Raw genomic sequence first — 57,671 nt, forward strand, 5'->3', positions numbered from 1 at the left:
TACTGCTGCCTCTTGCGATGCAAAGGATGGCAAGATCACAGTAGGCCAGGTAACTGGCGGCACTGCCCCTTATACCTACTCACTTAACGGCGCTGCATTCCAGGCTTCCACGGCCTTCGCGGCGCTGGCTCCGGGTGAGTATGAAGTGACGGTGAAAGACGCGAACGGTTGTACGGTTGCCACCAAAGTAACAGTTGGTCAGAAGGGGCCGAAAGAAGCAACTGTGGCGGCCAAGCAGGCGGCTTGCGGCGAGGCAAACGGTTCTATCACAGTAACGGCTGTAGACGGTGGCACAGCTCCTTATACCTACAGCTTGAACGGTGGCAGCTTCCAGGCTTCGGCCACTTTCGCTAACCTGGTAGCCGGTGCTTATACCATCACGATCAAAGACGCCGAAGGCTGTGCTATTACGGTTGAGCAAGCGGTTACAACGAGCGGTGGTGTAGAGAGTTTCACAGCGACCGGCACCGATGCCAGCTGCGGGGAGCGCAACGGCCGCATCGCCATCAGCGCGATCGTGGGCGGCACGGCTCCTTATACCTATAGCCTCGACGGAACCAACTTTGTAACGGATGCCACCTTCACTGGTCTGGCCGAAGGCGAATACCAGGTGTTTGTGAAAGATGCCAGCGGCTGTACGCAAATCCAGAAAGTGACCCTGCAAAACAGCCCGATACTGACCGACGCGAAGTTCAAGGTTTCTGCTGCCACTTGTGGCGATAAAGCCGGTGAGGTTGTCGTGACGGGAGTAACAGGCGGCACGGCTCCTTACAGCTACTCACTTGATGGCACTAACTTCTCTGCTTCAGCCACACTGGCTAACGTAGCGGCCGGAAGCTATACCTTGATCGTGAAAGACGCCAAAGGCTGTACCTTCTCAGTACCGGTAACAGTGGCTGGTTTCTCCAGCAAAGTGGCCAATGTAAGCCACATCAGCTGCTTCGGCGAGAAGAACGGTACGATTCTGATCGAGGCGACCGGCGGCGACGCGAATACGGAGTACAGCATCGACAACGGCAAGACCTTCCAGAAAAACCCGGAATTCACGGGGCTGGCCAAAGGTACTTACCAAGTGATCACCCGCTTCTCTTCTACCTGCACCATTACACTCGGTGCCGTGGAGATAAAAGAGCCGGCGGCCCTGCAGGTAGAGATGGCCGTGACGGATGGAATGCCGGGTAAGCCTAACTCAGGCAGCGCCAAAGTAAGTACGGTCAGCGGGGGTACGGCGCCATACGTCTACTCACTGAACGGTGGTGATTATGTAACCGAGTCAGAGTTCCTGAACCTGCGCGGCGGCAAGCACTACCTGAAAGTGCGCGATGCCAATGGCTGTGTTACAGAGGTTGAGTTTGAGGTGACGAGCCTCGGCGAGTTGGACATCCCGAATGGTTTCACACCGAACGGCGACGGCATTAACGACACCTGGGTGATCCGCAACCTGCCGGAAACTTACCCTAACTGCAGAGTAACGGTTTACAACCGCTGGGGTAGCCCGGTATTCGAATCGAAAGGATACGGCAAAGAGTGGGACGGTACGAACAAGGGCAAACGACTGCCAGATGGTACTTACTACGCCATCATCGAGTTCGGTGACGCGACTCCGGCTATCAAGACATCAGTGACCATCATGCGTTAAGTTTCGCCATTTTAGAAAGAGACCGTTATGAAAAATAATATATTAATTCTCTGCTTCCTGCTGATCGCTTTCACGGCATCGGCCCAGCAGAAAGCCCTTTACTCCCAGTACATGACCAATTACTTCATTCTCAACCCGGCAGTAGCCGGGTTTGAGAAGAATGTAAACATCAAGATGGGCTATCGCAATCAGTGGGTTGGCTTTGAGGGGGCTCCCAAAACTTTTTATCTGAGCGGGGAAGGTGCTCTATTCAACAAGCACCTGAAGCGCAGCCGCAAAGCACAGGGCTTCCATGGGACAGGCGGTATGGTCTATACCGACCAGACAGGCCCTACCACCCGTACGGGTGCCCTGGCTTCTTACGCCTACCATGTGCCGCTTAACCGAAAAATATTCCTGTCGTCTGGCTTCTCTGCCGGTTTCCAGCAGTTTCGTTTCGACCCGGCCAAAGTGCACCTGGCAGACGGCTCCAACGAGCGGGACCCGGTGACCAACCACGGCCGCGTGGATGCCTTTATGCCCGACTTGACGCTCGGTACGTTCATGCACTCAGAAGACTTTTACTTCGGCGTTTCCCTCTTTCAGGTACTGGGTAACAAGATACATGAAGTGGATGGGGGCGAAGAAGTGAGCCGCCTGTCGCGCCACTTGTTTGTGTCTGGTGGGTATAACTTTGATGTGCACGACAAGATCCGACTGATGCCTTCGGCTTTGCTCAAGTACGTGCAGGGCGCCCCGATTCAGGCCGACCTTAACCTGAAAGGCTCCTACCACATGAGCAAGCGCCGCCAGAAGTCGGTGTACGATGACCAGGTATGGGCAGGCATCTCGTACCGCACCCAGGACGCGATCGTGGGTTTAGTGGGGGTGCAGTTTCAGGAGCAATTTCAGCTGAGCTATACCTACGATATCACCGTGTCGCCTGTGCGCCACCATAGTGCAGGTTCGCATGAAATTGTGCTAGGTTACCGCTTCAAATAAGATCCGAGTCCATCGTTCACAAAACAGGAAGGCCAGCGCATTTGCGCTGGCCTTCCTGTTTTAAGGAATAGTTTATTGTCATAAGGCATGGACTTTCCTCGTTTAAGGCAGATGATGTGCTATGAGTAACCTAAGTCGTTGTATTGCTTCGCCTGTGCGGCGGGCACTCACTTTTTGTCTTGACACAAAAAGTAAGCAAAAAAGTCAAGATTCCCCAAACTCGCTGACCGCTCAAACAGTGGGTAATCATTTGGGTGCACCTGGCTAAAGTGATCTGCTACGTAGCTGGAGTAAAAGTTAGTTTGCTATACCTTTCAGCGGGTGTGTGGTCTTGGCTACAGTGCTTATACTATAGAAGTAGCACTGGCCAAACGCTCCCCTTGAGGGGAGCGCAGAGGGGTGTAAATCTTGCACAGGTATACTGAAGCAACAGCACTTATACATGTATGTTGGCAGTTACAGATTCCCCACCTTTGACAAGGAGGGGTTAGGGGTGGTTGGACCCGGTATAGCAAAGCAAAACCTACTAAGCTTATACCTGAGATATGGCAGTTACAGTAAAGTCCCCCTTTGAAGGGGGTAGGGGGATGTCAATCGTTCCCAAGTTATCATCCCGGAAAGAACACGGGGCATGTATATATAAGCTATAGCGCCGACTGACACTACACAGCTATACCTAAAAATGGCAACAGCGGAAATGTTCTCCTTAGTTAAGGCAAGGGCCAAGTACTTCCTATCGTAAAACCAATAAAAAAGGCCGGTGCATGTGCACCGGCCTTTTTAAAAGAGGATCTATACCTTATTCATGGGCTGCTTCCTCGGCACGGGCGGAGCCTCCGCTGATGATCTGACCGAAGAAGATACTGTTGAGGAACAACTTGTTCGTACCGAACCAGAAGGCGCGGAAATTCGGGTTGTCCGTCATACCGATCACTTTGCCACCACCCAAAGCCGACACCGAAATGGCGGCCGTATTGCCAAGCTGCTTCAGGTTTGGCTTCGAAATGTAACCGCTCAGCAGCGGCTTGTCAGTATAAACTACCGGGTTGGCATAAGGACTCTTGGAAGGCTCCATGAACAAGCGGTTGTCGCGAAACACGGGCAGTTTGCTGTTGTAGTAACCGTAGCCCAGCGGATGCGTCAGGTCAAGGTTGGTCTCGAAGATGGCACCGCCGATTACCTGCGCACCGGTTGTATTGCTCATGCTGGCGTAGGGCAGGCGGGCTGTGTCGGCCTTCTCACCCTGTTTGAAGCTGAAATTGCCGATCTTGTTATCCGCCAGCCAGCGGGTGGCATTGCCCATCCCTACGAGCGTGCCGCCCTGCTGCACCCAGGTGCGCAGTCTCGTTTTACCGATCTCTGAAATGCTACCATAAGTGCCATCCGCCATCACGATTACATTGTAACGGCTCAGGTCAATGCGGTTCACGGACTCAGCATTCACCAGGCTGGTGTTGATGTTGAAGCGGTGGTCGAGCAGGTGCCAGGCTTCTCCGGCATCGTTGCTGTTCACGCCTTCGCCAATCAGCATGGCCACCTTTGGTTGCTGCAAGGTATAGATACCCGGGCTCCCCAGGTTAATGCCTTCCGTGAAGCCTGTGCTGATGGCGTGTATTGTGATGCCGTTGTCTTTTGCGATCTGGGCCATCAACTCGTGTATGCGCTCGGCCCCAACAGGCTGCCCGGTTACAGGTATCAGGATGGTGCCGTAGTCGAATTGTTTACCATTAGCACCAGTGAATTTATCCGTAGCTACTCTGGCCTGCAAGCCGTGGTTGAAGAGCGTGTTGAGGGCTCTTGGGGCATAGTAGCCGTGCCACTCAAAAGCATAGGCATACGCGCTGTTGCCGCCCACTACCTGTCCTGTCGGGAAGTCAACAGAGGCGAGCTTCTGGCCCAGCATGTTGCGCTTGAACTGGCCGGACTTCAGGTTGGCATGCTCCAGGTTAAAGGCAAGCGGCAGCGTCCAGGACGATACATCATAAAATAAACTATCCTGGAACGAGGTGCGGCGCTCAAACATCCCCTCAATCAGTTTGTACTGTGGCTGGTTGGTAGGCACAACGTAGCTATTCTCAGGCGTGTATGTCACGTTGTTGATCGTGAATTTTTCCTGTGGACGGTAAATGTCGATCTGGTGCTGGTGGATGATCTCGGCCAGGTGATAAGCGCGTGCCGGATCTTTTTCGGCGCTGAATACATAAGCACCAAATGGCGCTTTAGCTGACTCTTTCAGGGCATCACGGTAAAAGTCACGCTGATGGGTGAGCAGTTCTTCGCGCATGTTCTGCGCTGCTTCCAATGTCGAGAGGGTGGTCGTGAACTGGTTACGGATGGTGAACGGGAAGGTCAGCACGCCGTTCACACTCTCCTGCGCATGGCCTCTGGAACTGGCCTGCTCAAACAAAATGCCGATGGCGCCATTCACATCCGGGTAAGTGGATCCTTTGCCATAGTAAAAGTCATCGAAGCTCTCTTCGGTGTAGTAGAACGAACCGATCTTGTCGAGGGCCTTGGCATGGAAGCCGGCGATCTTCTTGGTCAGGTCGTAGTTGCGGGCAGGCGTGAGCGGGTGGTTACGGCTCGGTATACCTGGCTGGAAAAAGAAGGTGGAGTTGGTGCCCATTTCGTGGTGATCGGTGAGCACATTGGGCTTCCACTCGTGAAACTTAACCAATCTGCCTCTGGACTCCGGGTGCTGTAGCGGCAACCAGTCGCGGTTCAGGTCGAACCAGTAGTGGTTGGTTCGCCCGCGCGGCCAGGCTTCGGCAAATTCCTCGCTATTCGGGTCCGTCACCAGGTTTTTGCCCCGGTGTGTGTTCACCCAGCTGGCAAAGCGGTTAAGCCCGTCCGGGTTGATGGAAGGGTCTATCAGGATAACTGTTTCACTGAGCAGCTTATCAATTTCAGGTCCTTGCGCGGCAGCCAGGTGGTAGACGGCCAGCAGAGAGGCATTGCTGCCGCTCGGTTCGTTGCCGTGCACGCTGTAGCCCATCCACACCACGCCCGGCATGTTTTTGATGTCGAGCTTGCCGGATGCACTAGGGTCGGTCAGCTGACGGTGCTGCTCCTTGATGCGCTGAATGTTCTTGTGATTCTCAGGCGAGGTGATGGTGAGTAGGTATAGCGGACGGTTTTCGTGGGTGCGCGCATACTCCTCAATCGTGATCCGGTCGGAGAGCTCTGCCATTTGCCGCATGTACATCGCCAGCTGGTCGTGGCTCACATGCCACTCGCCTACGTTGTAGCCCAGTATGTCTTTGGGCGTGGGGAATTCTTTGTTGTAGGTTACATCCTGCGGGAGATAGTAGGAGAGGTCTGCCTGCGCCATCGTCCACTGGCTCAGGAAGACCAGTGCCGCCGTGGCGAGCGCATAAATTTTTCGCATAAGTAAGGTAGTTTTAAGGGTGATCGTAGAATAAGGTTAGGTATGCAATTTGCCCTTTTGCCTCGCCTTTTCCAAAAATAAAAGCCCTGCCGGTGAGGGCAGGGCTTTTATGGCAGGATATTAAGAATCAGTGCAGCCTAACCTTTGACAGGCCGCCTGTGCTGATGTGCTGCCAGCGCCTTATTGTGACGAGCACCACCGCTCACAAAGTAGAGTGAAAAACCAGACAAGATGGTGACGATGCTGGCAATAGAAAACACCCGCAAAAGCAGATTACCAAAGTTGTCTCGGCCCTGGTAGTCCATGGTGTGCAGCATCCAGAGGAAATCGAACACGCGCCATTTGTCGTTGCGGAACTTCGTGACCACCCCTTGCTCAGCGGCCACATACACGGTGGTTTGGGTAGGATGCTCCATGGTGACGGCCCAGGCTGGCAGTGCGCTGCCCCGGTACTCATGGTGCCCGTCCATGTTCTCCTGTGTGATATACTCCACTTTCGCTACCCCAACTGAGTCCACGAAGCTCTGACGGGCGAGTTCGATGGCTTCCTCCTCGCTCAGGGCAGGGCGCAGTTCACCGGTCGTTGCGACAGCGAGTTGCGTACGTGTCGCCGCCTGGCTGTGATCGTGTCCGGTTCCATGAGAAGCTTGGTCACTAGAAGCATCATAAGTGATCTGGTAATGCGGCGTCCCCAGGATGTCAACCAGTTTGAGTGAGGTAATCATGGCAGTGCCAGGCAGTTGGGCCATCACCTCAGCAGGCGAAACCAGTTCCAAGTTACGCTCGAATGCCATACCGCCAGGCTTGCGCTGATGGTCACCGTGGATCTCGTCCAGGTCGCTGAAGCTGAAATAGATACCGCCGATGGTCCACATAACAAATTGTATACCTGTGATCAGGCCCAGATAGCGGTGTGTTTTGCGGATGCGCAGATGGGTGGTTTTCTTCATAAAGTATGTTGTAGGGGCTATCAATATACAGCATGAAAACACTCCCTACAAATGCAACTTATGTCAGGGTATAGCCGGCTTTGGATTTAGCATTAGTTTTCAGTAGGGTACTCATCCTGAAGTTATTAGATGCATTGTCGGGGAAAACAGTGCAATTTTAAATAAAGGTATTCTATATATAAGTATTTCTATTTAAGCTTATCTAACTCACAGAGGCCTGCTTTACGAATGTCTTGAAGAATTCAAAATGTAACAGGAGGTATACAATAGTGCAATTTATTAGATTATTATTTTAATTTATTAAACTATTTTTATTAAAATTTCTTATTATTATACCTAAAGTATGAAACTTTTATATTTAATAAAGGTATCATAAGTTCAATACGCTACCCTAAATAGTAAAGCCTGTGAGTAATTTAGCCGAAAGTTTGCCAGGACCATGCCTGTTCAAAGCAGTTGGTCTATGCGAGTCAGCGTTACCTGGCTCATCAGTGTCCTTCATTCCCCCACCACAATGACAATGCCCGGCTAACTGCGCCTGCTGGGACAGTACAAGCCTTCTTCTTTCCAGGTAATTCCATTTTGGAACCCTAATCCGCCCCCGGAGCTCCTGCTGAGCCTTCGCACGATCCCTATTGCCTTTTGTAACCGAAAACAAGCACCGAAACCCTAATAGTGTGCTCGCATCTCACCTTAACCTTTGAGTATATGAGAAAGAATTTTACACGATTGATTAGTAGTGTAACCCGAACCAAAAGTTTTGTAATCGCCCTCACCAGCCTGATGATCCTGGCTGGTTCTGTGTATTTAATGGCCGCGGTGGGGATCAATATTACAGGTGCAGGTTCATATAATCTCAATGCAGATCTAGCGGTTGGAACAACATTTACACCAATAACAAATATTGTAATAAGGGAGGGGGAAGGAGGTGACTTTGCTTCTAGAACTAGTTATAAAATCGTACTGACGGCTCCTTCAGGGTGGATTTTCCAAAGCAGTAATGCCTCTGCGGTAAGAAATCAAGGAGAAGTAACTTTAACGACTACTCCTACTTATGTGGTTGAGGGGATTGGGGCAAGAAGCATAGAGTTTTCATTAACAGGTGGTAATGGTACACAGAATACTATAGACGTTATTACAATCTCAGGCTTAAGTATAAAGTCTACCAATGGTATTATTGATCCGACACAGCCAAAGTTAATCAGTGTACAAGTGATTAATACGACCACTTCAACGTCTGTCGCATCGTCCACCCCCATCTCGTTATCTCAATCAGCCGGCGCAGTAAAACAACTTGCTTTCATCACGCAGCCGACTGATGTGCTTATAGGTGAATCCATCACCCCAACAGTTCAGGTGCAAGCTAGAGACCAGTTTGGTAACATAGTCCCAAATCCTTCTATCTCCCTGGCGCTTGGATCCAATCCTGGAGGTGGCACATTAATAGCAGGCACTTCTTCTACTTCTAATGATGTAGTCACTTTCTCAGGCTATAGCATCAATAGAGTAGGTATAGGGTATACACTTTCCGCCTCTAGTGCAGGTGCCACCAGTGTTACTAGCAATGCCTTTACAGTAAGCAATAAGAAACCTACTATCAGTAGTGTCAGTGGTTGTTTGTCGGCCGGCGACCCCGCAACTACGGTGACGATCACTGGAACAAATTTTGTGAATGGAGCCACCGTGCTGGTTAATGGACAATCGAGGGCCGCTACGGTTTCAAGTGCAACATCCCTTACAACTTCTTTAACTCCCGCTGAGTTAGCTTCCGCAGGGAATCTATCTATTGTAGTTAAAAACCCAGCACCTGCTCAGGATAATGGTGAGTCAGAGGTTTTTAGTAAGTCTGTGATTGCGTTACAAGCAGCAGGCAGCATCTCAGGAGTCTCGGAAGTTTGCCCTGGTGAGACAGGTGTTGAGTTCACCGTGCCTGCTAACAGTTCTGTGAAATTATATCTGTGGAGTGTAGTATCAGGCACTGCAACCATCAGTGCCGGGGCTACCACCAATAGCGTGCGCCTGAATTTTGGAAATACTGCCGGAGAGGTCCAATTATCAGTTGTGGCTTATAATAACTGTGACAAACCTGGTGCACCTTCTACCCACAACATTACTATTAAGCCGACGCCCGTTGTTTTGGTTTCCGCTGAGGGTAACAATACTGCGATATGCGAGGGTGAATCTGTTGTATTATCTGCTACGGGGGCTAACAGCTTTGCATGGTCTGGGGCTGGACTAGCTGCCGGGACTACTGGCAGCACAGTCACGGTTACTCCTACAGTTACTACAACGTATACTGTTGTCGGTACTACTGATGGCTGCCCTTCTGCACCACAGACTATTACTATCAACGTAACCCCGGCACTGACGCAAGGGGCTATTACGGGAGGGGATGAATACTGCCATAATGCCACGGCAACCGCTTTAACAGCTTCAATAACAGGAGGAGGTAGTGCTACCAAGTCATATAAATGGGAAAGAAGTACTACAAGTGCAAACGGCACTTGGACGGAGGTTGGCACATCAGCGAATTACACTCCTCTAACCACTACAGTTGGAACATTCTGGTATAGAAGAACAGTAAGCGCGGGAGAATGCACCGTAACTTCTGCTGCGTTTCCAGTACTAGTTAAGTCAAACCCAATCATTACTGTTGAAGCAAATAACACAGAAATTTGTCAGGGCGAAACAGTTGAACTGACCGCATCGGGCGCTGAGAGTTATATTTGGTCTATTGAGGGAACAACTATTGGTTCGGGAGCTCAGATTGATGTAAGCCCACTAACATCAACTACCTACACGGTAGTAGGCTGGACAGATGGCTGTTATTCTGCCCCTCAAACAATTAATATAAACGTAACGCCACGCCTTACCCAAGGTGCTTTAACTGGCACTACACAATATTGCCAGACACCTGGTGGCACTGGTACTGCATTAAGTAGCACGGTAAGCGGTGGCGTAGCAGCCAAATCGTACCTGTGGGAGCAAAGTGCGAATGGCAGCAGCAATTGGGAGCCTGCCGAAAACGCAAACAACGGTGCTACATATACTCCTTCTATCTCAGAAGCGGGCACTACATACTACAGGAGAGTGGTAGAGTCAGGTAATTGTATTTCTATCGGGGAACCGGTCGCTGTGACAGTTACCCCATCCATAACAAACACCATCACATCAGCAAACCAGGTAGTTTGCGCTGGCGAAACGATTAGCCAAATTACCGGAGCCGTTTCGGGAGGCAATCCTGATGAGGTGAGTTACCAGTGGGAGGAGAGTGCGAATGGCACCAGCGGCTGGGGAGATGCACCAGGTGCCAGTAAGGCCCTCAATTATACCCCTGAAGCAGAAGTTGTAACCACTTCCAAAACCACCTATTACAGACGAAAAGTTGTTTCAGACAATTGCACCAGCTACAGTGAGCCGGTAAGTGTCAGAATCGTGGCAATGCCACTAGCTGTTATTACAGACGGTGCCAACGACTACTTTTGTCCGCCTGCCTCCGCTACCCTGACAGCCCGCACTGGTGCAGGCTATCGCTATACCTGGTACAAAGTTGTGGAAGGAGGCGATGATGAACAAGTAGGCGCGGATCAGAATACCTACACTACTAACGTAGAGGGTTACTACTATGTGGTTGTTAAGGGGGAGAATGATTGTACCTCTACTTCTTCTGTAACAAGAGTACAGTCGACCATCCTGAACACAAATATCATATCTGGCGAACAAACGATATGCTATAATACTGTTCCCGCTACTTTGCAAGGGGAGGAGTCAACGTCTGATTTAGGAGAAGTAACATATGAGTGGCAGTTTAGTACTGACGGAACTTCCTTCTCCAGGATATCCAGCTCAAATGTTCAGAATCTAACTGTGAGAACTGCGCTAACTTCTGACCATTGGTACCGCAGAATTGCCAGAGTTGGTTCTGGATGTTCTATTACGAGTGACCCTGTTAAAGTGACTGTCAAGCCGTTGCTGCGTGTCACGAACCTGGCAAGCGCAACCTCAGGCCTTTGTACGGGCATTGCTTTTACTTTTAATCCGGAAGGAAGCGAAGGCAGTAGTTCTTTTGCCTGGTCGCGTGCAGAAATAGCAGGTATAAGCAATACGGCGGCAAACAGCACAGGAGATATAGACGAAGTTCTTGTCAACACAACCAGCGCCCCGATCAACGTTACCTATGTTTACATAACCAGTGATGGGGAAGGATGCAGCGGTCCTGCTCAGAACCTGGTAGTGCGCGTTAATCCAACACCTGTGCTAAACAGCTCCCTGGCGCCTCCGGCAATCTGTGGAGGCACCGAATTTGATTATGCCGCAACTAGTGCCACTACAGGCACTACATTTAGTTGGGAGCGTAAGCCTGCTTCAGGTATAACTACCTCTGCTCCTGCGAGTGGCACCGGTGCCAGGGTAGAACATGTGTTGACGAACACGACCCCTAATCCAATAGATGTAACTTATACCTATACCTTAACTGCTAACGGCTGCTCCAATACACAGGACGTAGTGGTGAGAGTGAACCCGAGGCCACAGTTGAGCACTACTTTGACGCCTGCAGCTATCTGTAGCGGCGCAACGTTTAGTTATGCACCTGACAGCGATACAGAGGAAGCGTCCTTTGTATGGACTCGTATTGCTCCTGCAAGCATCACGGGCGGGACTACAAGTGGTACAGGAAGTATCAGTCAGGCCTTAACCAATACATCCGTGAATCCGGTTAACGTTATCTATCGCTTCACTACTAGCGCTAACAGCTGCGCAGGTACTTCTCAGGATGTAGTTGTAACGGTTAACCCAAGCCCTAAATTAAATTCACAGCTTACAGCAAATGTATGTAGTGGCAGCACATTCAGCTATGCGCCAACGAGCGCGACAGAAGGTGCTACTTTTTCCTGGTCCAGGGCGGCATCGGGCGGCAATGCGGCCTCGAGCGGACCCGGCAACATCAGTGAAGTGCTCACCAACACGACTACAGCGCCGATTACGGTAACTTACGAGATCACGACTCGAGCAAATGGCTGTGATGGTGCGCCGCAGAACCTTGTAGTAACCATTAACCCACGACCTGTGCTGAATAGCCTGCTAACAGCAACTGTTTGTAGTGGTTCAGCCTTTAGTTATACCCCAACAAGTGCCACAACAGGGGCTACCTATACCTGGACGAGGGCAGCGGTAAATGGTATCAGTAACGCAGCAGTGACTACTCCAAGTTCTGGTTCAATAAGTGAGACGCTGGTGAACACGACGGCTAACCCAATTGATGTAACCTATGTCTATACCACGACAGCAAATGTTTGTGCTGGTCCTACTCAGGAATTAGTGGTTACAGTTAATCCACGTCCACAGCTAAGCAGCACACTTACGCCTGACGCTATCTGCAGTGGTATACCGTTCAGCTATACCCCTCAAAGCACTACCATTGGTGCCACTTTCTCCTGGACCAGGGCAGCCGTTGCAAACATCAGTAATACCGCAGTAACTACGGCTGTTGCAGGTGGAATTAACGAGACATTGATTAACACTGGCACCGCACCAGTAACTGTTACTTACAAATATACTACTACCTATGCAGCCAATGGCAGTTCATGCTCTGGTAATGTGCAGGATGTGGAAGTAGTTGTAAACCCTTCGCCAAAACTGAACAGTTCGCTTACGGCCAGTGTGTGTAGCGGTACCCCTTTTAGCTATACCCCTACAAGTGCCACAACAGGAACTACCTATACCTGGGAACGTCTACCTGCCACAGGTATAACAAGCGACGGACTTGTAACAGGTTCTGGAGTGATTAATCAGACTTTGACCAACACTACCTCGAATTCCATCAATGTAACCTATAGAATAACCAGCAGAGCCAATAGTTGTACTGGCCTTACAGAGGACGTTGTAGTTCGCGTGAATCCCAAGCCGGTTGCTACTTTCGTAGGCAAAATTGGCACAGCAGAAGTAGGATCAATCATCTATTCTGATGGTGGTAATGTAGTATTTAGCTCAACTGGAGTTGCGGGGGGGAGTTTCTCAGTGGTGTCACCGGCTGGTTTGGAAGGTTTCTCGACTAGTGGTTCTACCGCTACATTGAACCCATGCACAGCATTAGGTACGGCTACCTCCAAACAAGTGACCATACGTTACACAGTTAGCCAAGGGACTGGCATTAACCAATGCGGTAATTTTGAAGATATTACTTATACACTTCGACGGTCAAATTACACTGTCATCATCCTGGCAGACCCCTATCCAACTTGCCGCGGTCAGATTACGGAGTACACGGCTTATGTATACAAAGATGCTACAAGGGTGATATACCCATACCTGGCTGACGCAAATGGTATAGCAGTGGATGAGAACGGTAATAGACTAGGAGACCAAACTTTGCCTATAACCAATCCAGATTATCCTTTCCCGAATAGGGAGAGCATGCCAGACATTCTGTATGATAATGCCTGGCGTTATTTTCAGCCGAAAGTGGAAGGAGGCACCCTGATGCCAGCAACCAACTTCAACTACCAGTGGACCAAGAACAGAACCAACTTCTTTGGAGCGAATAGTCCTACCATTCAAAATGCAGGTTTATCCTCTCTGGACTATTATGCGGTGGAGGTAACCAGTAAAAGTAGTGGTTGCGCACAGCCGATTACATCTAAGATGACGAACAGGATGTATACTTCGGCTACCGTCAATTATGAAGTTGCACTGACGACAGATAAAGCAATTATCTGCCAAGGAGAAGGAATCATGATGACAGCTGATCTCAATGATGCGTTCTCTTTCTGGGGGGACATTAGCCTGACACTTTACTGGATGTTGGACCGTGGAGGAGTGACTTCACAGCTAGGTCAAACCGTGTACAAGAGTGGTGATAATATACAATTCCCAACTTCTGGACCGACGGGTGGCTTCCTCGATGGTGACAAAGTTTTTGTAGAATTCAGCTCTGCTCTTGACCAGTACAATAACGCTAACAAGTGCGCCAGAGGCTTTATAACGAACATTGTTCCAATTACAGTAGTTGGCGAACAGGTTATGAATGGCGGCGGTGCCTACTGCGCTGGTGGTACAGGTATACCTATTGGTCTTAATGGATCTCAACAAGGGGTAATCTACCAATTAAAGCGTGATGGTGTTACTGTAGGTAGCCCAGTTACAGGAACAGGAAGTGCGATCGGTTTCGGTAACCAGACGGTAGGTGGCAATTACACTGTTGAGGCCATCGCGAGAACGGGTACCAGTGCCTGTTTGACTTACGGCCCGGTAAATGTGTATGTAACACCACTACCTATAGTCCAGACATTGACAACAGTGAACAACGGCGAATACTGTGCAGGAGGTGCTGGTGTACCGATTACATTGTCTAACTCTCAGAATAATGTTAAGTACCAGCTAAGAAGAACCGTGAATGGCACAACAACCAATGTTGGCTTAGAGGTTATCGGCTCTGATGGTCAGCCAATACCATTCGGCAACCAAACAGAAGCAGGTGTATACTCTGTACTGGCAACAACACTGCCTGCCACAGGTACCATCGCAGCCTGTCCGCAGACCATGGGGAATGTGACAGTGATTGTGAACCAGTTACCAACAGTGACAGTTAACAGCCCGACGATTTGTGAAGGTTCTACAGCTACAATTACAGCTGTACCAGCAGGTGGAACGGGCCCCTATACCTATACCTGGACAGTGCCTGCCGGATTTACAAACCCGGGGAATGTGGCTAGTTTCCCTACTACTGTGCCTGGAACTTATACCGTACGAATTGGAGACAGTAAGTCTTGTGCCAGCACTGCAGCTGCCACCAGCACTGTGATCGTAAATGAACTTCCAACAGTAACTGTTAACAATCCAACGGTATGTGCTGGTACAGCTGCCACAGTGACTGCTTCGCCAGTTGATGGTGTAGGGCCATATCGCTATACCTGGACAGTACCAGCCGGCGCCACTAATCCTGGTAACGTAGCTAGCTTCCAGACTACAACCGCAGGTCAATACACTGTACGCATCCAAGATAGCCAATCCTGCTCTAGCAGTGAAGTAGCAACAAGTACTGTAACTGTCAACCCAATTATTGGGGTCACTGGAAGAATCCTGATATTCGATGAAACTGGTGCCCAGATTGAGGATGAATCCAAAATGGAGTTTGGGATGAAATACACCTTTAAGGTAGAGTCAAACATGATCGATTTGGAGGGCGCTGACATAGCCTCCATTAAGTGGTGGATGGGTGATGGTACAACCGAGGGTTGGGAAATGGTTGAACAGGGAGTAACTGAGTTTACCATGAAAGAACCAATGGGAGCACTACGTGTGTCTATCAGATGTGATATACCAGCCAAGGAGGGAACATGCTTCGCACTGGATGCAAGCAACATATTCTCGCTTGCAACTGAACCTATCATCCCACTCCCAGTAGAACTCCTTTACTTCAACGCCACCAAGCGCGGCAATGACGTGGTGCTCGATTGGGCGACTGCTTCGGAACTGGACAACAAGGGCTTCGAGGTGCAGGTGTCGAGTGATGCGAAGAACTTCAGGGTGCTGGGCTTCGTGGAGTCGAAGGTGAATACGACCAGCCTGAAGCAACTCTATACCTATGTGGACAAGGAGAACGGCAAGCAAGGCGTTCGCTACTACCGACTCAAGCAGGTGGACCTGGATGGCAAGTCTGAGATCTTCAACATCAGGGCGGTGCACTTCGATGAAGTGTCTGCCAACAAGGTGAAGGCTTATCCGAACCCATTCCACTCCGAAGTGGAGCTGAGCATCGATGCGGAACTGGACGGGGAGCTCCAGATTACCGTAACCACGGCTACTGGCCAGCAACTGCTGCAGCGATCGGTGCAGGTGGCGAAGGGCACCAACATCGAGAAGCTCACGCTTGATCCGAACCTGCCACGCGGGGTGTACATCATCTCCACCCGCATGGGCGATTTCAACAGTCATTTCAAATTACTCAAACAATAACTATTAGGGTTTAATAAGAAAACCCCGGGCATCTTGCCCGGGGCTTTTATTTTTATACCGGGCTCATTCCCTGACCTGCCGCATTACCACAAAAGAAAAAGGAGCCCAGAGAGCGGCCCGGTGACCCATGGCCTTAAGCCCGCCGTTTACCCAACTGTTGCAGGTCTTGAAAAGATGGAACTTGCCGTTAGCTTCATAAAAATTGTCGCGGGTATGGTAGCCTTTGCCCTCGATTAACAGAAACTCACCGTTGGGTTGCTGTTGGAAGGTGTCGAGAATGTACTGCACCAGAGCCTGATACTGCGCTTTAGTTATGATGACAGGCTGTTGGTATTTATTCTGTCGGAGCGGTTGGCCGATGTACTCCACGTGCATGGCCGTGCGGGTAGGCCAGAAGAGTGAGGTGATGGCGGTGGTGAGCGTGAGGTCTTTCCATTCGGGCGTTTCCATGTAAAATTTCCGGTCGCCCCAGCCGAAGCCCACATGGGTAAAGGAGCTGTCAGCACCGGCATAATCCTGCAGGTATAGCTTGTCGCGCCAGTCAATGATATCGGTTTTCACAGGCAGCACCAGGTCAGTGTGCACGCCGTTGTCGGTCACGAAGATCTCTATACCTTCTGTGGTCTGCGCGTAACTGCTGTTGACAGGTATACTGCCGAGTATCAAGCCGGCCAATACATAGAGCACCGTCATCAGGGCCAGCCCCGCTAGAAATGCCAGGAAACCTTTGCCGGTCTTTCGCCAGAACAAATACATAGCTATAGGTACGCACATAAACGGTTTGATGTCATGTATAGCAAATAAACCGCAGGCTGCCTGCTAAAATTCCACGCCGGTTTTTCTGCCTGTTTTCTTACTGAGGTATAGCAAGCTTTAAAGGTATAAAATTGTCAGATTCAGCTTTTTTGCGCAGATTGTGCCTTTGTTTCTTACACTCTCAACAGACCCTCTCAAAAGAGATACATCATGCAAAACACTATGAAGCGATTGCTCGCTTTTGCCCTCGTGTTGCTGAGTTTGCAAACGTCTATGGCACAGCAGCAAGCCTTACAGACCCCAGCACAGTTCCTGGGCTATACCTTGGGCGAAGAGTTTACAACGCATGCCCGCATTACGGACTATGTCACTTATCTGGCACAGCAGGCTCCTAACCGAATCCGGGTGCAGGAGTACGGCAAAACCTATGAAGGCAGACCACTGCTGCTAGCCTATGTGGCTAGTGACGAGAACCTGCCGCGCCTCGAGCAGATCCGCGAAAACAACCTGCGTCAGGCAGGTATAACCAACGGACAGGTACAGGGCAAGCAACCGGCCATCCTCTGGATGAGCTACAACATCCACGGCAACGAGTCAGTGAGCAGTGAGGCCGTGCTGCAGGTATTGTATGACCTAGTAGACCCCATCAATCAGCAGACTAAGAAATGGCTCGAGAACACGGTGGTGATCCTTGACCCGTGTGTGAATCCGGATGGACGCGAGCGCTACGTGCAGTGGTATAAGCAGACCCAGAACCAGGGCGGCAATGCATCGCCCTATGCCTGGGAGCACTACGAGCCCTGGCCGGGCGGCAGACCCAACCACTATTACTTCGACCTGAACCGCGACTGGGCCTGGCAAACGCAGGTTGAGTCGAAGCAGCGCATGGCGCAGTACAATCAATGGCTGCCGCAGGTACACGCCGACTTCCACGAGATGGGACCGGAGCAGCCTTACTACTTCTCGCCGGCCGCCAAGCCGCTGCACGAAAGCATCACCCCCTGGCAGCGTGACTTCCAGTACACCATCGGCGACTACAACCGCCAGTACTTCGACCAGAACAACTGGCTCTATTTCACCCGCGAAAACTTCGACCTGTTTTATCCGAGCTACGGCGACACCTGGCCTACCTTTAACGGTGCCATCGGGATGACCTACGAGCAGGGCGGGTCCGGCCGTGCCGGTTTGGCCTACAAGAAGCAGGACGGCGACACGCTCACACTGACGGACCGCATCGCCCACCACCACATCGCCAGTCTGGCCACCTTGCAGGCCACGGCCGAAAAAGCCGATCAGCTCACACAGGAGTTTCGCAAGTACTACGACAACAACCTGAAGAAGCCAGCAGGCGATTACAAGACTTTCGTGTTTAAGGCCGATGACCGCAGTGCCGGTAACCTCAAAGCCCTGACCAACTACCTCGACCAGCAGCAGATCCAGTATGGCTATGCCGGCAAGAGCAGCTCAAGCAAAGGCTTTAACTACGCCACCGGCAAGCAGGAAAACGTGCGGGTAAATCAGAACGACCTGGTCGTGAGCATGTACCAACCCAAATCCACGCTAGTGAAGGTGCTGTTTGAGCCGAACTCTAATCTCGAAGATTCGCTCACTTATGATATTACCTCCTGGGCGATGCCCTATGCCTTCGGTTTACAGGCCTACGCCCTGAAAAATCGTTTGGAGCCTAGCAATCAGAAACCGGCTAAGGCGGCCAATGCCATTAAAGTGGAGCGGCCATTTGCCTATCTGGCCCGCTGGAACAGTCTGCAGGACGTAAAATTTCTGACTGAGCTGATGGCGCAGAAAGTAAAAGTACGCATGTCGGAGAAGCCGTTTGAGATGGATAACCGCCAGTACGAGGCGGGCACCCTGATCATCACCCGCACCGGAAACGAAGGGATGGGCGATAAGCTGGATAGCGTGGTACGCGCAACTGCCGAGAAGCATGGGGTGCCGCTACAGGCTTCCACGACGGGCTTTGTGAGCAGCGGTGCCGACTTTGGTTCGGGCAGTGTGCGCTTCCTCAAGATGCCGAAGGTAGCTGTGATGTCTGGGGAGGGCGTATCGCCATACGCATTCGGGGAGATCTGGCACTACTTTGAGCAGCAGATCGGTTACCCGGTAACGGTGCTCGGAACTGGTTATTTTGCCAGTGTGCCGCTGCACGAGTTCGATGTGCTGATTCTGCCGGCCGGTTCTTACGGCCGCGTGCTAAACGAGCAGGCGCTGGAGCAGGTGAAGAACTGGGTGCGAGGCGGTGGCAAGCTGATCGCGCTGGAAAGCGCCGCAGGTTTCTTGGCAGGTAAAAAAGACTTTAATCTTCAAAAGAAAAACGGCGACGAAGCAGCTGAGAAGGAAAAAACCAAGGAAACGAAGGAAGACCCTTATAAGCTGCTGCGTGCCTATGGCGACCGCGAGCGTGACGCGATTTCTGAAGATGTGCAGGGCAGCGTGTTCCGTGTGAACCTTGATAAAACCCATCCACTGGCCTTCGGTTATGGCGATACGTACTATGCTTTGGTACGCACCTCTGACACGTTCAGCTTCATGAAAGAGGGCTGGAACGTAGGCGTGCTCAAAAAAGACAACTATGCCACCGGCTTTGTGGGAACCAAGGCAAAAGAGCGACTCAAAGATGCCCTGATTTTGGGTACGCAGCCGATGGGCAGGGGACAGGTGGTATACCTGGCCGACAACCCCCTGTTCCGTGGTTTCTGGCACAACGGCAAGCTGCTCTTCGGCAACGCCGTGTTCCTGGTAGGGCAGTAAGCGTTTACCTGATCTATACCTACAAACAGTTGCTATAATAGCGCAACACATAACAAAGCAGCGGCCGGGCTAATCAAAGCCAGGCCGCTGCTTTTTATTGTTACCCCTTATCAGCGTACGCGTATAATTTGTACCTTCACGTATACCTATCATCCTACCACCAATGCTTAAAACTATGGATAGAATCATCGGCGCGCCCAATCCGGCTGAATACGACGAGTTTTTCAACAGCTACATCAGCAACGCCAAAACCGACGACCTGCTGTCAGCTCTGGCGGCAAGCGAAGAGTACATTGTCAACTTCATGCTCTCACTCAAAGAGCAACAGCTGAGCTACCGCTACAAGCCTGGCAAGTGGACTATCAGACAAATGCTGGTGCACATGGCCGACACAGAGCGCATCTTTGCCTATCGAGCCCTTTGTTTCGCGCGAAACGACAAAACGGAATTGCCTGGTTTTGACGAGAACGCCTACGCTGAGAACAGCAAAGCGGATGCAAGACCGATCACGTCCATCCTGGCCGAATACGCTGCCGCCCGCCAGGCCACCATTGAGTTGTTTAAAGGTTTTGACGACGAAATGCTCAGCCACACAGGTATAGCCACTGGCCGGAGCGTGTCTGTCAGAGCCTTGGGTTATGCCATTCTGGGCCATGAGATCCATCACCTGAACATCATCCGGGAGCGTTATCTGGTGTAGCACAGTCTGTTAAAGTTTACGACAGGTATAGCAATCACAAATTCCGACATTCTATACCTTGGTTCAGAGGTTTCTTCTGGTTTATAGCTATATTTATATCCATGACTTTAACCAGAAGAAACATCGGTCTGCTGCTGGCCCCGTTGCTAGCCATGATGATGTGGTCGCTAACAGGCGGGCTTGAACCTCAGGCCCGCAAGGTGGCGACCATTATGGTTTTTTGCCTGGTTTTCTGGATGACGGAGGTGATCCCGCTTTCCATGACAGCCTTCCTGGGAGTGATCATGGCAATATTGACAGGTATAGCCGATGTCAATACGGCTTTCCAGAACCTCGGCCATCCCATCATTCTGCTCTTTATCGGCAGTTTCCTATTGGCCCGCTCCATGACCCGCCACGGCCTCGACAAGCGCTTGGCGCTCTTTATACTGTCCCGCCCTATCTTCCAGAAGAGTTTATTCAGTATGTTCCTGGGTTTCTCGCTGGTCTCGTACGTGCTGTCGATGTGGGTGAGCAACTCGGTGACGGTCGCCATGCTGCTGCCGCTCACGATTGGGGTACTGCAGTTGATTCAAAATCCAGCGGCAAATAGAAGCGCTGCGCCTTTTTTCCTGTTGGGTATAGCGTACAGCGCCTCTATCGGGGGCGTTAGCACCATCATAGGTTCTCCTCCCAACCTGATCGGGGTGAATTACCTGGCCAAGGAGGGCATCAGTATTGATTTCCTGCAATGGATGATAATGGCCATGCCCGTTTCGCTCTGCATCTACGCGGCTATGCTGGTGTATGTGCGCTGGTACTTCAGAAAATTCGACTTTAGTCCGGAGGGTATAAGGGCATACGTCGAAACGCAAAGTCGTGAACAAGCTTCCATTTCGAAAGGCGAGCAGATTACGATGGGGGTGTTTTTGCTGGCGGTAGTGCTGTGGTTGAGTCCGGGCGTGTTTAACCTGTTGGGTATGAAAGATGCCTATACCTTTATGAGCACCTATTTTGCTGAGAGCACAGTCGCAGTACTGGCCGCGCTGCTCCTGTTTCTGATTCCGCCGGGGCAGGAGAACGAGGGAGAGGGTACGCTCACAACCGCTGACCTAGTACGCATTGACTGGGATACGATCCTTCTTTTTGGCGGCGGTATGGCACTGGGGCAATTGGTGGTCAGTTCTGGCCTGGCCGACGCTATAGGCGCAAGCGTCACTTCTTTCGTTGATTCGGACCAACTGCTTGTACTAGTGCTTTTGCTGGTAGGCGGTGTGGTTTTGCTAACAGAAGTGAGTTCGAACACTGCCATTGCGATCACTTTTGTGCCGATCGTCATCGGAATTCTCAATCAGTTGCAACTGCCAGCGCTATTCCCTGTGCTGGGTGTCGTGATTGCCTGCAGCATGGCCTTTATGCTACCTGTGGCAACACCTCCCAACGCCATTGTGTTCGGGAGTAAACAAGTGCCCATTGGTACCATGATGCGTACAGGTATACTCCTGAACGTGGTAAGTACTGTCATTATTACCGCTTGGATTGTTTTATATATGTCACTCTGATTTTACACTTTATAATTTGCACCTTTAATAGACTCGTATGGCTAACCGACGATTATTCAGAATTTTGCTCGCCATCGCCTGCTTTGTATTTGCAGGTGTAAAAGGCTGGCAGATATTGCAGGGAGATTACGAATGGATGGATGTTTTTATCCTGGGCGCTTTCCTGGTATTTGGGATTATGTATGTCGTGATACTGACCAAGAACAAGCCGCAGGAATAGGCTAAAAAGAGAAAAGCCTGAAAATTAAAAAATATCTTGGCAGACATTCTCAACTTTCAGGCTTTTAACTTTTAGCCAAAGGTACTCATTATACGCCCCTGTTTTTGATAGGGTTACGATTGCTCCCGAAAAGTGAAATAATTTTTAAAATGCTTCGTTAAGGGGAGCTTTGCCAGGAAAAGAATTGCACTGATTTTCGGAGGTTTCGGATAGGAATTGGTGAGAAGAGAGGGTAGTGGCAGCTGGGGGACTTCTTTTGTAACTTCTTTGTCGAAGACCACTCTCTCCAAAATAGGAGGACCTGTGCACGGTTGTCATCCCCTGCCCCCAAGGGGGACTTTTTGCCGATACTGATTTGCAGGTAGAGACTCTATAGCAACTTCCTACGCCTTACTGGGTCCAACCACCCCTAACCCCTCCTTATCCAAGGCGGGGAATCTGTAACTGCCAATTCATAAGTATAAGGCTCGTAGTTACTTACCATGAAAACCACCGGCAGGTATAGCAAGAGTAACTTGCACCTGAGCGATGAAACAGACAGCGGTGCCAGGTGCGCTTTTTGATTACCCACTGTTTGAGCGTTCAGCGAGTTGGGGGAATCTTGACCTTTTTGCTTACTTTTTGTGTCAAGACAAAAAGTGAGTGCCCGCCGCACAGGCGAAGCTATGAAACAAGATAGGTTACTATACCTGTAGCAGCTGAAACTATACCCACAAACCAGTCCCGCCGGCAAGGCGAAAAACCCGCTATACCTGTAAAATCTGAAACTAAGCTAAAATCAAACTAAGCCGGATCCACATCCGCAACAACCCGTATGCCTTTAAAATCAGGCAACAGGTATAGCTGCTGTATTACCTTGGAGATGGCCTGCTTAGCAGCACGCAAGTTCACATTCTCCCGCGGAAGCTTCACGTGGATCTCGTTCAGGAAGAGATTTCTGATCTTGAAAATATAAGGCACTTCCGGTCCCAGCACCAGTTGCGCGCCTAACTGATCGGTTAAATCTTTAGCGAGCACAATGGCAGCGTTTTCTGATACCTTCTCGTCAACGTGCTTCACGGTGATGCGGATCATGCGGGCAAAAGGAGGATAGCCGAATCGCATGCGCTCCTCGATCTCATGCTCGTACAGCGAGGTATAGTCGTTGCTGTGCACCTTCCGAAAAATCGGCTGCAGCGGATCGCGGGTTTGGATCAGCACCGTGCCGGGTTTGCCTTTACGGCCGGCACGCCCGCTTACCTGCACAAACAGCTGATAGGCCCGTTCGTGTGCCCGGAAGTCGGGGAAGTGGATGATGCTGTCGGCGTTGAGTATACCTACCAGGCTTACATTTTCGAAATCCAGACCTTTCGTTACCATTTGGGTACCAATCAGCACGTTTGTTTTGCCGCTTTCGAAGTCGGAGATGATCTGCTGGTAACTGTTTTTCTTCTTGGTCGTGTCCAGGTCCATGCGCTGTACCTCGGCATTGGGCAGCATCAGTTTCAGGTCGTCTTCTACTTTTTCGGTGCCAAAGCCCATGCTTCGGAGCGTAGTGGCACCGCAAGCCGGACAGTCGTGTGGCATGCGCTCGTGGTAGCCGCAGTAGTGGCAGCGCAGCTCGTTGTTATACTTGTGGTAGGAAAGGCTCACGGCACAGTGCTGGCACTTGGGAATCCAGGAGCACTCGTCGCAGCTGATAAAGGGCGCGTAGCCACGGCGGTTCTGGAACAGAATTACCTGCTCGTGCCGCGCCAGTCGCTCTTCTATGGCCGTAACCAGTTTGCCAGAGAAGTGGTTATGCATGTTCTTGCGCTGCTGTTCCTCCCGTACGTTGATCAGCTCGATGGTAGGCATCTGCGCCTCCCCGAAGCGCTTGTGCATGTTCACCAGTCCCCAGCGGTCGGTCTTGCAGTTGTAGTAGGTTTCGATGGAAGGCGTGGCCGAGCCGAGCAGGGTTTTGGCCCCCTGCAGGTGCGCCATCATCAGGGCCGTTTCGCGGGCGTTATACCTAGGGGCCGGCTCATATTGCTTATAGCTGGGCTCATGCTCCTCATCCACGATCACAAGCGACAGGTTATGGAATGGCAGGAATACCGCCGAGCGTACGCCCACCACCATTTGAAAACGGCCGGAGAGCACGCCCTGCCATACCTCCGCCCGCTCGTTGTCGGAGAATTTGGAGTGGTAGATGCCCAGTTTGTCACCAAACACTTTTATCAGGCGGGTCACGATCTGGGCGGTCAGCGCAATTTCGGGCAGCAGGTATAGCACCTGCCCGCCTGCTTCCAGCGCATGCTTAATTAGGTCGATGTATACCTCGGTTTTACCGCTTCCCGTCACGCCATGCAGCAGCACGGTGTCTTTCTCTTTGAAGAGGCCCAGTATCTCGTCCTTGGCCTGCTCTTGGTGCTCCGACAGCTTCATGGGCTGCAGCGGCACCGTGTTGTCAATGGGAAAGCGCGAGATGATCTGGTCAAACTGCTCGAATACGCCTTTTTTGATCAGCGAGTCGATGGATGACTTGGAGAGGTGCGGGTTTCCTGCCAGCGCACTCTTTTCTATACCTGCTGCATTGAGGTGGATGTTCTGGTGCACCGGTACCTTTTGCAGGTAGTTGAGCAGGATATCGAGCTGCTTGGGTTTGGTGGCAAGCTGGTTGAAAAGCTCTTCCAGCATCCCTTCTTCCTGCACAAAATGCTCCGTCAAGCGGATCTTCTTGACCACTTTTGGCGAAAAACGGTCACTCACCTGCTCAAATATAATGATCGCCTCTTTCTGGATCAGCGATTTGATGTACTTGTGGTAGCTCTTCACCTGCAACAGGTTACCCACTTCCGTAAACGTAAGGGCCGGGTTCTGCTGCAAGGCATAGATGATCTTAACCTCCTGCGATGCCAACGGGATGTCGTCTTCTTCTGGATTAAAATGCGGGTGCAACTGAATGCGCGATTCGCTGCTGAGCTTGAGCGCAGAGGGTAGTGCCGCGTTGATGACCTCGCCGATGGTGCACATGTAGTAATCGGCAATCCAGCGGAAAAGCTTAAGTTGCGGGGCTGTGACGATGGGCTTGTCATCGAGCACGTCCAGAATGTACTTGGCCTGGTAATCGGCGGGCGCATTCTCGTGAATATCGGCTACTATGCAGCTGAGTACGCGCTTGGCGCCGAACTGCACAATTACCCGCGCACCCACCAGCACCTCGTCGTTCATCTCGAAAGGGATGCGGTAGGTATAGAGTTTCGGCAGGGGCAATGGCAGAATGACGTCGGCAAAAAGCGTGACGCGGTCCACGGCCGGCTCCGGAGGGTAATTGAAATTGAGTAGTTCAGACAAGGGCGCAGGTATAGGTTGTATATGCAAAGGTCGCAAAAAAGCCTGTAAATCCCGAAGGTATCGCCATACCCGTTGCCTGTCTTTCTCCCTAAGCCTGGCTGACTGCATCAAAACTGACCTGGCTCTTTGGAAAGGTAGGACGGTAGACTTCTCTCTGCCAGGTATAGTGCGCTTTGTGCCAGCATTTCTAGGCGGTTTCTCCTTTTCTCCTTAATATTGGTTACCAGTCGGTTCTTTGTTGGGTGAGGGGCGTGAGGACATGATGTGCGGGGAAGCGGCTATATTGGCGAAATGCTGTACCTAACGACAAAAAATAACGCTCTTTTATGAAGACAACCGCTATGATCACAATTGCCCGGATACTGCTTGGCGCCATTTTCACCTTTGCCGGGCTCAACGGCTTCCTCTTCTTGCTAGGCATTGATCCAATTGGCGCCACTTCGCTGCACCTGCCTTTCATGCAAGTGCTGGTGAGCACGCCTTTTGTGTTTATTCCTTTGAAAACGCTGGAGCTCGTGGCTGGTGTGATGTTGCTGGTAAACCGCTACGTGCTGCTGGCCCTGCTTATTCTATTGCCGATCGGGGTCAATGTTCTTCTGTTTCATTTATTTGCTGACCCATCGCTGTTGATCAATGGCATCGTGGTGGTGCTCCTGCTTGGGCTGCTTTTGTTCCATTACAGAAAGCATTACGCTGGGCTGCTGACGAGCAAATTATAGGTATAGCCATTGCTGCCTACAGGCGTGACGGCGAGGCTAGAGGGCCGGAAATTTCGGATTTTCACCGTTGCCTTTCTGAAGCTGCTCCAGCGCCTCAGCCGCAGTGTGCACGGGTAGCTGGCAGGTTTTGTTGTAGCACACGTACACCGTTGTTTTGCCCTCGATAGCACTGCGATCCTTTAGCAGGGGCAACTCACTCTGGGTTTCGGTGCCAGCCAGCAGCATGTTGGGGATGTAAAACGAGCTGAGTTCGGAGCGCATCTCCGGCGCCTGCTGCCCTACGATGGCGACCTCGGCGGTAGGCTGCAGTTGGTGGTAGTACAGACTGGCCCAGTTACCCATGTGGCCTGGTTCCTTCACAACCAACTCTTTTACCTGCGCCAGCATGGCACCTGCCAGTTGCTGGTAACGCTCCTCGTCAAAGTAAAGCCCCAACAGATATAGGTTGGTGGCCATCACCGAGTTGGAGGCAGGAATCACGTTGTCGAGCAGCTCTTTTTTGCGGGCCACCAGTTTTTCAGCGTTCTGGTCTGTGAAGAAGAACAGCTGCTCTTTTTCGTCAAAGAAGTTGGCTAAGGTATAGTCGGTCAGCTGTTTGGCCTCCTGCAGGTACTGCTCGTCAAAGGTGATCTCATATACCCGCACTAAGGCCCGAATCAGCAAGGCATAGTCCTCCAGGAAACCGTTGATGGAAGCTTTTCCATCTTTATAATTATGGAACAGCTGATTGCCCTGCTTGAAGTGCTTCAGTATGAAATCTGCACTGCGGATAGCCAGCTGCAGGAAGTGTTTGTTGCCAAAGGTATAGTAGGCATCCGCGAGGCCCTTCAGCATGATGGCGTTCCAGGAGCAGAGGATCTTGTCATCCAGGCCCGGGCGAATGCGCTGGGAGCGGACTTTCATCAGCTTCTCTTTCCAGGTTTTTACCATTTCCTCCAGCACCTCCAATTCCAACTCGTTTTCCTTGGCAAAATGCGCATCGCTGATGCGGCGGTGCAGGATGTTCTGCCCATGCTCAAAATTACCGGTCGTAGTCACATGGTAGTATTTCGACAGAATGGGCTCTTCCGCGCCGAACAGATCCTGCAGTTCCTGGCGGGTGAACACATAGAACTTGCCTTCCACACCTTCGCTGTCTGCATCGAGTGACGAGTAAAAGCCTCCTTCTTCGCTCATCAGTTCACGCTCTGCAAAGGCAATCGTTTCAAACACCACATCTTTGTAAAGCGACTCTTTTGTGAGCAGGTAGGCTTCTGAATAGAGGCTGATCAGCTGCCCGTTGTCGTAAAGCATCTTCTCGAAGTGCGGCGCCAGCCATTTCTCGTCGACGGAATAGCGGGCGAATCCTCCCCCGATCTGGTCGTAGATGCCACCATAGGCCATCTCGTGGAGCGTGAGGTTGATGTGTTTCAGGGTAGCTGCATTTTCGATGTGAGCATAGTAGCGTAGCAGAAACAGCAAATTGGCTGGCATCGGAAACTTTGGGGCAGTTCCAAAGCCGCCGTGTTTTTTGTCAAATTGCCGGGCTAAGTTCTTGTTCAGCTCTTCAAACTCTTCCTCACTTACATTCGGCTGACTCTGCGACAGGCCGAATCGCTTCAGCTCGCTCAGGTTGAGGTGCTGCACGAACTGCTCTGCTGATTTGTCAAGTTCCTGCCGGTCTTTTGAGTAGGCTTCCGCGATGTTAAGGAGAAGTTTCACCCATTGCTGGGGCGTAAAGTAGGTGCCGCCATAAAACGGCTTGGCCTCCGAATTCAGGAAGACATTCAGGGGCCAGCCTCCCTGCACACCCATGGCCTGCAAAGCGTCCATGTGCACGGCATCAACATCCGGCCGTTCCTCCCGGTCTACCTTGATGCACACAAAGTGCTCGTTCATCACATTGGCGATCTTCTTGTTCTCAAAAGACTGGTGCTCCATGACGTGGCACCAATGGCAGGCAGCATAGCCGATGCTCACCAGGATGGGTTTATCTTCCTTTTGGGCCTTCTGCAACGCTTCCTCTCCCCAAGGGTACCAGTCTACTGGGTTGTAGGCGTGCTGTAGCAGGTAGGGGCTGCTTTCATGTATCAGTTTGTTCGGTACTTTCTTTTGCTGGGCCATAGTCGTCGTATTGCAGCTGCTGGAACTCTATACCTACGGACAAGGCTGGCAAAAGTATGCTGACGATGGGCTGACGGGAAGAATTAAGGGGGCAGCGGAAAGGGGAGAAGCTATACCTGAATTTACTTAACAAGCTGTTGTGTCAAGGCCTTCTCTTCCTCTGAAATGTTCAGGCTATACCTTGTTGAAAGCTCGTGTAACTGGTGCAGGGTGTTCTGCAAAAATCTTTGATGTGCTTCAGACTCTGGGTGGAAAGGCCGGTGGGCGATGGCGCGTCGCATTTTCTCCCACGCTTTCAGGAAATCTCTGAAGTCCTCGCTCAGGTAAGCCTGCACGAACTTGTCCCAAATGTAATCCTCTGCCACTTCGGTTGGGTGCACCATGTCACGGCCATAGAAACGGTAGTCGCGCAGGTCGTCCATCATGATCTCGAAAGCGGGGAAGTAGTGCGCCTGCTTGTGGTTTGCAGTAAGCTCGTGGCAAAGGAGTCGCAGTATGGATTTGCTGACGCTGTTCACTTCGATCGTTTCCTTGATATGGCGTACGGGGCTCACCGTTAGCAATACCTGCAGCGCGGGGTTGAATTGCCAAAGCTCCTCCAAAGTCTGCTTCATATCCGCAAGCAATGTGCTCAAAGGCAAGAGTTCGCGGCTAAACTGGCAGGCGGGCAGTCTATGGCAGTTCGCCACCACTTCGCCGGAGCTCTGCAAACGATAGCCTACCGCCGTGCCAAACGTTATGATCAGCAAGTTCGCTTGCTGCAAGGTGTTTCGTGTCAAGGAAAGCCGCTCCGCGATGTTCTGCAGTAACGTGTCGCGGGAAGGGGAGGAGAGGGAAGAATGCAGGTCATAGGCATACCAGATGCCGTTGTGCTGCACCAGATTATCGGCTATCGGATGTGAGCCGCCTAGGGAAGCGCGCAGCAACTTGCCAACGGACAGCGGGTTGAAGATCGTTCCGAAAGGATTGACCAATACCTGCGCCTTGTTTTCCTCCAGCTTACGGCCGATTACCTCGGCAAAGCAGGAACCTATGGTCACGATGCCACTCGACAAGTTCAGGTCAAGGCCGCTGGCAGGTATGTTGAGTTCAGTCCGGAACATAGGTATAGGTATAGGATAGGTATAGGTATAGGTATAGGTATAGGTATAGGTATAGGTATAGGTATAGGTATAGCGCAAATTAAGCTGAAGCAGGAAATAAAAAAAGCGCCCTGCTTTTAGGGCAGGGCGCTTTCTATGCTTGGTAGCGGCTAAAATTACTCAGCTACTACGTTGAAGCGGATCTGGTGCTTCACTTCTTTGTGCAGGTTCAGCGTGGCAGTGTACTCACCAGCTGTTTTTACATCCTGATCAAAAGAAATGCGCTTGCGGTCTACATCGTGACCTTTCGCCTTAAGGGCCTCAGAAATCTGGTTGGTTGTAACAGAACCGAAGATCTTACCAGTCTCGCCTACTTTTGCAGGGATTTCCAGTGTGATATCACCGATCTTGTTAGCCAGATCCTGCGCATCGCCCTGGATTTTCTCCAGTTTGTGAGCAGCCTGACGCACGTTCTCAGCTACGATCTTCTTGTTTGTCTTGTCAGCCAGAACTGCCAGACCTTGTGGGATCAGGTAGTTGCGGCCATATCCTGACTTTACAGTAACGATATCGTTCTTGTAACCCAGGTTCTTAACATCATCTTTAAGTATTACTTCCATGTTCGTTACCTCCTTATTTTAAAGAATCAGTTACATAAGGTAAGATAGCCAGGTGGCGTGCGCGGGCAACAGCCTGAGCAACTTTACGCTGGAACTTCAGGCTAGTGCCTGTTAGTCTTCTTGGAAGGATCTTGCCCTGCTCGTTTACAAACTTAAGCAGGAAGTTGCCATCCTTATAGTCGATATACTTGATACCGCTCTTCTTGAAGCGGCAGTATTTCTGACGATTTTCTTGTTTGTGTACTCTTTCGTTAACTAGGCTCATTATGCTTTAACCTCCTCTTTTTTAGCCTGTGATTTGAATTCACCTTTTCTTCTGCGCTCATTGTAAGCAATAGCGTGCTTATCAAGTGCAGTGGTCAAGAAGCGAACAACTTTTTCGTCGCGGCGATAAGCCAGCTCAAGCACATCTACTACAGAAGTAGGGGCCATAAACTCGATGAGGTGGTAGAAACCAGTAGATTTCTTCTGGATTGGGTAAGCAAGCTTACGCAGACCCCAGTTCTCTTCGTGGATAATGTCGGCGCTATTTTCCTTAAGCACCTGTCTGAACTTCTCGACCGTTTCCTGCATCTGCGTCTCGTTCAACAGAGGCGTCAGAATGAAGACCGTTTCGTAATTTTTTAATTCCATTTGGTTATGAGAATTTTTTGTTTTAGGGTGCAAATATACAGCAATGATTCTGTAATCCAAAAACTTGCACTAAAATAAATGGTAGACGATGCAGGTTGCAGGCTTCCCGGATAGGTCGCCGCAGGTACCCACATTTGTCGATAACATTGGATATCGGTCGCCCTTTATAAATCGACTTATTCTATATATATAATAATGAGTGCAAAAAAACAATGGGCAGGTGGGAGAGAGCGGAAAATTTGGTCCCGGAAATAAATGAAAGCTAACGACAACAAAATCAGCATTTTATAAGTTCAAGTGTGGGTGTGCCTGCGGAGGCGTCTAAAGCAAGAAAAAAGTGGATAATTTTGTGCAGAAAGTAGGGTGCTGGGAAAGCCTTATTTAGAATAATTTTAAATAAAATGGCCGATTCCGTTAAAATAATGCAGATAGTAGTCCCTAAGTGATTGTACTTAAGGGGATATTGTCTATAGGGGTAAAAATAAGCACATAATATTTGATTAATGGGTTTCAGGTAGTAGATTTGTGCCCGTAAAGTAAATTCACCATTATACTAAACACAAGCGTCCTGGCTATGATTAGCTGTATACAAAGAGCAAAAACCAAATTCTTGATTGCCTTCTTGTTTGCCTTGGCGGCCTCTTTTGGAGTGTCGACTACAGGGCTTGCACAAGGCGCAAGTCTGCCTGTAGATGATGCAGGTATTGTAAGTGCAGGCGAGTCCCTGTTTAAGAACAACTGCGTGGTTTGCCACTCTGTGGGAAGTGACGTAGTGGTTGGCCCTGGTATGAAGGGGGTAAACGAACGCAGAACGCAGCCTTGGCTGATCAGCTGGATTAAGAACTCGCAGGCTTTGGTCGCTACCGGCGACAAGGATGCTGTGGCTGTTTACAACCAGTTCAACAAGCAGGCGATGCCGTCTTTCGCTTTCTCGGACGAGGAAATTGTCTCTATCCTGACTTATATCAAGACTGCTGAGACTGCCGCTGCCGAGGCTCCTGCCGCTGGTGCTGCTACCGCTGCCGCTCCGGGTGAGAACGTAGGTACAGACGCCGTTGGTGCAGTTGGAGGCTACCTGGACATCATACTGGTAGTGCTGATCGTAGTTTTGATCGTGCTGGTTGTGACGCTTCTTCTGATCACGTCGGTACTGAAAAACTACCTCAACAAGAACAAACAACTCGATGAGTACGACGCTGAAGTTGTAAACCAGCGCTTCGACTTCTCTAAGATATACAAGTCTAAAGCCGTAAGAACGTTGGTGGTGCTTATCTTCGTGGTAGTGCTGATCGACCTTACGCTGGACAAAGCGATGGGTATCGGCATACAGCAGGGATATGCCCCTACGCAGCCTATTGCCTTCTCGCACAAACTGCACGCTGGTGAGCACCAGATTGACTGTAACTACTGCCACTCAACAGTATACGAAAGCAAGAGTGCCAGCATTCCATCCGCTAACATCTGTATGAACTGCCATAGCCAGATCAAAGCGGAGTCGCCAGAAATTCAGAAGATTTACACAGCGATTGAGCGTAACAAGCCAATTGAGTGGGTGCGTATCCACAACCTGCCTGACCTGGCCTACTTCAACCACGCCCAGCACACGCAGGTGGGTGGCGTAGAGTGCCAGACCTGCCACGGTCCTATTCAGGAAATGGAAGTAGTGTATCAGTACTCGCCGCTTACAATGGGCTGGTGTATCGACTGTCACCGCGAAACTCCTCTTAACACAGAAGGAAATGCCTATTATGACAACCTGGTGAAACTGCACGAGTCAACTACGAAGAGTGCCTTCACAGTGTCATCAAACGGTGGTGCAGAGTGTTCTAAGTGCCACTATTAATCAGTTATAATTAAGGGTTCGAGTTTTCTAGATATAACATGCAAGACAGAATAAAATACTGGAAAGGAATAGAGGAGCTTGAGAATACTCCTGAATTCGCGAAACATGCTCACAATGAGTTTCCAGAATTCCTGCCGATAAACGAAGCCAGAGGCGAGAGCGCATCTACCGGTTTGGCAGCTCCCCGCAGAGACTTCCTGAAACTGTTGGGCTTTGGCCTGGCCGCCGCTACATTGGCTTCATGCGAGGCCCCTGTAAGAAAGGCAATCCCATACCTGAACAAACCAGTTGACGTAGAGCCAGGCGTGGCGAACTGGTACGCCTCTACATACTTCAACAACGGCGACTTCAACAGTATCCTTGTAAAGACACGCGAAGGTCGTCCGATTAAAGTAGAGCCAAACCCTAGCTCCACGCTCACGCCGATGGGTACAAGCCCGAAGGCGCAGGCCTCTGTGCTGAGTCTCTACGACAATAACAGACTTCGTACGCCACTCATCAAAGGCAAAGAAGCCAAGTGGGAGCAGGTTGACAGCGAAATCCGCTCAGCACTTGCCAGAGTAAACGGCAAAGTTGCTTTGGTTTCTTCTACTGTCATCAGCCCATCCACCAAGCAACTGATTAACGAGTTCGGTGCTGGACTAGGCAACTTCGAGCACGTAACCTACGATCCAAACTCGGCTTCGGCCCTGATTGGAGCAAATGGTGGTGTTGTACCTGGTTACGACTTCAGCAAAGCCAACATTATCGTGAGCATCAGTGCTGACTTCCTGGGAACATGGGTTGCCCCAATTCCATTTGCAAGTCAGTACATTCAGAAAAGAAAAATCACGGCTGAGAACTCTGACATGTCGCGCCACTACCAGTTTGAGACGATTATGTCGCTTACAGGTGCCAACGCTGACGTACGCGTTCCAATTAAGCCATCCGAAGAACTGGCGATTGCTACAGCCATCTATAATGGCCTGTCTGGCCAGGGTGTAAACGCACCAGCCAACGTTGACAAGAAGGCGCTGGAAAATGCTATCAGAGACCTGCGTGCCAATAATGGTCGTGCACTAGTAGTGTCCGGTACAAACGACCCGGCTGTACAGACACTGGTAACGGCTATAAACAAGTCACTCGGTGCAGAGGGCACAACCATCGATACCGCATCTCCATACCTGGTGAAGCAGGGTAACGATGCCCAGATGCTGCGCCTGATCGAGGAAATGAACAATGGTGGGGTAGGTGCTGTGTTCTTCTACAATGCCAACCCTGTTTATGACCATCCGCTTGCAGACCGCGTGAAGAGTGGTTTAGCGAAAGTTGCCCTGAAGGTTTCTTTTGCCGATCGAGTAGAAGAGACAGCCGCGCTGGTGGACTACGTAACTCCGGACAGCCACTACCTGGAGTCATGGAACGACTACGAGCCAAAGAGAGGCTTCCTGAGCCTGGCACAGCCAGTGATCAGCCCGATCTTTATGACACGCCAGGCACAAGACAGCTTACTGGCCTGGAGCGGTAACAAAACGACCTTCTACGATTACATCCGCAATAACTGGCGAAAAGGTGCAGCTGGCACTGATGCACAGTGGGAGAAAATAGTACACGACGGTGTGCTGGAGAACGGAACCAGCATGCTGGCCCTGAGCCCGGCAACTGCCGGCACAATGACAGCGGCAGATGCTGCAGGTAGAGCTCCAAGAGCTGTTGCCGGCGGTAAAGTTGAAGCTGTAGTTTATGAAAAAGTAGGTATCGGTACAGGTTCAGAATCCAACAACCCATGGTTGCAGGAAATGGCTGACCCGATCACGAAAGCAACCTGGGATAACTACATTACCATGCCACGCAAGATGGCAGAGGAGATGGGTGTTTCTCAAGGCAATGTACTAAAAGTAACTTATGCGAATGGCAAGACGCTTGAGCTTCCCGCTCTGGTTCAGCCTGGTCAGGCACAAGGCACTGTAGGTATAGCCATGGGCTATGGCCGTCAGCTGGACTCTATGCCAACTGCCAAAGGACGTGGCGCCAACGCTTTCCCAATAGCGACAGTAGCTGACAATGGCATTCTGTTCGCAGGCGCAGTACAGTTAGAGAAAACAGGCTCTACCATTGAGATTGCCCAGACACAAACGCACCATACCATTATGGACCGTATTGTGGTGCAGGAAAACACACTGGCAAACTACAAGGCGAATCCGAAGGACGTAACCACCTATGTGCGTATCGCTACGCACGAAGGACCTGCTAAGCCGGCAGCTATCTCTCTTTGGGATGACTACGAGTACAAGAACCACCACTGGGGTATGGTCGTTGACTTGAACTCTTGTATTGGTTGCGGAGCTTGTACGGTAAGCTGCCAGGCAGAGAACAACATTCCGGTAGTAGGTAAGGAAGAAGTGCTGATGCGTCGTGAGATGCACTGGATGCGTATCGACCGTTACTACAGCGCGGTTGAGCACGAGGCGAAAGATTACAAGACCATGGAAGATCCGGCGGAGAATCCAAGCGTAATCTTCCAGCCGATGATGTGCCAGCACTGTAACCACGCACCATGCGAGACAGTTTGTCCGGTTGCCGCTACCATGCACAGCTCAGAAGGTCTGAACCAGATGGCTTACAACCGTTGCGTGGGTACTCGTTACTGCGCGAACAACTGTCCATACAAAGTTCGTCGTTTCAACTGGTTCGCGTACACAAACAACGACAAGTTCGACTTCAACATGAACAACGACTTGGGCAAGATGGTGTTGAACCCGGATGTAACTGTTCGTTCTAGAGGTGTGATGGAGAAGTGCTCTTTCTGCGTACAGCGTATACAGTTAGGCAAACTCGAAGCGAAGCGCGAAAGCAGAAGACCGGTTGACGGTGAGATCGTGACAGCCTGTGCGCAGTCATGCCCTACCAATGCGATCATCTTCGGTGACATGCTGGATCCGGAAAGCCGTATTTCAAAAACGCTGGCACGCGAGAAAGGCGAAAGAGCCTTCCACGTACTGGAGGAAATGAACGCGCAGCCGAACGTGACGTACCTGACAAAAATTAGAAACTTAGCTTAATTTATAAAATAGATAGCGCTATGCAGCACGTATCTCCGATAAGAGAGCCTCTGGTAACGGGGGGTAAAACATACCACGATATCACCGAAGATGTCTGCAGACAGGTGGAGGCCAAGCCCAACGCACGTTGGGCCGCTGCCCTTGCTGTAGCTCTTGTAGGCCTTGCTATTTTCCTTTATTCCACTTACCGCACCCTTTGGTACGGTATCGGGGAGTGGGGGCTTAACAAAACTGTAGGTTGGGCATGGGACATCACCAACTTCGTGTGGTGGGTGGGTATCGGTCACGCCGGTACGCTGATCTCTGCGATCCTCCTCCTGTTCCGTCAGAAGTGGAGAACTTCTATCAACCGCGCAGCAGAGGCGATGACAATCTTCGCCGTAATTTGCGCCGCGATGTTCCCGGTTCTGCACATGGGCCGTCCCTGGTTGGCTTACTGGGTACTCCCGTTGCCAAACACCTTCGGCTCACTTTGGGTGAACTTCAACTCACCGCTTCTCTGGGACGTATTCGCGATCTCTACTTATTTCTCTGTTTCGCTTGTTTTCTGGTACATCGGCCTAATTCCTGACTTTGCTACCATCCGCGACAGAGCAACCGGCCCAATCGCCCGTAGAGCCTACTCCATTCTTTCCATGGGCTGGACTGGCTCCGCAAAAGCATGGTCTCGTCATGAAACTGTCTCCTTGATCCTTGCTGGTCTCTGTACACCTCTGGTACTTTCTGTACACACGATCGTATCCATGGACTTTGCAACGTCAGTAATTCCAGGCTGGCACACGACAATCTTCCCTCCATACTTCGTGGCAGGTGCGATCTTCTCTGGTTTTGCCATGGTGTTGACGCTTATGATCATTACCCGCAAAACGTTCAAGCTGGAAGATTACATCACACTGGAGCACGTAGAATCCATGAATAAGGTAATCATCCTGACAGGTTCTATCGTGGGTGTGGCTTATATCACAGAATTCTTCATTGCCTGGTATTCCGGTGTGGAGTATGAGCAGTATGCCTTCATCAACCGCGCAACAGGTCCTTACTGGTGGGCTTACTGGTCCATGATGACCTGTAACGTAATTACGCCGCAACTTTTCTGGTTCAGAAGCATCAGAAGAAGCCTGACCGCTACCTTCATCATCTCCATCTTTGTAAACATCGGTATGTGGTTTGAGCGATTCGTGATCATCGTGACCTCACTGCACAGAGACTTCCTGCCATCTTCCTGGGCAATGTTCTCCCCGACCATCATCGACATTGGTGTCTATGTAGGAACGATCGGACTGTTCTTCACCCTGTTCCTGTTGTTTGCCAAATTCTTCCCAGTAATCAACATGTTTGAGGTGAAAGCCATTCTGAAGTCTTCATCCGAAGTGAAGCACCACCCGAATGATGCAATGCACGGTACTAATAAGGATTCGCACACTAATACACATCCATAGCAATGACTAAAAAATTCGTTCTAGGTATCTACGATGATGAGGATGTCCTGCTGCAGGCCATCGAGAACGTCCGGGCTGCCGGTACTAAAATTTACGAAGTTTTTTCGCCATACCCCATCCACGGAATCGATGATGTATTAGGTGTCAAGCGTTCAAGACTTCCAATTGTGGCGTTCTTCTGCGGTTTATTCGGAATGTCTTTCGCGCTCTGGATGCAGATCTGGATGCTGGGTTTCGACTGGCCAATGATCATCGGTGGTAAGCCGCACATTGCCTTACCTGCATTCATCCCGGTAACATTCGAACTGACCGTGCTATGCTCTGCATTCGGTATGGTGATCACTTTCTTTATTGTTACCAAACTGAAGCCTTCCTTTAAGGTGAACGTTTTTGACAAGCGCTCCACAGACGACAAGTATGTGATGGCGATAGAGGTAAAAGAAGGTGTGACTGATATTTCAGCCCTTAATAACCTGCTTCGTTCCAACGGTGCAATCGAAGTAAACGAGAAGGAGGTAATCAAATAATGAAAGGTCTACTAAATTTAGGTATTAAAGCCTCTGCCGTATTGTTCTCAGGTGCCCTGCTGGTAGCCTGCAGCAATGAGAAAGACCCAGGTCTTGAGTATGCTCCGGACATGTACCACTCTGTGGCGCTGGATCCTTACTCCCAGGTGAAGGAGAACTTATACAACCCAGGCGGCATGAACATGCGTCAGCCGGCACCAGGTACAGTAGCGCGTGGTAAAATGGGCTACAACATGTACTTGTCCAAAGACGAGGCTGAAGTAGCAGGTGTTGAACTGAAAAACCCGCTGGAAAAGAATGAGCTAAATCTGGCAGAAGGACAGGTGCTTTACGCCAGGTTCTGCTCTCCATGTCACGGTGAACAGGGGGATGGACAAGGTCTTGTAGGACAAAAATTCAAAGGTGTTCCTTCTTACTCTGCTGGCCGCGTAGCGTCTCTTCCCGAAGGGCATATTTACCATGTGATCACGAACGGACGTGGTCGTATGCTGCCGCACGGTTCGCAGGTTAACCCGACGGAGCGTTGGAAAATTGTGATGTATGTACAGCAACTACAGGGTGGCGAAGTGCCGGCTGCAGCGGCGGATACTACAGCAACAGGTACTACACCTACTAACTAAGTCTAAGGCATAATATCAAAAGGATAATGACAGAAGAAAGACTCATCATTTCCAGAAAAACGAATAACAAGTTTTTCTTGATGATAGCTATAGGTGTTGTATTGCTTATAGCCGGTATAATCATAGCTGCGATGAGCGGTGGTCACCAGGCCGAAGGGCATGGTGAAGCAGCCGCCGCCGGACACGAAGCAGCTCATTGGACCAAAAGGCTCTACATGAACCTTTGGTTGAATAACGTTTACTTTACTGGTATTGCGCTGGTAGGCGTATTCTTCGTAGCCGTACAATATGTGGCGTATGCAGGATGGTCTGTATTGATCAAGCGTATACCTGAGGCCATGGGTTACTACCTGCCAATAGGTGGTGCCGTGATGCTGATCACCTTCCTTTTAGGCGGTCATGACATTTTCCACTGGACACACGATTACCTGTACAACCAGTTTCTGGAAGATGGTGTAACACCAAACCCGCAATACGATCCAATCATAGCTGGTAAGGCACCGTACCTGAACTTCTGGTTCTTTTTGATCAGAATGGTAGCTTACTTCGTGCTATGGATCTTATTCTTCAACTGGTTGAGAAGAAACTCCATTAATGAAGATCTTCATGGAGGCACAGACTACTACCACAAGAGCATCAGAATCTCTGCTATGTTCCTGGTTGTATTCGGTGTGACTTCTTCTACTTCTGCCTGGGACTGGGTGCTTTCAATTGACACGCACTGGTTCTCCACTATGTTTGGCTGGTACGTATTCGCCAGCTGGTGGGTATCTGGACTGGCGGTAATTACGCTGGCTGTGATCATACTCAAGCAGAATGGCTACCTGAAAATGGTAAATGCGAACCATTTACACGATTTGGGTAAGTTCGTATTCGCTTTCTCCATCTTCTGGACATACATCTGGTTCTCTCAGTTCATGCTGATCTGGTATGCAAACATTCCGGAAGAATCTATTTACTTTATCGAACGCCTGGGTGGAAACGGCGGACATTTCAAGTGGATATTCTTCGTGAACCTTCTGATTAACTTTGCATTCCCTTTCCTTGTTTTGATGACAAGAGATGCAAAACGTCAGATGATTATGTTGAAGATCGTTACTATCGCCATCCTGATTGGCCACTGGCTGGACTTCTACCTGATGATGATGCCGGGTACATTGCGTACAGATGCTGGTATCGGATTTATTGAGATTGGCACTACATTGATCTTCCTGGGAGTTTTCCTGATTACTTTCACCAAAGGGTTGGCAAAAGCCTCTCTTGTGCCAGTAAATCACCCCTTCGTGGAGGAGAGTGTTCACCATCATGTTTAGTCATACTAAAAGCATTATACAATGATTACGTTCGCCATAGGTTTATCCATCGTCCTGCTACTAGTGATACTGTTCCTGTTGTTCAGGATCGGGACGCTAGCCTCCATTTTCAGAGGATCGACACAGCGCGCTGCCGGAACCACTAAAACAAGTAATAAAGTAAACAGCCTCTTAATGCTCCTCTTCCTGATTGTAGGAGGCGCAGCATTTGCCTGGTCCTTTGCTGATGCATGGGATGACATGAACCAGCCTATTGCCTCTGTGCATGGTGCCTGGACGGATAGTCTTTTCTGGACTACGATGATTGTGATCGGTATTGTGTTTGTGATCACGCAGATTCTTCTCTTCTGGTATTCTTATAAGTATCAGCATAAAGAAGAAAAGCGTGCCTATTACTACCCGCACAACAACAAGCTGGAGATAGTTTGGACCATGATTCCTGCGGTTGTAATGGCGCTGCTGGTATTTGCCGGTTGGAAAACATGGACGAACATTACAAGCGCGGCACCTGCCGACTCTGTGGTTATAGAGGTGATGGGTAAACAATTCAGCTGGTTAGTGCGCTACCCAGGTCCTGACGGAAAGTTGGGAGAAGCCAATGTGCATCTTATTGACGCCACAAATGAAATTGGCGTAGACTTTAGTGATCCAAACGCGATGGATGACTTTATGCCACGTGAGATTCACGTGCCAAAAGGTAAGCCAGTGCATTTGAAGATACGTTCACGAGATGTGATACACAGCGTTTTCCTGCCGCATTTCCGCGTTAAAATGGATGCAGTGCCAGGTATGCCGACCAAGTTCTGGTTTGTGCCAACCAAAACGACTGCTGAAGTACGCACGGAAACCGGAAACCCAGATTTCAACTTTGAGCTGGCCTGTACGGAAATCTGCGGACGTGGACACTTTGCAATGCGTTTTATCTTAGTTGTTGATGAACCTGAGGAATATGAGGAGTGGTTAGCTTCGCAGACCCCTTTTATTGAGCAGAACCCACAGCTTCTTACAAAGTTCACACTCGATTCAAAAGATCAGGTGGTGCTGAAGAAGAGTACAGAAGAAGTAAAAACAGAGTTGTAGCATTAACTAAAATCAACAATGTCGAGTACAGATATCTCTCTAAATAAGGATGTACATCACGCTCACGAAGAGCATGATCATCATCACGACCAAAACTTCTTTGAGAAGTACATCTTCAGCCAAGACCATAAAGTAATTGCAAAGCAGTTTCTTTTCGCAGGTATCTTCTGGGGCTTTATAGGTGGCTTCCTATCGATTATTTTCCGTTTACAACTTGGCTGGCCTGAAGCTACTTTCACTTTCCTGGAGCCTATCCTGGGTAACTGGATTGTGAACGGCAAGCTTGATCCGGAGTTCTACCTGGCACTCGTAACGATGCACGGAACGATCATGGTGTTCTTCGTATTGACAGCGGGTCTGAGTGGTACGTTCAGTAACTTCCTGATTCCACTGCAGATCGGTGCCCGCGATATGGCATCTGGCTTCATGAACATGCTTTCCTTCTGGGTTTTCTTCCTTGCAAGTGTGATCATGTTCTGGTCTCTTTTCCTAGAAACAGGACCTGCCGGTGGTGGATGGACCGTATACCCGCCACTAAGTGCATTGCCACAGGCCATTTCTGGCTCTAAAGGTGGTATGACAATGTGGTTGATCAGTATGGCACTGTTTATCGTTTCTCAGCTGCTTGGTGGTGTAAACTACATTACCACCGTGATTAACCTGAGAACAAAAGGCATGTCGATGACGAAGCTGCCTTTGACAATATGGTCTTTCTTCCTGACCGCCATTCTGGGGCTGCTTTCTTTCCCGGTACTGTTGTCAGCTGCATTGCTTCTGATCTTTGACCGTAGCTTCGGTACAAGCTTCTTCCTTTCTGATATCTACATTGCAGGAGAGGCATTGGCAAACACTGGCGGTAGCGCTATCCTGTTCCAGCACTTATTCTGGTTCCTTGGTCACCCGGAGGTATACATCGTAATTCTACCGACTTTCGGTATCGTTTCTGAAGTAATTGCCACAAACGCTCGCAAGCCTATCTTCGGTTACAGAGCGATGATTGGTTCCATGTTGGGTATTGCCGTGCTATCATTCGTAGTATGGGCCCACCACATGTTCGTGACAGGTATGAACCCTTTCCTTGGTTCAGTCTTCATGTTCTTGACACTTATTATTGCCGTGCCATCTGCGGTGAAGGTATTTAACTGGATCGCCACACTATGGAGAGGTAATATTCGCTTCACGACTGCGATGATGTTTGCGGTTGCCTTCGTATCGCTCTTCATCTCTGGTGGTCTGACAGGTATCATTCTTGGTAACTCTGCACTGGACATTCAGCTGCACGATACTTACTTCGTTATTGCTCACTTCCACCTTGTGATGGGTGCGGCAGCGTTCTTTGGTATGTTCTGTGGTATCTACCACTGGTTCCCTAAGATGTTCGGCCGCATGATGGATGAAAAGCTGGGAGCCATTCACTTCTGGTTGACATTCCTGTCCGCTTACCTGGTGTTCATGCCAATGCACTACATCGGTATCGCTGGTTTCCCAAGAAGATACTATTCATGGACAGGTTTTGATGCATTCAACACCTTTACGGACCTGAACAGCTTTATCAGTATTGCGGCTATCCTGGGCTTTGCAGCGCAGTTGATCTTCTTGTTCAACTTCATATACAGCATCTTCAAGGGCCGTCGTGCTACAGCTAACCCATGGCATTCGAACACACTGGAATGGACGACTCCTGTTAACCCGGGACACGGCAACTGGCCAGGTGAGATCCCAGCTGTTTACAGATGGCCTTACGATTATAGCAAACCAGGCGCTCCTGAGGATTATATTCCACAGAACGTACCTTTCTCGCAGACGCAGTCTTCAAACCTGCCTTACGAGAGGGATTTAGAATAGCTTAAATGATAGATAAATCTTTTCCATACAAAAGGTTTAAGAATATTGGAGTACTAACAGTAGTAGCTGTTTACTTTCTAATATTAGTTGGAGGAATCGTGCGGAGCACAGGCTCAGGAATGGGATGTCCTGACTGGCCCAAGTGTTTTGGCAGTTGGGTTCCTCCAACTGATGTTAGCCAATTGCCAGATGATTATCTGGAAGTCTACAAGGAACAGCGTGTAGAAAAGAATCAGAAACTAGCAGGGTTTCTGAATAAGGTAGGGTTTGAAAAAGTAGCTACAGAATTACGCGATCACCCGCTGCAACACATCGAAACAGATTTCAATGTGACTAAGACGTGGATAGAATATATCAACCGTCTGGTAGGGGCCGTGATCGGTGTATTGATTTTCCTGACGGTGCTTTATGCTATACCTTATCTTAAAACTGACAAGTCAGTTTTTTATCTCTCGCTGCTAAGTTTTATACTGGTGGGTTTCCAGGGTTGGTTAGGTTCCATCGTGGTGTCTACGAACCTGTTACCAGTTACTATTACTATCCATATGGCCCTGGCCCTGGTGCTGGTAGCCCTGCTGCAGTACGCGGTTATTCGTTCGCAGGCTGTTTTTATTGCACCTCGGATCAACGCTTCCAGGCACCTGTTTTTTGTTATCGGACTGGTAGCTGCCGCTACTTTTGTACAGATTCTGATAGGAACGCAGGTACGTGAAGAAGTGGATATCGTAGCATTTGAAATGAATGGAAGTAACAGAGATCTTTGGGTAGACCAACTTGGGCTGAGTTTCTTTATCCATCGCTCTTTCTCTATCCTGTTACTGGCGATGCATGTTTATATGGCTTATTTAATTTATAAGCTAAAAGACCGCCAGTTGAATATGATGGTAAACTGGATGATGGTGCTGCTCGTTGCTGAGATCGCATTTGGGGTAATCATGGCTTATTTTGCTATACCTGCCTTCTTGCAACCATTGCACCTGACGATAGCTACCCTGCTATTTGGCGTTCAGTTTCTAATATTGATTTTTTATTACTACGCCTCTAAAAAGGCGGTCGAAAAACCGGTAGTGGTTCTTAACTAATGATTACAGATAGGTCAGAATCGGTAGTGTCTTTAGGTAGTACGGCACAAAAAGCAACAGCATACTTTAAACTCCTCAAGTTTAGACTGAGTTTTACAGTGGCTTTTTCAAGTGGCATAGGCTATATACTGGGGCATCCGGGAGGAAGTTGGGTAAAGATTGCATTGGTGATGCTGGGTGGATTAATGGTCACAGGCGCTGCCAACATTGTGAATCAGATCCTGGAGAAGGACCTCGATAAGTTAATGAAGCGCACGGCAAACAGGCCGCTTCCAACAAGTACGCTTAGTGTAGCGGAAGCTGCTACGTTTGGTGTGCTGATAGGAGTGGGGGGCTTGTTGATCCTGGCTGGTTTCTTTAATACGCTGACAGCAGCCATTGCACTGTTATCGCTCATTCTTTATGGATTCATTTATACGCCACTGAAGCGGATCAGCCCCATCAATGTTTTTGTTGGTGCTATACCTGGCGCATTGCCTCCACTGATTGGTTGGGTGGCTGCGACAGGTGTCGTGAGCGTGGAAGCCTGGATTCTTTTCGGTATACAGTTTATCTGGCAATTTCCGCATTTCTGGGCCATTGCCTGGGTGCTGGACGAAGATTACAAAAGAGCTGGATTCAAAATGCTTCCTATGGAAGGCGGAAAGAACCTGAAAACTGCGATCCAGATCATGATCTATACCTTGCTTCTGATTCCGCTTAGCTTGTTGCCTTTGCAGTTTGGGATGACGGGTACTACTTCAGCGCTGATCGCTGTGATCTGTGGCGTTTTGTTTCTGGCTCAGACTTTTCATTTGATGCGCACTTGTACCAACAAGGCTGCGATGAACATTATGTTTGGGTCCTTTTTGTATTTGCCTATCGTGCAGATAGCTTTCGTTTTAGATAAAATTTAGGAATATGGATATGGTTGCCAAATCATTGGGGGAAGAGAACAACACAGGTGGGATACATCCATTAAAATTCACGCTGTCGTTGCTTATTATTAGTATAATTATGATGTTTGCAGCCTTTACGAGCGCATATTTGGTGCGTCGTGCGGAGGGCAACTGGCTAGAGTTTGACCTGCCAAACATCCTGTTGATTAACACCGTGATTATTGCCTTGAGCAGTGTTACGATGCAGCTTGCCAATAATGCAGCAGCTCAGGACAATATAGCCCGGCTGCGTCTAATGTTGTACCTAACGTTCGGGTTGGGCATCGCTTTTCTGATCGGACAGTGGAACGGATGGGCTGAATTGGTAAGCAATAATGTGTACTTCGGAGGAGACGCTAGCAACCCTTCTGGTTCATTTATGTATGTATTAACGGGTGTACACGGTTTTCACCTGATCACTGGCCTCATTTATGTGGCGCTGGTAATAATGTCAAGTTTACGTTACAAGGTTCACTCTAAGAGCATGCTGCGTATACAGCTTTGCACCATTTACTGGCACTTCCTGGGTGGCCTTTGGCTATACTTGTATATATTTTTGAGACTAAATCACTAAACACGTTTTTTTTCAATACTAAACTATGTCTACATCAACTACGCTGGAAGAACCTAAAACAGGTACATGGGACGGTGGCAATGAACCACTCAAGGCGAGCTATGGAAAACTCATGATGTGGTTTTTCCTTCTCTCTGACGCATTTACTTTTGGGGCATTCCTGATCGTTTATGGTTTGTCGCGTCACAGTCACTTGCCTTACACAGGGACTCCGGATGACTTTCAATTCTCTACAGAATGGTGGCCTATACCTGAGAAAGTGTTCAATGCTTTCCCTGGTTTTCATGGTGTAGATTTGCCGTTAGCATTCGTGGCATTGATGACCATGATCCTCATTTTGAGTTCTGTAACAATGGTACTGGCTGTGGAAGCTGGTCACCGTATGGACAAGAATGACGTGCAGAAGTGGTTGCTATGGACAATCTTGTTCGGTGGCACTTTCCTGGGCTGCCAGGCCTGGGAGTGGACTCACTTTATAACCGGTACTGACGAAGGCATGCTTTTGGCTGACGGTTCAAGGGTATTTGGGGCTAACATGGTCATGAACCAATACGGTCCACCGTTGTTTGCCAACCTGTTCTTCTTTATCACAGGTTTCCACGGTTTCCACGTAACCATAGGTTGGGTACTTCTGGTGATTGCCTTTATCAGCACGGTGAATGGCGTATACCATAAGCGTGGGCATTACGAGATGGTGGAGAAGATTGGTCTGTACTGGCACTTTGTAGACCTGGTATGGGTATTCGTATTTACTTTCTTCTACCTGATCTAATTAACAAGTCAAACTTTAAAACAGATGCAGTATCCGTGAAATACCGGATACTGCCTTATAAAAATAAAGCATACTATGGCAGCTCACTCGGATCACTCCAACGATTTTCACCAGACAGGTGAAATACCTAAAGCGCAGACAAAGGTTATCTGGAAAACGTTTTTTATCCTGGTAGCATTGACAGCGGTTGAGTTTCTTTTCGCTTTTACAATGGATGCAGGAACACTGCGTAATGCTATCTTCATTGTGTTGACCATTTTCAAAGCGTTTTACATTGTAGCAGAGTTTATGCACTTAAAGCATGAAACGAAGGCTTTGATCTGGTCTATCATTATACCACTGGCCCTTATTATGTGGCTTATGGTAGCACTTATTTCGGAAGGAAGCTATTACTTCGATTCCATTACAAACTACTTCAACTAAGTACACTGATTATGAGTAACTCAAAGGCACTAATATTAGGGATCCTACTATTAGTGCCTCTTCTTATTTTTATATTTATCGGTAGTTTTGGTGAACACCACTACACGCTCCGTAAATATTTCCCTCAGGTTACCGCCACCGGTGATGTCGTGCGTGATGCACAGGGTGATACGCTTTTCAATCAAGTGCCTGCATACGAATTCACTTCGCAGCAAGGGCAGACAATCTCTCAGAACGAGTTGGATGGCAATATCTATGTAGCCGACTTTTTCTTTGCGACCTGTCCGGATATTTGCAAGGAAATGTCTTCGCAAATGGTACGTGTGCAGGAAGCCTTTCAGGATGAAGAGCAGGTAAAACTGGTATCCTTTTCGGTTAATCCGGAACACGACACCCCAGAAGTGCTAAGTGAATATGGTGAGCGCTATAACGCCGACCCTGCCAAGTGGTACTTTCTGACTGGAGACCGCGATAAAATCTACAACCTGGCACAGAAGGGCTTTTACTTGCCCGTGATGAAGGTAGAAGGACAGCAAGACTTTATACACAGCGAGAAATTTATGCTGGTGGACAAGGACAGGTATGTGAGAGGTATCTATGACGGTACCGACAAGGAGGATGTGGATCGCCTGATACTGGAAATTAAAGTTCTTTTAGATGAATACAGCAAATCAAAATAGTACCGCTGCTCGCAATGACAAAAAATTCTTAGTAGTAATAGCTATTTTGTCCATTGCCATACCTGCCGTAGTGGCCATGCTTTTCTTTATGCCGAAGGAGGGCTCGGATGCAGTTGATGTGTCTTTTCTACCAACACTGCATGCCATCTTGAACTCCCTGACTGCTTGCCTGCTGGTTATCGGCTATTATAACATCCGGAAAGGCAATGTGAAAGTCCATCGCACTGCCATGGGTACCGCTTTTGGGCTGTCTGCTATTTTCCTGATATCCTACGTTACCTACCACTTTCTGGGTGAGCGCACGATTTACGGCGGGGATGGTGTCCTGAAGCTGTTCTACTACTTCATACTGCTCACGCACATTGTGCTGGCCGTAGTGATCGTGCCATTGGTACTGCTCTCCGTATACTTCGCCCTGTCTGAGCAATTTGCCCGTCACCGTCGTATATCAAAGTGGACCTTTCCGATCTGGCTCTATGTGGCCGTGACCGGTGTGCTCGTCTACATGATGATTTATCCGTATTATAGTTAGAACCAGGAACATTAAACGCTTGTTTTAAGATTATGAAACGTCAAATATTCAGAATACTTTTTACTGGCCTGCTGCTGCTTACCTTAAGTTTTGTGTCAACAGAGGCCTTTAGCCAGTGTGCCATGTGCCGTGCCACGGTAGAGTCTAACGTGGGTACCGGTAAAACAGACTCTGATTCCCAGGTGGGAGCGGGGCTCAACACAGGCATCCTATACCTCATGCTGATTCCTTATTTACTGGTCGGTACAGTAGGGTTTATGTGGTATAAGAGCAACCGCATGAAAAAAGCGAAAGCCGCTTAAGCAGTTATCTGTAACAGAAATACCTGTCCGGATAGCCAATTTCTAAATCCGGTTGCTAATATGTTTTACGAAGGACCACATGCAGGCTAGTTGCCCTGTATGTGGTCTTCTTTTTGGTATAGAAGTAATTTCTGGAGTGAAATTTGATCCGGTATTGCCACGGAATTCGCGCGGATGCCGGAGTTAAACATGGCTTGAGGTAAAGGCTTACATTTTAGCCGCCTATAAGTCATGCTCTTATAACCCGAATTGCTTAAATTCGTGGATAATTCATGCTGCTTTGAACCGGAAAATTGCCCCGATCGTCTTATTTGCCCTTGCTGTGCTGTGCTTTATGGCGACAGCTTTTTTGCATTATAGGGTACCGGCTTCCTGGCTTGATGCCGAAAGAGAGCAGACCCAACAGCGCATTACCAAGCGGGTACAGGCGCTGTTGTCAGATGCAGAGCAGGAGGCGATCCGCTTGGGTGATCAGCTCCAAAACGATCAGATCAGCTTTTCGAAGTTACTCTCCAAAACACATTATCCCACTTTTGTATATAAGAACGGCCGTCTGGTGTTCTGGTCTGACCATACAGTTATACCTGACTTGGATCTGCCACCAACAGCCCGTTCCATTTCCACCATCCGGAACAGCTATGGTACGTTTGTAGTCATGCCGTATCGTTTCAGTGATTATCATATTTTCACTTACATACCATTGCAGGTAGACTATAGCAAGACCCCGGATTTACTTTCGTCGGGCTTGCAGAAGAGTATTTTCGGGAAAGCAGATGTGCGCTTGGTGCTCGACAATCCCGGGCAGTTGCCGCAGGTAAAGAGCAGTCAGGGAGATTTCCTTTTCGCGGTCGACCATGGATCAGGGAGAATAGACGCTGGTTTTGACAACCTGCAGCTCGTCTTGCTCATCTTAGGGACCATCTTTTTTATCTGGTTCAGCATTTTGTTAAGCCGGTACTTTTTAAGGCGACACCGCTATACGGAAGGCATTGTGTTGCTGCTGGCGCTACTGGTAAGTTTTCGGTTTGCGCTTTTATTCCTGAATCTCCCGTTTCTGATCGTGGAGACGGAGCTGTTTGACCCTCGCCTGTATGCCGCTTCCTTCTGGTCTCCATCAGTGGGTGATCTGGCACTGAATGTATTGCTGCTCGTTACAGTAGCCTGGGCTGCATATTACCTGTTTCATAAGAATGAGGTGCTGCCTACTGTTAAGGCTTACTCTCCGGGAAAAAGCAAAATAGCGATTGGTATCGCGATGCTTGCGTTTTTTGGGCTACTGGCTATTTTGTTCCGCTTTTACTACGGTATTTACCACAACTCTCCGCTAGCCCTCGACATCAATCAGTCCATTGCCTTGGAACGGTACAAGCTGGTGATGTATAGCCTGATGTTCCTGCATACTGTAGCCCTGAGCCTCTTTGCCTATATGCTGGCTTCGGTTGTGAACGTGCTGTTGCGAAAGTTAAATGGTTGGTGGCCTTACCAGGTTTTGGTAGGTATAGCGGTAGTCCTGACAGTGCTGTCGTTGATATTCGATATGCGTTGGGTATCCGTGCTCCTGATCGGTACCGTTTTCTGGGCGATCGTCCTACTGGCGGCGCAGCATCGGCAGGCGATTAGTTTGCCTTACCGTACCTACCTCTTCTTCTTTTTGATCATCGCCGTTAGCAGCCTGACGGGTGCTGCATCGCTCTATACGCACTTCCAGAGTGAGTTATTGGCCTATAAGCAGAAGTTCGCATTTGACCTGATGCAGGGCAATGATGTGCTGGCTGAGTATCTGCTGGAAGAGGATGTGGCGGTGCGCGTGTCAGAAGATGTGCTGATTCAAACAAAAATGAAGGGGCCCTATGTAGATGCTTTCTTTATCAAGCGGAAGATTTCGCGTCAGTTTTTACCAGACTATTTTGATAAGTATGAGGCCAACATCCTGCTTTTTGACAGCCAGGGGCGCACGCTGGAAAGTGCCGATACCACGGCTGCGACCCTAGACGAGTTACGGAAAAAGTACGCTACCCCCCGCAACAAGACAGAATACAAGAACCTATACCTGGTAAACGACCCGGCGCGCCCGCATACCCGTTTTTATTTAAAGTTGATCGAAGTCCCCTTGGGCACGCAGCTGTATGGTACCATTGTGTTGCAGCTGAGTCTGAAAGAGCTGCTCCCAAACAGCCTGGTGCCGGAGCTATTAGCAGGTCAGCAACACCAACAGCCATTCCGGGCTGATATTCTGAGTTACGGGATTTACGAAAAAGGCAGGCTGACTTACAGCGAAGGAGAATTCGACTACGCGACCAATTTCGATCGAAGTCAGTTAGAGCGGAATGAGCTATACCGCCAGGGAGCAACCGAAGAGGGCTTTCACCATTTGGGGGTAAAAACCGATTCCGGACCGACGGTGATCATCACGACCAGTAAGTACGGTGCCCGCGAAGTGCTTTCTAATTTTTCATTCCTGTTCCTGTTCTTTACCGCCTGCCTGATTGTGGTGGCCGTGCTGTATGTTTTATTCAACCGGGCGCGACTACGTGATTTTCAGCCGAACTTTAGTACCAAGATTCAGCTTTTCCTGAATTTCGGTATCCTGCTGCCCTTGATGCTGGTGAGTATCGTGACGGCCAGTCTGGTGACCAGCTCCTACAAGAAAGACCTGCTTTCGTCTTACGAAAAGAAGGGGGAGGCCATTCAGGATCATCTGAGCAGGCCGACCACGCTGGAAGTAATGCCAGACCGCAACCGCCTGCTTCGCCGTGTCGCTTCCATTGCGGCTTTGTCCGAGGCCGATGTCAGTTTGTATGATCGTAACGGACGCCTGCTGGTCACCAGCCAACCGCTCATTTTTGAGTCGGGCCTGCTTTCCAAACTGGTTAACCCCAATGCCTTTGCGGCCATTTCAGAGCGGCAGGCCTTGCGGGTGCTGCTTGATGAGCACGCCGGCAACCTGAGCTTCAATGCGCTATACCTGCCACTCCGCCCCGACAACGATCCTGAAAAACTCATTGGCTTTATAGGTATACCTTTCTTCGACTCAGAGCGCCAGCTGGACCTGAAGCTGATCGAGCTTATCACGACGACGATGAACATCTTTACAGTCATGTTCATCGTGTTCATCATCCTGACCTTCTTCGCTTCCAGAGCCCTCACAGTGCCGTTGCGTATGTTGGCCGATAAGCTAAAGCATACCTCCCTGACAGGAAAAAACGAGATGCTGGCGTATGAGGGTGCCGATGAGATCGGGATGCTGGTGAATGAGTATAACCGCATGCTGCTGACGCTGGAGCAGAATAAGGTGGAGCTGGCGATGCGCGAGAAGGAAGCGGCCTGGCGCGAAATGGCACGGCAGGTGGCGCACGAGATCAAAAATCCGCTCACCCCAATGAAGCTTTCGCTGCAGTACCTTCAGAAGGCCATTGCCGAAAAGAATCCGAACACGGAGCAGATGATCAACAAGATTTCGCACACGCTGATTACGCAGATCAACATCCTGAGCGATATTGCTACCTCGTTCTCTAACTTCACTTCCATGCCGGAGCCGAAAGCCGAACTGATGGACCTGGGGGCTGCGCTGCACAAAGCCGCGGACCTGCATACTAATCCGGCCTCTGTGAAAACAAAGCTGCGCATTCCGGAGGAGCCGGTGATGGTGATGGCCGACGAGGCACTGCTGGTGCGGACCTTCAATAACCTGCTATTAAATGCCATACAGGCGGTACCAGCTGACCGGAAGCCTGTGATCAAGATAGACCTGAAGGTGAACGGGGAGAATGAGGCGCTTGTTTCTATCGCTGATAACGGCAGCGGTATACCTGCCGAGATTCAGAACAAAGTGTTTATACCTAACTTCAGTACCAAGTACACGGGCTCAGGTATAGGACTGGCTGTTGCCAAAAAAGGAATTGAAAACGCCGGTGGTCGCATCTGGTTTGTGACAGAAGAAGGGGAGGGGACGACGTTTTACATTTCTTTACCGCTGGCCACCCCATGATCCGGTGTTTGGTTACCGGCGTTCTGCTGTCGCTGCTGAGCCTGTCTGCGCTGGCCCAGGCTCCCGTAAACAACCAGCACTGCAAATGGCTATACCTGACCGACTATCCTCAGCAGCTCGACACCCTGACCATCGATGTCAACAGCATTACCTTTGTAGGCCCGCGCAAAGACCAGTTCAAATTTGACTACAACTACTATACCCACGAGTTCAGGCTAACGGCGTTTCCGGCGCCCACTTTCCAGATCATGGATACGCTCGGAACGATGGTGCCTATACCTGACTCGGTGCTGGTGTGCTACAGAACCCTGCCGCTGAGTCTGGCCAAGCCCGCTTACCGCCGCGACATTATGAAACTGGACCGGAGCGGTTCGCCGAAAGAGCTGTATCAGGAGGACTTTGCCCAGCGGGAAGAGATTTTCAAAACTCCCAGACTCAATAAAACAGGCAGCATCTCACGCGGTATTTCGTTCGGTAACACGCAGAACGTATTTGTAAACTCGGCCCTGAACCTGCAGCTGGACGGGAAACTGACCGAAGACATCGACATCACAGCGGCTATTACGGACCAGAATATACCTTTCCAGCCGGAGGGGAATACGCAGCAGTTGAACGAGTTTGACCGGGTATACATCACGCTCAAGCACAGGCAGTGGCAACTGTCGGCGGGGGATGTGGTATTGCGCAGCAAGCCGTCGTACTTCATGCAGTTTTACAAGAACGTGCAGGGCGGTGCTTTCGAAACTACTTTTGGGAAATCTCCGGAAAAGCTGGGCACTACTACGGTCGCTGCCTCGGTGTCGAAAGGCAAGTTTGCCTCGCAGGCCGTGGAGGCATTGGAAGGCGTGCAGGGACCTTACCGGTTGCGCGGACCGAACAACGAGCGCTTCATCATCGTGCTGGCCAATTCGGAGCGTGTCTTTCTGGACGGCCGCCTGCTGACCCGTGGCTTCGACTTCGATTATGTGATCGACTACAACCAGGCGGAGATTACCTTCACGACCCGTCATGTGATCACTAAAAACTCCCGTATCCGGGTAGACTTCGAGTACTCTGACCTGAACTACAGCCGCAGTATTTACCACGCCAGCCACTACCAGCAACTGGGTAAGGTGCAGGTATACGCCAACTACTACAACGAGTCCGATAACCCGAACAACCTGCTGCACCTCGATTTGCGCGACGATGAAAAACGCCTGCTCGCAGGTATAGGCGATAGCTTAGACATGGCCGTTACTTCAGGCGCGACACAGGTGCCTTTCGATCCGGCGCAGGTACTCTATGCCCAGCGCGACACGCTCGTAGACGGTGTGCCACAGCAGGTATACATGTACTCCAGTCACCCGGACTCGGCGGTTTACAATGTGCGGTTTTCGGAAGTAGGGGCAAACCGGGGCAACTACGTGACGGCCAACACTGCGGTGAATGGCAGGGTGTACCGCTGGGTGGCGCCTGTCAATGGCGTGCCGCAGGGCAATTATGCGCCTGTGCGTATACTGCCCACCCCCCGCAAAAAGCAGCTGATCACACTGGGTGGTAACTATGAACTGCAGAAAGGCGTGAATTTCTTCCTGGAAGGGGCCGCTTCGCAGAATGACCTGAACCGCTTCTCGCGCCTCGATGCGCAGGATGATAATGGGGCTGCCATGCGGGTAGGGTATGCCATACAGGACCGACAGCTCCCTTTCCTGGGAAAGTACCGTCTCAACAGCACGCTCAACTATGAGTATACCGACGTGAATTTTGAACCCATCGACCGCTATCGCCCCATTGAGTTCGACCGCGACTGGAGTCTGGATAACCCGAATCAGAAAGCAGAAGACCATATTTTTCACTTCTCGGTAGGAGCGGTGCGGGACCCACAGAATTTGGTCAACTACCGTATCAGCCGCCGCTACCGGCACCAGCAGGTGGACGGTACGCAGCACCAGTTGGATCTGAACCGTGCGTTTGGCAAACTGGAATTGCGCAACAGCTTTTTCATGCTGCACAGCGACCAGGCTACCAGGGAGTCGGAGTGGTACAGGGGCGATGTGGGGGCCAGGTATAGACTCGGCAAAATTGAGCCCGGCTACGTGTACCGCTTCGACAAAAACAAACTCACTGCCCTCGGCAACGATTCCGTGACAGGATCAGCTATGTATTTTGACGAGCATGTGTTTTTCGTGGAAAGCCCCGACACTGCCAAAACCCGCTTCCGGGTAGACTACAGCTACCGCACTGACCTGCGCCCAACAGCCCAGGGAGAGATGGGAGCACCGGAAATTGGCCAGACCTATAATGCCATGCTCCAGCGCAGGTATGGCCGCGACAGCGACATCGCCCTACAGGCCACTTACAGAAACCTGGAGCTTGCACAGGGGCTAGACGAAGAAACTGTGCAGTCGCGCATCGATTGGAACACCTCTTTTCTGGATGGCAGTTTCCGGTCTGAGATGAGCTATTCGGTAGGCACGGGCCGTGAGTTGAAGCGCATCTTCGTTTTCCGGGAAACCATGCCGGGGCAAGGTACGCACTACCTCCGCGAAGGCGGCAACCCCAACGACCTGAATGATTACCTCGAGGCACAGACAGTGGACCAGCGCCGTTTCATCAAAGTGTTTTTGCCGACGGACGAGTACATCAACGCCTATACCAACCGTTTTACCTACCGCCTGAACAGCAACGTGCCCCGCAGTTGGCGCAGCGCTGAGGGCTTTAAAGGTTTTATGGCCAAGTTCTCAGCCCTCAGCTTTGTCAGCATCGACAAGAAAACAACGGACGATGAGGTGATGAACCGTTTCAACCCGTTCAGTGAAGATTTTGAGGATGAATTTTTGATCTCGCTGGTGAAATCGCTGCGTAACACGCTATACTTTAACAGGAGCAATCCTAAGTATGGCCTGGAGTATACCGTGCAGCAGAATCAGCAGAAGTCGCTGCTGGCGAATGGCACCGAAACCCGCAGTGTCGGCAACCACCAACTGATCACCCGCCTCAACCTGAACGAAGTGCTGAGTACCAAGATCAGCCTGGCCCAGAACGTGCGGGATAACCGTTCCAACTTTTTGAGCTCGAAGAACTTCAGCATCGTGTCGCAGGAGCTTACACCGGAGCTAGCTTATCAGCCCAATGTCAAGCTGCGTTTTACAGGCACCTACCAACTGGCCCTGCGCGAGGACAAGCTCTCTCCCGCCGATGCAGAGCAGCAGGCGACCTTCCATGAACTGGGATTGGAGACAAAGCTAAGTCAGGTGAGCAAGCGCACCGTATCCGGGCTGGTCAAGTGGGTGAATATTGAGTTTGATGGCGACATGAATTCCTACGTGGGGTACGAGATCCTCAACGCCCTGCGCCCCGGCAACAACCTGACCTGGTCTTTTAACGTGCAGCAGCGCTTGAGCAACGGCCTCAACATTTCCCTTAACTACGACGGCCGCAAGGCCAACAGTGTAGGGGCGGTGCATACGGGGCGTACGCAGGTGTCGGTGTTGTTTTAATTGGTGCGCTTGCTCTTCAGTAGTTTGGCAGTTATCAGATCCAGCAGGGCCGTTCTGTAGCTCGACCCCATCGGCACTATGCTTCCGTTACTCAGCACGATCAGGTTTCCTTCTACCGTCTTGACTTTGGGCAGGTGCACAATAAACGACTTATGTACCCTGGCAAAGTCCGCGGAGGGCAAGTGCTCCTCTACTTCTTTCATGCTCAGGTAAGTGGTTAGCTTTTCGGTGGAGGTTTGGATGCGTACGTAGTTTTGCATCGCTTCCACATAGCTGATCTCTTCGAAGTTTACCCGCACAAACTTTCCTTTCACATCTGTCTTAATAAAGAAGTACCCATCACTTGGCGCTACAGCAGGTATAGCTTGCTTGGGTTGCAGACTCTCCCTTACCTTGGATACCGCTTTAAGGAAGCGTTCGTAGGAGATAGGCTTGAGTAGAAAGTCCACCGCATTCTTTTCGAAGGCCTGATAAGCATAGTCCGGGTAGGCGGTAGTGAAGACAACCGTGGTGCGGTTGTTGATAAGGCCGGCCAGGTCCACGCCTGAAAGTTGGGGCATGTCTACATCCAGGAACGTGATGTCGGCTGTCAGCTGCCCTGAAGCAATGGCATCGAGGGCGAGCAGTGGGTTCTCCTCGGCGCCTATCAGTTGCAGGCCGGGCGTGTTCTGGATATACCTGGACAGTACCTCGAGCGCATGGCGCTCATCGTCTACTACATAGCATGTGATCATGTCAGCTTTATTTTGAGGTGGACGGCATGGCGTTGTTCGTCTTCGTCTATTGTCAAGGCATAATCCTCTTCATCATAGAACTCACCAAGACGGGTTTTGGCGTTTTGTATGCCGATGCCATACCCGCGGCCGCCATGGTGCTTGCGCTTTTTGTTGCTGGTACTGAAGTGAAGCTGATCCTGGTGTTGCGAAACCGAAATGCAGGCAGCCTGGGTTGGGTCGGTGAGGTCACCGTGCTTAAAAGTATTCTCCACAAAAGTGAGGAGCAGCAGCGGCGGGATCTTGCCCTGCAGCCTGCCGCTGCACTTCATTTGCAGATGAAGCGGGTAACTGAAGCGGAGTTGGTTGAGGGCGATGTATTTTTCGATGTGCTCCACCTCATGCTGCAGGTCGGTTTTACCGTCTTCGTGAACCCGCTGAAGGGCATAGTGCATCACCTCCGAGAGCAGCAGCACGCCTTCTGAAGCTTTTGGCGAGACATCCTGCACTGAATTGTAGATAAAGTTGAGTGTGTTGAAAAGCAGGTGCGGGCTGATCTGGGCCTGCAGCAAGGCATTTTGGGAGAGGATCAAACCCTTTTCAAGCGCAGCTTTTTCATGCTCGGTTTGCAGTTGCTCCAACTCCATTTGGTTGATGCGCTTTTGATCTTTGATGGTCTGGCGGACAAACCAATAAGCGGTGCTGATGCCTATAAAGTAGATGCTTCGCCAAACTGAGCGCAGCATGAAAATCTTATCGAAATTAAATGGCCTTGGTACTTCCCGGAAATGGTTCAAGGTTGTTTCCAGGCCTAACTGCACGACAATATAGGCGCCTATGATCAGCGCAACCAGGAAAGGCAACATAAGCAGTCGCTTTCTCCTGGCCATGTGCCGCAGCACGACGTGGGAGAAAAAGTAAAACAGGATTATGTTGACCGTGTAATAACTGGCCCATTCCCACCATGCAATGTTACTGGGGTTCAGAAACTCGACTAGAGAAGCTTCATAAAGAATGAAAGCAGCCCAAGCGAGTATATGGTATAGGATAAGGCGGTAAGAGGCTTTAAAAGGCATGCATAAAGCAACGCATTACTTTGCTAACACGCAACACCATTCGTCTACAGCAAAAGTCTGTTCGTGTAATATATTTCAATCTTGATATATTAATTTATATATTAGTAAAGAAGGTGTAGGAGTGAGCCTGATCATCTCATAGAGTTTTGCTCTCATACCTAGTCCCTGTTTATGCTTTTAAAGCACCTGACGAGAACCTACACATGAAGAAGCTGCTATTCGTTTTACTTTTTCTTCCCCTCTTTATCGCCTGTAAGAAAGAGGATGTCGCAGAGCCTTTGTCACAGTTTCACTTCATCAACTTGGTAGATGCTTCCGGTGAAAATGTGTTTGCAACCAGCAAGATCGATACCGCTGAGTTCTTTTATATGTTTGGGCAAACCAGTATTCCGTGGGAAGGTATGATGGAGGACAAAGATTATATCCTCGCCCGTTCGGCTACTCTGCACGGCGATATAGCCACGCAAGTATCGGAAAGAAATCCTTATCTACTATTAGAGGACTTCAAGGGAAACCGGGAGCGTACTTTTATCATAGACGGCCAACCCCATCATTTTAGATTTTCACCGCTACAGGATGATTTCTTTCAGAATAGGGAGAAGCTGAACGCAACTACCGAGGTGATAGAGGAGGGGAGGCTATACCTGCATCACCTCGTTATCCTGCATTAACCTGCTATACCTGCACAGACAACCCAATCATTCACTAAATCCTGTTTTCACTACCTTACCCATGAAACAGCTTATTACCATCAAGTATTTCTTGCCTGTATTCTGCTTATCCCTTCTGTTTTCTTCCTGCAAAAAGGAGCTGGAGGAAGTAGATCCTGTTATTGCCTGGGAAGTACATGATAAGTTTCTGTACAGTCAGCGCTACATTGCCAACTTAAATGGAGCAAATGACAAACTGCTTGTGCTGGGGATGAATCTTTTCTCTACCATTACGCTGGAGGCGGGACAGGAAGATGTAAAGCATTATATGCACCCGTTCAACAATGTGTCGAATCATAAGCACCCGATGAGTTCCAGAATATTTGGCGGAACAAATGGTCGCT

40 protein-coding genes and 1 pseudogene (2 of these 41 cut by a window edge) are annotated in these 57,671 nt (G+C 50.0%); 29 read left to right on the forward strand and 12 right to left on the reverse strand.

What is annotated here, in order from left to right; all coding sequences use genetic code 11:
* On the forward strand, nucleotides 1-1,639 hold the end of the coding sequence (locus Q4E40_RS07000; RefSeq protein ID WP_303410994.1) for a T9SS type B sorting domain-containing protein. The gene continues 9,353 nt to the left of window position 1, outside the view; the window shows 1,639 of its 10,992 coding nt (coding positions 9,354-10,992); the start codon falls outside the window, past its left edge; its stop codon occupies nucleotides 1,637-1,639.
* 27 nt (nucleotides 1,640-1,666) lie between these two features.
* Entirely contained in the window at nucleotides 1,667-2,620 is a 954-nt protein-coding gene (locus Q4E40_RS07005; protein WP_303410996.1) for a PorP/SprF family type IX secretion system membrane protein, read from the forward strand.
* A gap of 799 nt (nucleotides 2,621-3,419) precedes the next feature.
* Here Q4E40_RS07005 and Q4E40_RS07010 read toward each other — a convergent pair.
* Complete coding sequence (locus Q4E40_RS07010; protein ID WP_303410997.1) at nucleotides 3,420-6,008, reverse strand: M14 family metallopeptidase; 2,589 nt, start codon at nucleotides 6,006-6,008, stop codon at nucleotides 3,420-3,422.
* 137 nt (nucleotides 6,009-6,145) lie between these two features.
* Complete coding sequence (locus tag Q4E40_RS07015) at nucleotides 6,146-6,958, reverse strand: hypothetical protein (protein WP_303410999.1); 813 nt, start codon at nucleotides 6,956-6,958, stop codon at nucleotides 6,146-6,148.
* Between the two features lie 810 nt (nucleotides 6,959-7,768).
* Between Q4E40_RS07015 and Q4E40_RS20395 the strand changes: the two are divergent.
* Nucleotides 7,769-9,037: pseudogene (locus tag Q4E40_RS20395) on the forward strand (hypothetical protein); the annotation flags it as partial.
* Nucleotides 9,038-10,093: 1,056 nt separating this feature from the next.
* Entirely contained in the window at nucleotides 10,094-15,913 is a 5,820-nt protein-coding gene (locus tag Q4E40_RS07020) for a PKD-like domain-containing protein (RefSeq protein WP_303411001.1), read from the forward strand.
* A 63-nt stretch (nucleotides 15,914-15,976) separates the two neighbouring features.
* On the opposite strand, the gene Q4E40_RS07025 is transcribed toward Q4E40_RS07020, so the two are convergent.
* Complete coding sequence (locus Q4E40_RS07025; protein ID WP_303411003.1) at nucleotides 15,977-16,669, reverse strand: TIGR02117 family protein; 693 nt, start codon at nucleotides 16,667-16,669, stop codon at nucleotides 15,977-15,979.
* A gap of 222 nt (nucleotides 16,670-16,891) precedes the next feature.
* On the opposite strand from Q4E40_RS07025, the gene Q4E40_RS07030 reads away from it, so the two are divergent.
* The 4 genes from Q4E40_RS07030 to Q4E40_RS07045 all read left to right on the forward strand — a co-directional run bounded on the left by Q4E40_RS07030 (nucleotide 16,892) and on the right by Q4E40_RS07045 (nucleotide 21,899).
* Nucleotides 16,892-19,438, forward strand: coding sequence for a M14 family metallopeptidase (locus Q4E40_RS07030; protein ID WP_303411005.1), 2,547 nt, complete (start codon nucleotides 16,892-16,894; stop codon nucleotides 19,436-19,438).
* Between the two features lie 175 nt (nucleotides 19,439-19,613).
* Nucleotides 19,614-20,138 (forward strand): DinB family protein, encoded by a 525-nt coding sequence (locus Q4E40_RS07035; RefSeq protein WP_303411007.1) that lies wholly within the window; start codon nucleotides 19,614-19,616, stop codon nucleotides 20,136-20,138.
* A gap of 101 nt (nucleotides 20,139-20,239) precedes the next feature.
* Nucleotides 20,240-21,679, forward strand: coding sequence for an SLC13 family permease (locus tag Q4E40_RS07040; protein WP_303411008.1), 1,440 nt, complete (start codon nucleotides 20,240-20,242; stop codon nucleotides 21,677-21,679).
* 37 nt (nucleotides 21,680-21,716) lie between these two features.
* On the forward strand, nucleotides 21,717-21,899 hold the full coding sequence (locus tag Q4E40_RS07045; RefSeq protein ID WP_303411010.1) for a hypothetical protein: 183 nt from the start codon (nucleotides 21,717-21,719) through the stop codon (nucleotides 21,897-21,899).
* Between the two features lie 783 nt (nucleotides 21,900-22,682).
* Here Q4E40_RS07045 and priA read toward each other — a convergent pair.
* Nucleotides 22,683-25,214 (reverse strand): replication restart helicase PriA, encoded by a 2,532-nt coding sequence (priA, locus tag Q4E40_RS07050; RefSeq protein ID WP_303411011.1) that lies wholly within the window; start codon nucleotides 25,212-25,214, stop codon nucleotides 22,683-22,685.
* Between the two features lie 326 nt (nucleotides 25,215-25,540).
* On the opposite strand from priA, the gene Q4E40_RS07055 reads away from it, so the two are divergent.
* A complete protein-coding gene (locus tag Q4E40_RS07055; RefSeq protein WP_303411012.1) occupies nucleotides 25,541-25,933 on the forward strand; it encodes a hypothetical protein in 393 nt (130 codons plus the stop codon).
* Between the two features lie 36 nt (nucleotides 25,934-25,969).
* On the opposite strand, the gene Q4E40_RS07060 is transcribed toward Q4E40_RS07055, so the two are convergent.
* The 5 genes from Q4E40_RS07060 to rpsF form a co-directional block, all read right to left on the reverse strand.
* A complete protein-coding gene (locus tag Q4E40_RS07060) occupies nucleotides 25,970-28,036 on the reverse strand; it encodes a thioredoxin domain-containing protein (protein ID WP_303411013.1) in 2,067 nt (688 codons plus the stop codon).
* A 122-nt stretch (nucleotides 28,037-28,158) separates the two neighbouring features.
* On the reverse strand, nucleotides 28,159-29,217 hold the full coding sequence (locus Q4E40_RS07065) for a GSCFA domain-containing protein (RefSeq protein ID WP_303411014.1): 1,059 nt from the start codon (nucleotides 29,215-29,217) through the stop codon (nucleotides 28,159-28,161).
* A gap of 77 nt (nucleotides 29,218-29,294) precedes the next feature.
* A complete protein-coding gene (rplI, locus tag Q4E40_RS07070) occupies nucleotides 29,295-29,738 on the reverse strand; it encodes a 50S ribosomal protein L9 (protein ID WP_303411015.1) in 444 nt (147 codons plus the stop codon).
* A 13-nt stretch (nucleotides 29,739-29,751) separates the two neighbouring features.
* Entirely contained in the window at nucleotides 29,752-30,003 is a 252-nt protein-coding gene (rpsR, locus tag Q4E40_RS07075; RefSeq protein ID WP_068838643.1) for a 30S ribosomal protein S18, read from the reverse strand.
* On the reverse strand, nucleotides 30,003-30,371 hold the full coding sequence (gene rpsF, locus Q4E40_RS07080) for a 30S ribosomal protein S6 (RefSeq protein WP_188502943.1): 369 nt from the start codon (nucleotides 30,369-30,371) through the stop codon (nucleotides 30,003-30,005). The genes rpsR and rpsF overlap by 1 nt, the downstream gene beginning before the upstream one ends.
* A gap of 610 nt (nucleotides 30,372-30,981) precedes the next feature.
* Here rpsF and Q4E40_RS07085 point away from each other — a divergent pair.
* The 13 genes from Q4E40_RS07085 (at nucleotide 30,982) to Q4E40_RS07145 (ending at nucleotide 45,847) form a co-directional block, all read left to right on the forward strand.
* Entirely contained in the window at nucleotides 30,982-32,214 is a 1,233-nt protein-coding gene (locus tag Q4E40_RS07085; RefSeq protein WP_303411017.1) for a c-type cytochrome, read from the forward strand.
* A gap of 38 nt (nucleotides 32,215-32,252) precedes the next feature.
* Nucleotides 32,253-35,255 carry a TAT-variant-translocated molybdopterin oxidoreductase gene (locus Q4E40_RS07090; protein ID WP_303411019.1) on the forward strand — a complete coding sequence of 1,001 codons (3,003 nt, stop codon included), beginning with the start codon at nucleotides 32,253-32,255 and terminating at the stop codon, nucleotides 35,253-35,255.
* A 20-nt stretch (nucleotides 35,256-35,275) separates the two neighbouring features.
* Complete coding sequence (gene nrfD, locus Q4E40_RS07095) at nucleotides 35,276-36,694, forward strand: NrfD/PsrC family molybdoenzyme membrane anchor subunit (RefSeq protein WP_303411020.1); 1,419 nt, start codon at nucleotides 35,276-35,278, stop codon at nucleotides 36,692-36,694.
* Nucleotides 36,695-36,696: 2 nt separating this feature from the next.
* Complete coding sequence (locus tag Q4E40_RS07100; protein WP_303411022.1) at nucleotides 36,697-37,221, forward strand: DUF3341 domain-containing protein; 525 nt, start codon at nucleotides 36,697-36,699, stop codon at nucleotides 37,219-37,221.
* On the forward strand, nucleotides 37,221-37,841 hold the full coding sequence (locus tag Q4E40_RS07105) for a c-type cytochrome (RefSeq protein WP_303411023.1): 621 nt from the start codon (nucleotides 37,221-37,223) through the stop codon (nucleotides 37,839-37,841). Before Q4E40_RS07100 ends, Q4E40_RS07105 begins: the two co-directional genes overlap by 1 nt.
* Before the next feature lie 26 nt (nucleotides 37,842-37,867).
* Nucleotides 37,868-39,154: a quinol:cytochrome C oxidoreductase gene (locus Q4E40_RS07110; protein ID WP_303411025.1), complete on the forward strand. Its 1,287-nt coding sequence runs from the start codon at nucleotides 37,868-37,870 to the stop codon at nucleotides 39,152-39,154.
* A 21-nt stretch (nucleotides 39,155-39,175) separates the two neighbouring features.
* Nucleotides 39,176-40,234, forward strand: coding sequence for a cytochrome c oxidase subunit II (locus tag Q4E40_RS07115; protein WP_303411027.1), 1,059 nt, complete (start codon nucleotides 39,176-39,178; stop codon nucleotides 40,232-40,234).
* 18 nt (nucleotides 40,235-40,252) lie between these two features.
* On the forward strand, nucleotides 40,253-42,079 hold the full coding sequence (locus Q4E40_RS07120) for a cytochrome c oxidase subunit I (RefSeq protein WP_303411028.1): 1,827 nt from the start codon (nucleotides 40,253-40,255) through the stop codon (nucleotides 42,077-42,079).
* A 5-nt stretch (nucleotides 42,080-42,084) separates the two neighbouring features.
* Complete coding sequence (locus Q4E40_RS07125; protein ID WP_303411030.1) at nucleotides 42,085-43,161, forward strand: COX15/CtaA family protein; 1,077 nt, start codon at nucleotides 42,085-42,087, stop codon at nucleotides 43,159-43,161.
* Nucleotides 43,161-44,057, forward strand: coding sequence for a heme o synthase (gene cyoE / locus Q4E40_RS07130; protein ID WP_303411031.1), 897 nt, complete (start codon nucleotides 43,161-43,163; stop codon nucleotides 44,055-44,057). The genes Q4E40_RS07125 and cyoE overlap by 1 nt, the downstream gene beginning before the upstream one ends.
* A 4-nt stretch (nucleotides 44,058-44,061) precedes the next feature.
* The gene (locus tag Q4E40_RS07135; protein ID WP_303411032.1) at nucleotides 44,062-44,652 is read left to right on the forward strand and encodes a cytochrome c oxidase subunit 3; all 591 of its coding nucleotides are present in this window, start codon (nucleotides 44,062-44,064) and stop codon (nucleotides 44,650-44,652) included.
* A gap of 25 nt (nucleotides 44,653-44,677) precedes the next feature.
* A complete protein-coding gene (locus tag Q4E40_RS07140; protein ID WP_303411033.1) occupies nucleotides 44,678-45,424 on the forward strand; it encodes a cytochrome c oxidase subunit 3 in 747 nt (248 codons plus the stop codon).
* Between the two features lie 75 nt (nucleotides 45,425-45,499).
* A complete protein-coding gene (locus Q4E40_RS07145) occupies nucleotides 45,500-45,847 on the forward strand; it encodes a cytochrome C oxidase subunit IV family protein (RefSeq protein ID WP_188502955.1) in 348 nt (115 codons plus the stop codon).
* Between the two features lie 50 nt (nucleotides 45,848-45,897).
* On the opposite strand, the gene Q4E40_RS07150 is transcribed toward Q4E40_RS07145, so the two are convergent.
* Nucleotides 45,898-46,032, reverse strand: coding sequence for a hypothetical protein (locus Q4E40_RS07150; protein WP_303411034.1), 135 nt, complete (start codon nucleotides 46,030-46,032; stop codon nucleotides 45,898-45,900).
* On the opposite strand from Q4E40_RS07150, the gene Q4E40_RS07155 reads away from it, so the two are divergent.
* The 5 genes from Q4E40_RS07155 (at nucleotide 46,033) to Q4E40_RS07175 (ending at nucleotide 54,828) form a co-directional block, all read left to right on the forward strand.
* Complete coding sequence (locus Q4E40_RS07155) at nucleotides 46,033-46,527, forward strand: SCO family protein (RefSeq protein WP_303411035.1); 495 nt, start codon at nucleotides 46,033-46,035, stop codon at nucleotides 46,525-46,527. It abuts the gene before it with no gap.
* Entirely contained in the window at nucleotides 46,505-47,059 is a 555-nt protein-coding gene (locus Q4E40_RS07160) for a DUF420 domain-containing protein (protein WP_303411036.1), read from the forward strand. Before Q4E40_RS07155 ends, Q4E40_RS07160 begins: the two co-directional genes overlap by 23 nt.
* 32 nt (nucleotides 47,060-47,091) lie before the next feature.
* The gene (locus Q4E40_RS07165) at nucleotides 47,092-47,361 is read left to right on the forward strand and encodes a hypothetical protein (protein WP_303411037.1); all 270 of its coding nucleotides are present in this window, start codon (nucleotides 47,092-47,094) and stop codon (nucleotides 47,359-47,361) included.
* Between the two features lie 280 nt (nucleotides 47,362-47,641).
* Nucleotides 47,642-51,349, forward strand: coding sequence for an ATP-binding protein (locus Q4E40_RS07170; RefSeq protein WP_303411039.1), 3,708 nt, complete (start codon nucleotides 47,642-47,644; stop codon nucleotides 51,347-51,349).
* Entirely contained in the window at nucleotides 51,346-54,828 is a 3,483-nt protein-coding gene (locus Q4E40_RS07175; protein WP_303411041.1) for a hypothetical protein, read from the forward strand. The genes Q4E40_RS07170 and Q4E40_RS07175 overlap by 4 nt, the downstream gene beginning before the upstream one ends.
* Here Q4E40_RS07175 and Q4E40_RS07180 read toward each other — a convergent pair.
* Nucleotides 54,825-55,562, reverse strand: coding sequence for a LytR/AlgR family response regulator transcription factor (locus Q4E40_RS07180; protein WP_303411043.1), 738 nt, complete (start codon nucleotides 55,560-55,562; stop codon nucleotides 54,825-54,827). The two genes, Q4E40_RS07175 and Q4E40_RS07180, sit on opposite strands and share 4 nt — an antisense overlap.
* A complete protein-coding gene (locus Q4E40_RS07185) occupies nucleotides 55,559-56,617 on the reverse strand; it encodes a sensor histidine kinase (protein ID WP_303411044.1) in 1,059 nt (352 codons plus the stop codon). The genes Q4E40_RS07180 and Q4E40_RS07185 overlap by 4 nt, the downstream gene beginning before the upstream one ends.
* Before the next feature lie 203 nt (nucleotides 56,618-56,820).
* Here Q4E40_RS07185 and Q4E40_RS07190 point away from each other — a divergent pair, with 203 nt between their 5' ends.
* A complete protein-coding gene (locus Q4E40_RS07190) occupies nucleotides 56,821-57,288 on the forward strand; it encodes a hypothetical protein (protein ID WP_303411046.1) in 468 nt (155 codons plus the stop codon).
* Between the two features lie 61 nt (nucleotides 57,289-57,349).
* On the forward strand, nucleotides 57,350-57,671 hold the beginning of the coding sequence (locus Q4E40_RS07195) for a hypothetical protein (RefSeq protein WP_303411047.1). Its footprint extends 788 nt past the window's final position; 322 of the gene's 1,110 nt are visible here — the first part of the coding sequence; it begins with the start codon at nucleotides 57,350-57,352; the stop codon falls past the right edge of the window.

It is taken from the genome of Pontibacter coccineus, from assembly GCF_030546575.1.
Lineage (GTDB): Bacteria > Bacteroidota > Bacteroidia > Cytophagales > Hymenobacteraceae > Pontibacter > Pontibacter coccineus.

Excerpts from the sequence above, each read along its gene's own strand:
- Q4E40_RS07145 (WP_188502955.1), top strand. The coding sequence starts at position 45,500 with ATGGCAGCTCACTCGGATCACTCCAACGATTTTCACCAGACAGGTGAA.
- rpsR (WP_068838643.1), bottom strand. The coding sequence starts at position 30,003 with ATGAGCCTAGTTAACGAAAGAGTACACAAACAAGAAAATCGTCAGAAA.
- Q4E40_RS07120 (WP_303411028.1), top strand. The coding sequence starts at position 40,253 with ATGTCGAGTACAGATATCTCTCTAAATAAGGATGTACATCACGCTCAC.
- rplI (WP_303411015.1), bottom strand. The coding sequence starts at position 29,738 with ATGGAAGTAATACTTAAAGATGATGTTAAGAACCTGGGTTACAAGAAC.
- Q4E40_RS07190 (WP_303411046.1), top strand. The coding sequence starts at position 56,821 with ATGAAGAAGCTGCTATTCGTTTTACTTTTTCTTCCCCTCTTTATCGCC.
- Q4E40_RS07025 (WP_303411003.1), bottom strand. The coding sequence starts at position 16,669 with ATGTATTTGTTCTGGCGAAAGACCGGCAAAGGTTTCCTGGCATTTCTA.
- Q4E40_RS07115 (WP_303411027.1), top strand. The coding sequence starts at position 39,176 with ATGATTACGTTCGCCATAGGTTTATCCATCGTCCTGCTACTAGTGATA.
- Q4E40_RS07135 (WP_303411032.1), top strand. The coding sequence starts at position 44,062 with ATGGATATGGTTGCCAAATCATTGGGGGAAGAGAACAACACAGGTGGG.
- Q4E40_RS07175 (WP_303411041.1), top strand. The coding sequence starts at position 51,346 with ATGATCCGGTGTTTGGTTACCGGCGTTCTGCTGTCGCTGCTGAGCCTG.
- rpsF (WP_188502943.1), bottom strand. The coding sequence starts at position 30,371 with ATGGAATTAAAAAATTACGAAACGGTCTTCATTCTGACGCCTCTGTTG.
- Q4E40_RS07165 (WP_303411037.1), top strand. The coding sequence starts at position 47,092 with ATGAAACGTCAAATATTCAGAATACTTTTTACTGGCCTGCTGCTGCTT.
- Q4E40_RS07060 (WP_303411013.1), bottom strand. The coding sequence starts at position 28,036 with ATGGCCCAGCAAAAGAAAGTACCGAACAAACTGATACATGAAAGCAGC.
- Q4E40_RS07045 (WP_303411010.1), top strand. The coding sequence starts at position 21,717 with ATGGCTAACCGACGATTATTCAGAATTTTGCTCGCCATCGCCTGCTTT.
- Q4E40_RS07185 (WP_303411044.1), bottom strand. The coding sequence starts at position 56,617 with ATGCCTTTTAAAGCCTCTTACCGCCTTATCCTATACCATATACTCGCT.
- cyoE (WP_303411031.1), top strand. The coding sequence starts at position 43,161 with ATGATTACAGATAGGTCAGAATCGGTAGTGTCTTTAGGTAGTACGGCA.
- Q4E40_RS07090 (WP_303411019.1), top strand. The coding sequence starts at position 32,253 with ATGCAAGACAGAATAAAATACTGGAAAGGAATAGAGGAGCTTGAGAAT.
- nrfD (WP_303411020.1), top strand. The coding sequence starts at position 35,276 with ATGCAGCACGTATCTCCGATAAGAGAGCCTCTGGTAACGGGGGGTAAA.
- Q4E40_RS07180 (WP_303411043.1), bottom strand. The coding sequence starts at position 55,562 with ATGATCACATGCTATGTAGTAGACGATGAGCGCCATGCGCTCGAGGTA.
- Q4E40_RS07015 (WP_303410999.1), bottom strand. The coding sequence starts at position 6,958 with ATGAAGAAAACCACCCATCTGCGCATCCGCAAAACACACCGCTATCTG.
- Q4E40_RS07100 (WP_303411022.1), top strand. The coding sequence starts at position 36,697 with ATGACTAAAAAATTCGTTCTAGGTATCTACGATGATGAGGATGTCCTG.
- Q4E40_RS07030 (WP_303411005.1), top strand. The coding sequence starts at position 16,892 with ATGAAGCGATTGCTCGCTTTTGCCCTCGTGTTGCTGAGTTTGCAAACG.
- Q4E40_RS07055 (WP_303411012.1), top strand. The coding sequence starts at position 25,541 with ATGAAGACAACCGCTATGATCACAATTGCCCGGATACTGCTTGGCGCC.
- Q4E40_RS07105 (WP_303411023.1), top strand. The coding sequence starts at position 37,221 with ATGAAAGGTCTACTAAATTTAGGTATTAAAGCCTCTGCCGTATTGTTC.
- Q4E40_RS07140 (WP_303411033.1), top strand. The coding sequence starts at position 44,678 with ATGTCTACATCAACTACGCTGGAAGAACCTAAAACAGGTACATGGGAC.
- Q4E40_RS07110 (WP_303411025.1), top strand. The coding sequence starts at position 37,868 with ATGACAGAAGAAAGACTCATCATTTCCAGAAAAACGAATAACAAGTTT.
- Q4E40_RS07040 (WP_303411008.1), top strand. The coding sequence starts at position 20,240 with ATGACTTTAACCAGAAGAAACATCGGTCTGCTGCTGGCCCCGTTGCTA.
- Q4E40_RS07035 (WP_303411007.1), top strand. The coding sequence starts at position 19,614 with ATGGATAGAATCATCGGCGCGCCCAATCCGGCTGAATACGACGAGTTT.
- Q4E40_RS07005 (WP_303410996.1), top strand. The coding sequence starts at position 1,667 with ATGAAAAATAATATATTAATTCTCTGCTTCCTGCTGATCGCTTTCACG.
- Q4E40_RS07125 (WP_303411030.1), top strand. The coding sequence starts at position 42,085 with ATGATAGATAAATCTTTTCCATACAAAAGGTTTAAGAATATTGGAGTA.
- Q4E40_RS07160 (WP_303411036.1), top strand. The coding sequence starts at position 46,505 with ATGAATACAGCAAATCAAAATAGTACCGCTGCTCGCAATGACAAAAAA.
- Q4E40_RS07010 (WP_303410997.1), bottom strand. The coding sequence starts at position 6,008 with ATGCGAAAAATTTATGCGCTCGCCACGGCGGCACTGGTCTTCCTGAGC.